This is a genomic window from Candidatus Hydrogenedentota bacterium (genome assembly GCA_035450225.1).
In the GTDB taxonomy this organism is placed as follows: domain Bacteria; phylum Hydrogenedentota; class Hydrogenedentia; order Hydrogenedentales; family SLHB01; genus DSVR01.
On the sequence record DAOTMJ010000008.1, the window covers coordinates 57672 to 115342 of the forward strand.

Consider the following 57671-nt stretch of genomic DNA (forward strand, 5'->3'; position numbering starts at 1 on the left):
CAAACGGCAAATATTTTCAACCGCCGCGGACAACCAGACAGCCGTCACGATCCACGTTCTTCAGGGCGAGCGTGAACTGGCCGCGGACAACCGCACGCTGGGCCGTTTCGACTTGGTGGGCATTCCGCCGGCGCCGCGCGGCATCCCCCAGATCGAAGTGGCGTTCGACATTGACGCAAACGGGATCGTGCACGTGTCGGCCAAGGATCTTGCCACGGGCAAGGAACAGAAGATACGTATTGAATCGTCGAGCGGCCTGAGCGAGGAAGAAATCAAAAAGATGGTTCGCGACGCCGAATCGCACGCCAAGGAAGATCAGGAACGCAAACACAAGATTGAGGTCCACAACAATGCGGACACGCTCGCCTATGGCACGGAGAAGATGCTGCGTGAAAACGCGGACAAAGTTTCGGCGCAGGACAAGGCGGCCATCGAGTCGGCGTTGGCCGAACTGCGGTCGGTGATGAACGGCGACGACATTCCCGCCATCGAGGCCGCCATGCAGAAAGTGACGCAGGCGTCGCACAAGATGGCCGAGGCGATGTATGCCGCGGCGGCCGCGCAGCAACAACAGGCCGGCGGATCGGGATCGGGACAGGCAGGGCCTTCGGAAGGGCGTGACCCACAGCCCAAGGATGGCACAATGGACGCCGATTTCACCGTGGTGGATGATGGTACGAAGAATTGAGGCAAGGCGGGTTTCCCGATAACGGAACCCACGGCTGGGAGCACAGATGCCTGAACGCGATCCGTATGAAGTGCTGGGCGTCTCGCGGGGAGCCTCGGACGAGGAAATCCGCAAGGCGTACCTCAAACTTGCGCACAAATACCATCCGGACAAGACCGGCGGCGACAAGGCCGCAGAGGAAAAGTTGAAGGAGATCAACGCCTCTTACGACATTCTCAAGAATCCGGAGAAACGCAAGCAGTATGACCGGTTCGGCCATGCCGGCGATCCGTTCGGCGGCGCGGGCGGACCGTTCAGCGGCGGATTCGGAGGGTTCGGCGGCGCGGGCCAAGGGTTTGAAAACGCCTTTGAAGATGTCTTCGACATGTTCTTTGGGCGATCGGGCGGCGGCGGCCGCCGCCAACGCGGTCCGCGGGCCGGCAACGATCTCGAATACAAGGTTTCGATTACCTTGCGCGAGGCCGCGGCCGGCGTGAAAAAGACGATCCGCTTTGGCCGGATGGAGACATGCAACGAATGCGCGGGATCCGGCGCGGCGGCTGGGTCGCGCCCCGAAGTCTGCCCGGCCTGCCAAGGGTCGGGGCAGACCCATATCGCCCGCGGATTCTTCAGCGTGACGCAGACCTGCGGACGCTGTCGCGGGACGGGGCGGACGGTTTCAAAACCCTGCCACCGTTGCGGCGGGGAGGGCCGGACGCGTATCCAGCGGGAGATTGCCGTTGATATTCCGGCGGGAGTTGACACCGGCCTGCGCCTGCGTGTCGCGGGCGAGGGTGAACCGGGTGAAAACGGCGGACCGCGCGGCGATTTGCACATCTATATCGAAGTCCAACAGGATGAACTCTTCGTGCGCGAAGGATCGGATATCCTGTGCGAGGTCCCCGTCAGTTTTCCGAAGGCGGTCCTTGGCGCGACGATTCGCGTGCCCACGCTCAGCGGAGAAGCCGAATTGAAAGTGCCCGCCGGAACGCAGTCCGGCGCGATACTGCGGCTGCGCGGACTGGGTATGCCCGACTTGCGCGGCTATCGCCACGGGGATCAACTCGTTCGGATCGTCGTCGAGGTTCCCACGCGTCTCACCCGGCGCCAGCGCGAACTCATGCAGGAATTTGAAAACGAAAGCGACGAGAAAGCCTATCCGCTTTATCGCCGCTTTGTGGACAAGATCAAGAAATTTCAGGGATAGGGCGGAGACGCTGTGGAATTCCGCCCCCTTGCGTGGCGTTACTTCATGATTTCCTGGATACGCGCGGCGATTTCCTGGGGCGACCACAAGGCCCCGGCCGCGTCGGCCCCGTCGGTGATCTGATACCGGAATTCGCAATAGTGGCCGCCTTGCGCACCGAATAGGCGTCCGGTCAGTCCGCTGGACAATTCCGATGCCAGAAAGACGACGAGCGGACTGATCTTTTCGGGGGTCAGATCATCCGGTACGGCGGCAATGTCCGCGGTCATTCGGGTCTTGGCCAGCGGCACGATGGCGTTGACCGTGATGTTGTGTTTCGCGAATTCGATGGCGGCGACGCGCGTGAATCCCGCAATGCCGGCTTTGGCCGCGCCATAGTTCGACTGGCCGAAATTGCCGATGAGTCCCGCAATGGAACTTGTGTTGATGATTCGCCCGCCTTGGCCCTGCTCGACCATCTTGCGCGCTGCGGCCTGCGTGACCGCAAAAGTGCCTTTCAAATGCACCGCAATAACCGCGTCCCACATCGCCTCTTCCATTTTGAGAAGCGATTTGTCGCGCAAAATGCCCGCATTGTTGACCACGATATCCACGCGCCCGAAAGCGTCCAGGGCTGTCTTCACAATTCCCGCCGCGCCCTCAAGCGTCGCCACGCTGTCGTAATTGGGAGCCGCCTCGCCGCCCGCGGCGCGAATCTCATCCACCACCTGCTGGGCCATTCGCGTGTCGGCGCCCGTGCCGTCGCGCGCGCCGCCGAGATCGTTCACGACGACCTTCGCGCCTTCGGCCGCCAGCGCCAATGCATGGCAACGTCCCAATCCGCCGCCCGCTCCCGTTACAATCGCCACTTTGCCGTCCAGAAGTCCCATTGCGTGCCAACCTCCATTTCAAAACACACTTCAACACTCGACCGACTGCCGGTTTCGCAGGGGGAGTGTAGCATGAAACCGTCGCCGCCGCCTAACCTGTGGCCAACACCACGTACGGTTTCCGGATTGCCGGGTGACTTTTCGGCGTCCTGACAAGCAACGGGTCTTCAGGGCACGGCCAGCGCGATGCCGCGGATTTCGTGAATCTCGACGTTTCCGATGGTCTTTTCCTTGGCGGGCGAGACGGCGCAATAGAAGTGGTGGAGTCTGCCGTCCACGGAAAAGACGGCGGGTTTGTGGGCATAGGTTGCGTCAATGCTGCCAGGTCGGCCCACGTCAACCAGAATCTCGTTCGACTTGCGCCAGTGAACCAGATCTTCGGAAAAGGCTACGGTGTCGCGCGCGCGCCCGTCGCTCGACAGGGTGTAGTAGAACATGACCCAGGTATCCCCGCACCGCAACACGCATGGATCACTGCAGAATACGTCGTCGAAAGCGCCTTTCGGACCCACCGGAATCAACGGGTTGCCCGCGTGTCGTGTCCATGTCTTGAGATCCCTCGAAGTGGCGAGGCCGATCTGCTCGATCCACGGCGAATCCGCGGTCTTGGCGTTGTAAAAGAGATAAAACACACCCTCGTGCTCGACCAGGCACGATTTGTAGAGGCCGCCGCGTTCCCATGCGCCCGCGTCTGAATCCGACGCGCGCAGACAGGGGTCCTTCACGCGCCACTTGCGGAAATCGGCGCTCCAGCACAGGCCGATGGCCGCCGGACCGGTCTCGTATCCGGCCTGCGGGTAGGCGTGGTAGGTTCCGAGGTAGCGGTCTTCGAAGGTTTTCAGCCGGCCCTCGCCGAACAAATCGTTGTCGCGAACGATCCACGTCAGCGCGGCGTTGAATTCCGTCGTGGAACCCGCGGGCCCGCGGTCGAGAATCAGCCCTTCCTTTTCCCAGCGCAGCAGATCGGTGGACGACGCCAGGCCGGTGCGATAGCCAATGCCGTCGAAGCCGATATACGTCATGTAGTAACGCCGTTTGTGGCGGAAGATGAACGGGCAATCCGTCGCGAGCGAATCGAATTCGCCTTTGGCGTACGACGCCTTCAACACCAGTTCCGGAAATTTGTGCGGCGTGCGCAACCGCTTGAGCAGGTCCTCGTCCGGCGCCGTATGGGGCCGGGGTTCTTCGGATGTAGTCATCGTCTCTCCATTGGCAACCATGCTTGCCGACATCAAACCCATCGCCCTGAGAAATTCTCGTCGTGAAAAAAGAGCGTTCGTATACAACGGTTGTCCGATCCCCCCTTTTATGCAGTCGAAAAATTCATGCGTCATTCACCGAACAATTCGCCAAGAACCGACAATACCTCCCGTTGGCCGGGGGGAGCAATTCGTCCGTTGCGCTTGGCCAATCGAATTCTGTTGATCGTTCGGACACAACGCCGCCATCGCAAAAAAATGACAACGATCGCATTGCGCGTCTCCTTGAACCCGAAGGGTTCCCGTCCCGGTATTGCGGGTGGAAGGATCGTTCAATATCCCTCGTCCGAATGCCGCACGGTTCCCCGAAACACCCGGTAAACATAGGCCGTGTAGACGAGCATGACGGGCACGCCGACGGCGGCAATGATGAACATGACCTTCAGGGTCAACGGTGTGGACGATGCGTTGTAAATGGTCAGGCTGAAGGACGGATAGAGTCGCGACGGCACGAGCATGGGGTAGAGGCTGATGCCGGCCATGGCGATCATCGAGGCAATCGTTGCGGCGCTGGCCACGAAGGCGCGGCCATAGCGCCGTCCGGTCAGGGCGGCCGGAACGCACGGGATGGACACGAGCAGTGGAATCAGCGCAAGATAAAACAGCATGTTTTGGCTGAGTTTCTCGAAAAGGAAGGGGGAGGTCGTCAACGTGAAGAAGGTGACCGGTATGTAGAGCACGGCCAAAGCGGCCCAGCCGCCCATGGCCCATGAGTGCATGCGCTCGCGTAGTTCGCCGTCGGTCTTGAGCGCAAGGTATGCGCCGCCGTGCATGATGAACATGGCAAGTCCCAGAACGCCCACCGACAACGCATAGGGATTGAGCAGGCCAAGGAAAGTTCCGGTGAATTCGCCCTTGGAATCAATGGGGAGTCCGCGCAGAATGTTGCCGAACGCCACGCCGAACAGGATCGCGGCGACCAGGCTGCCCAGCCCAAAGGCCCAGCCCCATGCATAATGCCATCGGACGGAATCCACCTTGCCGTAAAATTCAAGCGAAACCGCCCGAAAGATCAATGCGACGAGCAGCAGGACGAATGCGATATAGAATCCGCTGAACACGGCCGCATATACCGGCGGGAACGCCGCGAACAAGGCGCCGCCCGCCGTGAGCAGCCAGACCTCGTTGCCGTCCCAAACGGGGGCGATGGCCTTCATGCAGAGGCGCTTCTCCCTTGGATCGCGCAGAAACAGGGAAATGACGCCCGCGCCGAGATCGAATCCGTCGAGTATGGCGTAGCCGACGATAAGCACGCCGACGAGCAGAAACCAAATCGTGTTGAGGTCCAACATCATGCGGCCTCCTTGCCGGCGGCGGTTTCGGGTCCGCGCCGCGCCGTGGTCACGCACAGATAAAGATACAATGCGAAGAGCAGCGCATACACCGCTCCGAACAGGATGATGGAAAACAGCACTTCGCCGCCGGTCAATCGCGGCGAGACGGCGTCGGCGGTTTTGAGCAATCCGTAAACAATCCAGGGCTGCCGCCCGACTTCCGCCACAATCCAGCCGGCCTGGCAGGCGATCACCGGTAGGGGAATCGCCATGATCAACCCCCATAGATACAGTTTGTCTTCCCACAGGCGGCCGCGCCAAAGTTGGAACAAACCGTACGCCGTGAGGGCGATGAACAACGAACCGAGTCCGACCATGGCATGAAATCCCATGAACGGCAGAAAGACCGGCGGGCGTTCATCGGGCGGGAAATCGTTCAGGCCCTTGACGACGTAATCCGGACGCATGCCGACGAGCAGGCTCAACAGGCTGGGCGCGCGGACCGCTCCGATGAGGCCGGTTTCGGTGGGAATGCCGATCAGGGTCAGCGGGGCGTTGGGACCGGTCTCGAAGAGGCCCTCGAATGCGGCGAGTTTGGCGGGTTGCTGATGGGCGATTTGCCGGGCATGCTCGTGACCGAACGGGAAGAGCTCGAGCACGGACGCAATGAAACCGGCGACGACCGCGATGCGCAACGCGCGCCGCGCCACTTCATTTGTCTTGTCTTTCAGCAGGAGGTAGGCGGAGATGCCCGCGACGAGAAACGCGCCGCATATCACGGCGGCATCCATTGTGTGCAGGAATCGAATGGGCATCGAGCGGTTGAACACCGCGGCGGCGAAACTCGTCAATTCGGCCCGGCCCGTTTCTGAATTGAAGACATAGCCGGCGGGGGTCTGCTGCCACGAATTGGCCACGAGAATCCAGAACGCCGACAAGGTGGCGCCCACGGCGACCATCAGAATGGAAAACCAATGCGCGCCCTTGGAAACACGCCCGCGTCCGAACAGGTACAATCCAAGGAACGTGGACTCCAAGAAGAAGGAGAAGACGGCCTCGGCGGCCAGCGGGGCGCCGAAGATGTCGCCCACGAACCGGGCGTATTGCGCCCAGTTCGTGCCGAACTGGAACTCCATCGTGATGCCGGTCGCGACGCCCATCGCGAACGTCAGGGCCAAAAATTTCGCAAAAAAGCGGCCCATCCGCTCGTAGACCGGATCGTTTCGCCGCCATGCCCGCCATTCGACGAGCACGAGGAAGTAGGCCAGCCCGATGCTGAGCGGGGGGAAAATGAAATGAAATCCCACCGTCATGGCGAACTGGATTCGAGAGAGCAACACCGGATCCAAATGCATAACGCTCCTTCTCTTTGCGCGGATTCCCGCCGGAACTCTTGATTGAGATAGTGCGGCTGGGCCGTCTTGGGCGCCTCAAGACTACCTTGCTAGAGGCTTTCTTTCAACTTGCGCGCCAGCTCGTGTCCCAACGCGCGACAACGTTCGAGCGCCGACTCGTCCGGCACATACTGAACTGAAACCGGTTCGGCGGCCAGCGGGATCTTCATGGCGGCCAGGGCCTCTTTGGCCTGGGCCACGCCCTCGCCGTTCCATCCGTATGAGCCGAACACGGCGCCCGTCAGATTCTTGCGTTTCAAACCCTTGAGATAACTCAGCACGTCGGCCAACGCGGGAAACATGCAGGCGTTCAGGGTCGGTGTGCCCACCACGAGCGCGCCGCACTCCAAGTATTCCGTCGCGATGTTGCTGCGGTGGCAGGCGCTCGCGCGGCACAGGACCGCCTCGACGCCTTCGGCCCGCAGGCCGTCCGCCACGGCGCCGGCCATCGCCTCGGTGCTGTACCACATCGTATCGTACACAATAAGCGCCTTGGCCGCGGGCTTCTGCGCCGCCCACGCGCCGTACCATTCGATGACGCGCTCGGGATTTTTCCGCCAGAGGGGCCCGTGATCGGGAAGGATCGCGCCGATGCGGAGTCCGGCGGTTTTTTCGAGGGCCATCTTGACCATCGGGGAAAACGGCAGCAGGATGTTCGCGTAATATTTCGCCGTTTCTTCGTGCAAGACAGCCGGGTCTATTTCGTCCGCGAAACGCTCGTCCGACGCCAAGTGCATGCCGAACCCGTCCTGCGAAAAAAGCAGTTCCTCTTCCGGCAGGTGACAAAACATGCTGTCGGGCCAGTGCAGCATGCGCGTTTCATAAAACGCCAGCGTGCGATTGCCCAGCGACACGGTTTCGCCGTCGGCCACGGCCGTTGCGCCGAGATCCGTGTGGAAATGGGCGGCCAAGGCCTTCAGGCCGTTTGCGGAGGCGAAGATCTTTTCCGGGCGGACACACGCGACGGTCCTCGGCAGGCAGCCGGTATGATCCAACTCCGAATGATTCGACACGATGAAATCAATGCGCGACGGATCGACCACCGAGGCGATGCGCGCCATCATTTCGTCGAAAAAGGGCGCGCGCACGGTGTCCACCAGCGTGATTTTGTCGGCCCGGATCAGAAACGCGTTGTACGTCGTTCCCCGTTCGGTGGAATAACCGTGGAAATCGCGCAGATCGCGATCAATCGCACCGACCCAATACACATCATCCGTTATGCGGACGGCGTCCGCGGAATGGCCCATGATGAACGTCCGCCGGTTATTTCCCGTGTTTGGCCAAGTAGGCCGCCACGCCTTCCGCGGACGGTTTCATGGCCTCCTCGCCTTCTTTCCAATTGGCCGGGCATACGTCGCCGTGCTTCTCGTAATGCTGAAGGGCCGACAACAGGCGCAACGCCTCGTCCACGCTGCGTCCCAGCGGCAGATCGTTGACCAGTTGATGGCGCACAATGCCTTCCTTGTCTATCAGGAACAGGCCGCGCAGCGAGATGGCCTCGTTGATCAGCACGCCGTAGTTGCGGGAGATGCTTTTGTTCAGATCGGACACCATCGGGAATTGGACCTTTCCGATGCCGCCCTTTTCGACGGGGGTGTTGCGCCATGCCCAATGCGAGAAATGCGAATCCACGGACACGCCCACGACTTCGCAGTTTTTCGCCTTGAAATCGGCCAGGCGCTTGTCGAACGCGATGATCTCCGACGGACACACGAACGTGAAGTCCAGCGGATAGAAAAACAACACCACGTATTTGCCCCTGAGCGAGGAAAGCGAAAAGGCGTCGTTGAAGGAATTGTCCGGCATTACGGCGGTGGCCGTGAAATCCGGCGCGGGCTTGGTAACGAGAGTTTCCATGTTGTGTCTCCGGTCTTTGGCAGTCGTTGCCGTTTTGTTGGGGTTGTTACGACGCGATCTGGTCGAGATGGCGCGTCAGAATAATCACATGGCCCATTTCCTGGGCGATGATTTCGTCGAGCCGGGCGCCGCCGAATTTCTGCGGCACCATGATCTTGATGCCCTCATAAAAAATGATCGAGTCTTTTTCGCGCTGAATAGCGGCATTGAGGATGGTCTTGGCGTCTGTGCCGTCCTTGAGCACCTCCAGGGGATCCTCCTTCGGGTCGAACACGCACTTGTCGGCCATGCCCTTCAGGAATTCGTAGGCGTCGTTGTGGGGATCCAGGGGGGTCTCGGCGAGTTCGTCGCCGCTGAGTTTTTGTTGCATGTGGGCGAATACCTGCTCGTGCACCACCTCCATTTCGGCGAGGTCGTTCATGAGTTTCTTGCCGGCGGGATCGCCGATCAATTCCGCGGCCCTGCGATAATACGCGACGCCGTTGCGCTCGATGCGCTTCGCGATTTCAAATGCTTCGTTGGCGTTGAAAATCAGACTGCTCATTGCATTCTCCTTGTCGTGGCGTCCGCTTCGCACGGTCGCCGTGCATCCCGTTATGCCTTTTGCGCAAACACCGCCAGTTTGCGTCCCAGCAATGTAATATGACCCATTTCCTCGCGGATGATGGTTTCGATCCGCAATTTGTCCGCCGCATCCGGCACGGCGTCTTTCAGTCCGGTGTAAAACACCACCGATTCGCGTTCGCGTTGAATCGCAAAGGCCAACACGTCCCGCATCGAAACATTCGGGGCCAGCGCCGGCGGAACCGCCGCGCGCATGTCGAATATCTGGCCCGACGCGAAATGCTGGAGATACTGGGCCGCGTCGCTGTCCGCGTTGAACCATTCCGCGTCCGGTGCGTTGCCGACGACGCGGGCCATCAGGGCCGCGAAGGTGTGTTCGTGCTGGTCCTCCATAGCGGCCAGTTCCAGCAGTTCGCGTTTTGTGACCTCGTCGCTCATGACGGCGGCGGCGTTGCGGTAAAAGACCGCGCCGTTCCGTTCGATTTCGATGGCGATTTCGAAAATGTCCTTTGCGTCGAAGAAAAGGCCCATTACGCCTCTCCCGCCACGGGCGGCGTGAACACGCGGGCGGCCAGTTCCTGATCCACCAGGAACAGCGCGCCCGAATTGCTTCCGATAAGCTTGAGTTTCTGGACCAGCGCATCCGCGCTCGCCTCTTCTTCCACTTGTTCGTTGATGAACCAGTGCAGGAGGACGCTCGTGGCGTGATCGTTTTCCTTCGCGGCCAACGTGGCCAGTTTGTTGATCCGAGCGCTCACTTCCGTTTCGTGTTTATAGGTGGCCTGGAAGGCGTCCAATGGCGATTTCCATGTGGCCGGGGGCGCGGCGATGGCCTTGAGTTGAACGCGGCCCTGCCGGCTCAACAGGTAATCGAAGAATTTTTTTGCGTGAAAATCCTCTTCCTGCGCCTGAACCCGCATCCAGTTCTCGAAACCTTTGAGATTGATCGAGTCAAAATAGGCGGCCATCGCAAGATAGAGATACGACGAATACAATTCGGCGTTGATTTGATCGTTGATTGCGTCAACCATCTTTTTGCTTATCATGGAATCACCCTTTCCAGTAACCGTGCAGGTTGCAGTACGCCCGCGCCGCCGACGGCGCCGTCACATTCGGGAAAGTCGCTTCGGGCGCCTCGCCCGGCTTGAGAAAACGGGTGTATATCTCGTCGCCCGCCAGCAGTTCGATCCATTCGATGTAATGTTTTTCTTCCATGGGATGCGCCACGGCGCCGACCTTCACCTTGCAGCCCGCGGCATCCTGTTCGATAACGGGCACATGCTTTTCCTTGGCGGCGTCCCTCGTATTTTCGATCACCGCCGTCATCGGCTGGCCGCAACAGGTCAGCGTTCCGCCTCCTTCGGCGTAAACCATGACTATGTGTCCACACACTTCACACTCGAAAACTTGCAGTCGTTTCGCCATGTTCTCCTCCCGGCGGCGCATTTCCGCCCATAACGGTTGTTTGCCGTGTAAACCCTGTTTCCGGTTCAAATATTCCATGAACGCGCCGGAACGCATCCATGCGCTTGCTTAGACCAGGCCGGCATGGACTTCAAAATAGGCCTGTGGATGGCCGCAGGCGACGCATACGTCCGGCGCTTCGGTTCCTTCATGCAGATAGCCGCAGTTGCGACAGCGCCAAACCACCGGTTCCGGGCGTTTGAACACCGTTCCATTTTCGATCGTTTCAAGCAGGCGGCGGTAAAGATTCTCGTGATGTTTTTCGACGGTTGCCGTCGCCTCGAATATCGCGGCGATTTCCGAAAATCCTTCCTTGCGGGCGGTGTCGGCATAGGCCGGATACATGCGCGTCCATTCCTCATGTTCGCCTTCCGCGGCCGCCCGGAGGTTTTGGGCGGTCGTTCCGTTTCCGCCCGCCGCGAACGAGGCCCGAATTTCCAGCTCGCCGCCCGCCATTTGCTTGTAGAAAGCGCTGGCGTGGGCGCGTTCCTCCTCGACGGTTCGTGCAAACACGGCGGAAATCTGCTCGAAACCTTCTTTTTTGGCCTTCTTGGCAAAGAAACTGTACCGCATGGCCGCCTGGGATTCCCCCGCGAAGGCCGCCAGCAGATTCTTTTCCGTTTGGGTGCCCTTTACATTTGTCATGCGCGATTCCTTTCCCGGATGCCCTGAATGGACAAGACCATCCCCGTGTTTTCCAATCCAACGCCGCAGTCCTGGCGGGTATGCTACCGGTACGCCTCCCTGTCCGTCAAATCCGCCACAATTCCACGCGGGAAAGGCCCTCGACGGCTTTTCCGGCGGGGATGCGGCCCGGATCGTTCAACATGCACGCAACAACGGGAGCCTTGTCGCGGCCCGACACCAGGAAAACGATGCGATCGATCCGCCGAATCAACGCGGCCGTTACGGAGACGCGATCCGGGCCGTCGGTTCGCGCAACGGGAATCGCCCAGCGGTCTGCGCCCCGTTCCACATCGGCCAGCGAGAACAGCGACGCGGTATGCCCGTCGGCGCCGATGCCGAGCAATCCAAGCGTTATCCGCCCGCCGACAGAGAAAAAGGCGGCCAAGTCGTTGTGATAACGTTCGGCGGCCATGGCGGGCGGCAGATCCGTCCGCACGCGCAGGATGTGTTCCTCCCTGATGTCCATGGCCGACAACAGGCCTGCCGCGTTTCCGAAATTGCTTTCCGGGGAATCCGGCGGAACCATCCGTTCGTCGCTGAACAGGGCCCATGCGTTCTTCGCCGCCGGCGCGGGCTTTTGCGCCAATGCCTTGTAGGCGGCCAAGGGGGTACGGCCGCCGGAAAGCATGACGGCGCGCGGTGTTGCCGATTCGCTCGCCAGTTCACCGGCAATCAAGGCGCCGACCGATGCGACAAACGAGTTCTCATCGGCGAATGTGCGGACTTCCATGGCCATGGTCCCTTCATTCCAAATGGAATCGCCGCGCCAAGGCGTGCGCCGATTCGGGGCCTTGGCTGCCGAAAGGATACGGTTCGGGACTGATCCGCGCCGCCTCCACTTCATGCAGGACGGGGGTGAAAATATCCCATGCCGCGGCCAATTCGTCCCAACGCACGAACAGGCTGCGGTCCCCTCGGATGACATCGAGCAACAGGCATTCGTATGCGTCGGGAATCTTGACGTCGAACGCGGATTGATAGCGCAGATCGAGTTCGCGGGGCACGAGCCGCATGTCGAATCCCGGCGCCTTGTTCGTGATGGAAAGCCGGATGGATTCGTCGGGCTGGATGCGGATAATCAGTTCGTTCGGAGGCAGGGAATCCCCGTCCTTCTGAAGCCCGACGGAAACGGCCGGCTTGAAACGCAGCCGTATTTCGGTGGCGCGCTCGTTCAGTCCCTTGCCCGCCACGATATAAAACGGCACGTCCTGCCAGCGATCGTTGGCGACGTGCAACACCGCGGCGGCATAGGTCGGGGTGATTGAACCCGCCGAAACGCCTGGCTCATCCGCATAGGCGGGATGTTCTAGTTCCTGGTAACGACCCGAAACATATTGCCCCAAGACCAGGCGATCGCGCGTTACCGGGGCAATGGATTCGAGCACACGGACCTTTTCGTTGCGAACATCCTGCGCGTCGAGGCTTTTGGGCGGCTCCATGGCGGTCAGCGCCAGAATTTGCATCAGATGGTTCTGGACCACGTCGCGGATGATGCCGTACTCGTCGAAATAGCCGGCGCGCCCGCCCGTGCCGATATCCTCTTTCCAGGAAATATGCACCGAGGCGACATGCTGTCGGTTCCAGATTGGATCAAAGACCCGGTTGGCGAACCGCAGCACCAGCAGGTTCTGGACGAGTTCCTTGCCGAGGTAATGATCAATGCGGAACGTCTGGTCTTCCGAAAAAACCGACCCCATGCACGCAACGAGATGATCCGAGCTTTCCCGGTCGCGTCCGAAGGGTTTTTCGACGACCGCCCGCGACCACGCCGGGGCCGGTCCGCATTCAACCAGTCCCGCGTCGCCCAGCGCCTTGGCCACGCCGAGGAAAAGAAAGGGCGGAATGGCCATGTAATACATGCGGTTCGCCTGTGCCGAACCCTCGACGAGCCGCATCGCCTGGTACAAGTCGAGATAGGCGTCGCGGGAATCGTATTCCCCGGCCACATACGAACACCGCGCCAGGAAGCGATCCATGTAGTCGCCGCACGAATGATCGGGCACGTAACGGCAGGTCAGGTTTTCCATGACATGCGCTCGAAAAGCGTCGTCTGTCATGGGCCTCCGCGCGAAGCCGATGACGTGAAACGTTTCGGGCAAGAGGTCCTGGCAGTAGAGCGCGAACAGTGCCGGAAGCACTTTTTTCCGGGCCAAATCGCCCGACGCGCCCAATACCACGATGGTCAGGGGCGCTGAAGATTGGACGCCGGAAATCGGCGATGTCGAAATGGAAGAATCTTTCATGGGTCCTCGCTGAAGTTTCCACGCGCATCCGTAGAGTGCATGGGAACAGTCAAACATTTGTTTTGGGCCGATTACAAGTTTCAACTGAGGCGCGCCCACGGCACGCGGGACAGGCTGTCCCGCCTGATTTGGCAAAACAACGCCGACTTCTTGCGATGGACATGACGGCAATGTACACTCTTTTCCATAAATCGCTCAACGGACCAAAACCGGGCGATCGTCCGCGATTCCGAAAGAGATGCTCCGGGCATCGTGTGCTGTCGAATATACACGAAGTCCCCGGACAGGCCTTTCAGGAGCCTGCGGCTCGATCGGGGAGAACAGGCAGATGACGGGATGCTGGGGCGTGTTGGCCATGGCGTTGATTGCGGCGGGAAGCCCGCCGGGGGGTGGCGTGGAAAATCTGGTGGACTTCGCGGGCGGATCGTTACCGCCGAATATGAAGTTGAACAACACATCGGCGCAAATCGTCAAGCGCGACGGACGCCGCGTGTTGCGGGTTGATTTCGAGGCGGTGGACTGGCCGAACGTGTTCTTCACGCCGCCCGATGGGCCGGCGTGGGACTGGCGCGACTTTGCCGGCATCGAGGTCGAGCTGGACAATCCCGGACGGGATGCGGCGGACGTGTGCATCCGGGTGGACAACGAGGGCGGGGACGGATTGACCAATTGCAACACCGGCAGTGCCAGCATCGCCGGACGATCGTCCGGCACGCTGCGGGTGCGTTTCAGTACTCACGATTCGCAGCGCTTTTGGGGGATGCGCGGCCTGCCGGTGCGCGGCCCTGTGGGGCAAGGCCCGGCGCTTGATTTGTCGCGGGTTGTCGCGTACCAGGTTTTTTTGCCGCAGCCGCAAGCGCCGCGCACACTGTTTATTAAGTCCATTCGCCTGTTCGGCAAGGGGGCCTCGCTGGCGAATCTCATCGCGTTCCCATTTATTGATCGCTTTGGCCAATACGCCCATGCCGAATGGCCGGGCAAACTGAAGGACGAGACCGATTTTGCCCGGCGCGTCGCCAAGGAACGAAAGGATCTCGCCAAGACGCCGCGATTGCCGGGCCGCGACCGGTTCGGGGGGTGGGCGGACGGTCCCCAACTCGATGCGACCGGCTGGTTCCGAACGGAGAACGTTGACGGCCGCTGGTGGCTCGTCACGCCCGAAGGCCGGCTTTTCTTCTCGGCCGGCATGGATTGCGTCGGCACATGGGAGCAGACTTTCATCTCGGGCCGGGATGGATGGTTTGCGGACCTTCCCCCGGCTGACGATCCACGGTTCAAGGCCATGTACGGAGAGGTAAGCGGCGCGCACAGCATGGCTGAAGTCATCGGCGGCGGCGGCCGCACCTTCAATTTTTACCGCATGAACCTGTTTCGCAAGTATGGGGACGAATGGCCGGATCGCTGGCGCGAGAGCGTTTATCCGCGCTTGCAGTCATGGGGGTTCAACACCATCGCGAACTGGTCGCAGGGCGATGTGCTCGATAACAGCCCGATGCCGTTCACCGCCTCCATCGGCATCGGCGGCGAATGCCGGTTCATTGAAGGCGCGCGCGGGTATTGGGGCCGCATGCGCGACGTGTACGATCCCGCGTTTGAACAAATCGCGGAACAGTCCATAGCGCCCGTCGCGGGGCATTTCGGGTCGAACCCGCTGTGCATCGGTTATTTCGTGGACAACGAGATGCCGTGGGAGACGATCCGCCATGGCGCGCTGCTCAGCCCGCCCGATCAGCCCTGCCGGCAGGAACTGGTGCGGCAATTGCAGGAAAAGTACGGCAGCCTTGCGCGGCTGAACGAGGCATGGGGCACGGATGCCGCGGATTGGGATTCGCTGCGCGCGCCGGACAAGGCCACCCAGGCATGCAGGGCCGACCTCGACGCATGGGTGTACCGATTCGCGCGGCGTTATTTCGAGGTGGTGAACGCCGCAGTCAAGCGCCATGCGCCCAACCACCTGTATCTCGGCTGCCGTTTCGCGACCGCCCCGGACGCCGCCGTAAAGGCCTGCGCGGACGTCGTGGACGTCGTCAGTTACAACTTGTACAAGCGGACGATTCCGTGTGAACGCTGGTGCGGGGAAAACGGCCTAGGCAAGCCGATGATCATCGGCGAGTTCCATTTCGGCGCGCTCGACCGGGGCATGTTCCACACCGGCCTTGTGGCGACTGAAAACCAAAAGGACCGCGCCGCGCATTATATGCGCTATGTCGAAAGCGTCGTGCGGTGTCCGGCTTTCGTCGGCTGCCACTGGTTTCAGTACGTGGACGAACCCGTCACCGGACGCTGGTTCGACGGCGAAAATTACAATATCGGATTCCTCGACGTGACCGACACGCCTTATCCGGAAATGATCGCCGCCGCTCGAAAAATCCACGCACGCATGTATGAATTGCGCGCGTCCACAACCCCGTTGCCGAGCACAACCGCCCAGCGCGGTCATTGATCCGCCGGAACTGTCGGATCCGTCGGATCGGGCCGGTCCGGCTGCAAAAACTGCCGGACATGGCAGGAATTGCTTGCATCTTTCTTTCAGAAAACGCCGATCCAAAACTCGTAAAATACTGAATATCAAATACTTAGGCTTCAATTACTTCTTTTGGCACCCGCCTTGCTGTTTTCAGTTGACCTGTCCCATTCAGGTCTATCCCCGTGAGTGGTTGGCCCGGGGTGCGGGAGCGGTTCCCATTGCCGGTCTCGCGTCCGTCGCTGGAACATGCCCCAGGGCCACCGAAGACAACGCCGTGAGGCGATTGCATACGGGGCGGGAATGCGCACGACGACGGAGGACCGAAGGTGCAGAAAAGCCTGTACACGGCGGCGGTTGGGATGGTGGCGGTCGAGGAACGTCAAGCCGTCATCGCGAACAACATCGCCAACGCCTCCACGACCGGTTTTCGCCGTCAGCAACCCGTCCAGAAGGGTTTTTACGAAATTCTAACGAACACGGCCAAACGTCCGGCATGGTTCGATTCGCAAATTGGCCCGGGAGGCGGCGCGCAAATGGTCGAGACGTTCACCGACACGGCCGCGGGCGCGTTTACAGCCACGGACGATCCGCTGAATATCGCGTTGAGCGGGCCGGGATACCTCGCGGTGAGCACGCCCTCGGGCGAGCGGTTCACGCGGGCCGGCGCGCTCACGATTGACGTGAACAAGCAACTTGCCACGTCCGACGGCTTTCCCGTGATGGGCCAAGGCAGCCAGCCAATCGCCATCAACGGAACGGATGTGCAGATTGCCGGCGATGGGACCGTCCAGGTGGACGGCCAGGCGGTTGGAAAACTGCGCCTAGTCGAGTTTGAAGATCCGCACATGCTCGAACGGCAGGGACACAATCTCTATCGCGCGAGCGAGGCGGCGCTGGGACGTTCGTCGGAAGCCTCGGGCACGACCATCCATTCCAAAACGCTTGAATTGTCCAACGTCAACATGCCGAAGGAAATGGTTTCGATGATTTCGGCCTTGCGGGTGTACGAGGCGAACCAGAAGGTAATCGCCACGGCGGATGAAACGATGGGGCGCCTGATCGAACAGGTCGGCGCGCCGGCATAACGGGGAGGATGTCATGATTCGCGCATTGTTTACGGCGGCCACGGGCATGATCGGCCAGCAGATGAACATTGACACGATCGCCAACAATCTGGCGAACGTGAACACGACCGGGTTCAAGAAGAGCCGGGTCAATTTCCAGGATCTGCTGTACGAAACGCTCAAGCCCGCCGGCACGGAAACCGCGGCGGGCACCACCATTCCGGAAGGCATCCAGGTCGGCCATGGCGTGCGCCCGTCGGCCATCGCGAAATTGTTTACGCCGGGGAACATGATTCAGACCGGCAATCCGCTCGATCTCGTCATCGAAGGCAACGGCTTTTTCCAGATCCTGCTGCCGGACGGCACGACGGCCTACACGCGCGACGGTTCCTTCAAATTGAACCAGGAAGGCATCATCATGACGGCGGACGGCTATCAATTGACGCCGGGCATCACGGTTCCCACCAATTACGAGCAATTGACCGTCGGTTCGGACGGCACGGTGTCCGCGCGGATACCCGGTTCGACGGCCCCGTCGAATCTGGGCCGCATCGAACTGGCGCGATTTCCCAATCCGGCGGGATTGGATTCACGGCTTGGACGCAACCTGCTGCTTGAAACACAGGCTTCGGGTCCGCCCACCACCGGCCAGCCCGGCCTGGACGGCATCGGCCTGCTCGAACAGGGATTCGTCGAGAATTCGAACGTGCAGGTGGTCGAGGAAATCCTCCAGATGATCATCGCTCAGCGGGCGTACGAAGCCAACTCGAAGGTCATCCAGACCTCGGACGAAATGCTCCAACTCGCGAACAACGTGAAACGGTAAATCCAAGGATAATGCCGAATGGCGCTGAAACGGACGGTTGTTGAAAACATGCGGGGCTTCTTCATCATCGCTTCGATGCGGAAGCCGACGCCGTTTTCTTTCATCCGCCCGCTTTCATCCTTCAGCCTATTCTTTGGCTTGTTTCTTCTTTCCTGTTCGTCTTTTGCCCTTTCCATCGCGATGAAGTCCGAAGCGACGGTTGCGGACCCGATGATTACCATCGGCGACGTGGCCATGGTTTCCGGAGAAGGCGCGGATGCGGTTGCCGCGCTCGACTTGGGTCCGGCGCCGGAAGCGGGCGCCGAACGGCGGCTGACCGCCGCGGCCGTCGCCACGCGGATTCGCGGCGCGGGATGGGCCGCGGAATCCATCGAGATGATGGGTGCGCCCGCGGTCCGTGTCATGGGTCCGTGCGAACGCATCACCCGCGACGTGATAGCGGAGGATCTGCGCCGGTTCATCGAGTCGAAGATGCCGTGGACCGCCTCCGAGGCCGAAATCGAAATTGCCCGCCCGCCGCAGGATCTGGTGCTTCCGCCGGGGGAAGTCGTTGTCGAATGGCAGACCGATCCGCATTATCGTTATGTGGGGCCCGCGGCGTTTCGCGGCGTGGTCACGGTGGATGGAAAACCGAGCCGGACGATTCTGTGCCGCGCAAAAGTCGAGGCCTACACGGACGTTGTGGTCGCGGCGACGGCCCTTGCCGCGGACCGGCCGATTGAATTGAACGATGTGACGCTTGAACGGCGGGCGGTCTCGACGCTGCGCGACGGCGCCTTTCTCGATCCCGCCGAAGTCGCGGGCATGGTTCCCCGGGTGTCGGTGCCGGCCGGGCAGGCATTGACCAAACGTCTGGTTTTGCCGCGCATGGCCGTGAAGCGCAATCAATTGGTCACGGTCGAGACGCAGTCCGGCGGGCTGGCCGTCACGACCGAAGCCCGGGCCGACATGGACGGCGCGATAGGTTCGATCGTCACATGCACAAATCTCAACTCGAAACAGCCGTTCCAGGGTGTGGTTCGCGCGGACGGGGTGGTGGTGATCCGATGAAAAGACGTGTGATGGTTTTCATGGCATTGGCGGCGTTGGCTCCGGCGGCGGCCTTCGCGGACTCTCTTTTCCAGGCGTCGAACGTCAGAAAGACGACGCTTATCGCGAAACACAACCGTTTCGAGGTGGGCGACGTGATCACGGTGCTCATCCAGGAAAAAATCAACGCCTCGACGACCTCGAACACGAACACCAAGAAAGAATCCACCGTGCAGTCGGAAGCGCCGATGGACGCCTCGAACACGTTTCTGACGGACCATAGCAACACCGGGCTCGGCATCGTGTCGAAAGAGGCGCTTCCCAACTGGGACATCCAGGCCAAGAACGAACTCAAGGCACGCGGACAGACCGATCGCGTCGCCCAGTTGACGACGAGCATCAGTTGCCTCGTCACGCGGGTGGACGATTCAGGCAATCTGCATATCGAGGGCGACAAGACGGTTTCGATGAACCGGGAGGATTCGACGATACACGTTTCGGGCATCGTGCGCGCGCGCGACGTGACGCCGGCCAACACGGTTCTTTCGACGCAGGTGGCCAATGCCCAAATCATTCTGCGGGGCAAGGGCCCGTTGTGGAACAGCCAGCGGCGCGGGCTGATCACGCGCATGCTCGATTGGTTTTCCCCCTTCTGAGGAGCGGCACAAGGCATGATCGGCATCAGACATACGGCGACCGGGATTGCGCTGGCGGCGCTGTGCGCGCTGATGGCCGGCCCGGCCGGCGCCACACGCATCAAGGATCTCTGTGAAATTCAGGGCGCACGGGGCAACATGCTCATCGGCACGGGCATCGTCGTCGGTCTCGCGGGCACGGGCGACAAGAGCACGGCGGCCATCACCGCGCAGCAGCGCGTGATGGAGCGGCTCGGGATCGCCGTGGACAGCCTCAAGGAACTCAAGTCGGACAACGCGGCGATCGTCATGGTCACGGCGGAGTTGCCGGCCTTCGCGAAGGAAGGCACGCGCATTGACGTGACGGTCGAGTCGGTGTACGATTGCAAGAGTCTCGAAGGCGGGACGCTGCTCGAAACGTACCTGCACGGTCCGGGCGACGCGGAAACGGTCTATGCGGTCGCACAAGGCCCGCTTTCGATAGGCGGATTCAACGCGACGGGCGGCGGTGGAGGCGGCGGCGTGCGCAAGAACCACGCGACGGCGGGCCGCATCCCGATGGGGGCCTTCGTCGAGCGCGAGGCGCCTTCGACGATTACCGACGGCGAACGCCTCATGTTGCTGTTGAAACGCCCCGATTTCGTGACCGCGGACAACATCCAGAACAAACTCAACGAACAGATTGGCCCGGATTGTGCGGCGGCGCTCGGCGCGGGCGCGATCAACATCCTGATTCCCGAGGCGGAACGCCGGGACTTGGTCCGATTCATCGCGCGGGTTCAGGATATCGAAGTGCAGAGCGACATGGGTTCGCGCGTGGTGATCAACGAGCGGACGGGGACCATCGTGGTCGGTTCGCGCGTCATGATCAAGCCCTGCCAGGTCGCGCACGGCAACCTGACCATCAAAATATCCACCATGCCGGTGATTTCGCAGCCGCTGCCGGAGACCCAGGGGCAAACGGTCGCCGCCGTGGCCCGGCAGACCGAAACCCGGGAAGACGAAGGCTTTCTCCTGCCGGTACAGGGCACCTCCGCGGGCGAAGTGGCCGAGGCGTTGAACAAACTGAAGACGACGCCGCGGGATATGATTTCGATATTCCAGGCGCTTCGGCAGGCGGGCGCGCTCGAGGCGGATTTGGAGATTATGTGATGCTGCTGTACGTGAACCCGCTCGAATCGCGCGCCGTGGGCCCGACCTTTGCGGGCCGCGATCCATCCGCCCGGGAAAAAACGGCGCTGCGGGAACTGGAGCACCTGTTTCTCTTCACGATGATCAAGGAAATGCGGAAAACCACCGAAACGGCGAAGCCCGTTGACCGTTCGCACGCGCGGGAAATCTACGACGAAATGCTCGACGACGCCCTGAGCGGCGAAATGGCGCGCAGCGGGCAGGTCGGGCTGGCCAAGACGATCGAAGCGCAATTGCGCGCGGCGGAACAGGGCATCCCCGCAAGGCGGGCGGCGCCGGTAAAGGCCATGGCGCACCATGCCGATATATCGAAGGAATTCAACCGATGGGAAGGAGTGAATGGACGATGAATCCGGTAGCGTTGATTGGAGGCGTGAATTCGCTGTTGCAACTGGGGCAGGCGGCCCGGAACGTGTTGTCGCCGGCCGGACGTTCGAGTCCCTCGAACCGTTTTGAAAACCAGTTGAACCGGGCCATCGCGGAACTTCTGAAGAGCAAAGACAAAAACCAGGACGGCATGCTGACGCTTGCGGAATTGGGCGGCGACGCCAAGGTATTCGCCCGGTTCGACATGGACGGCGACGGCAAACTGGCGGGCAACGAACTGCGCGCATGGTACGCCGCGCACGGAACGGATTAGTCGTTTGATGAGCGCGGCCTACGAGACCCTTTGTGCTTCGATCGAAGAGGAAATCAGGCGGCAGGAACGCGTCCTCGCCGCGACGCGGGCGCAGGGCGCGGCCGCCCGCGACCGGGACATGAAAACGCTCGAGGCGCAAACGGCGGCCCTGTTGGAACTGGCGCGGGAAACCGCGGAAGCGGAGGCGGAGCGAAAACGCTTGATGCGCGACCTCCCGGGGACGGGCGCCCGCGAAGGCGCAACGCTGGGCGAAATCATCGCCCACGCACCCGAACCGTTCGCCGCGCGCCTGCGCGCATTGCAAACACGCCTCAAGGCGACGCTGAACGATGCGCGGGAAGAGACGCGCGCGAACGCCGTTCTCATGCGTCTTGCGCTGAGGGTGGTCGGCGGGGCGTTGTCGGCCATGGAACCCCATCGCTTGGCATGGGCCGCCGGCTACGCCGCAAACGGACATGAACCGGCCGCGCCGGCCACTGTGCAGCCGGCCCTGATGGATCGGAAAGGGTAATGGCATGCGCGTAACCCAGCAACTCATGGTGAACCGCGTATTGGGCAATCTCAACAAGCAGACCGGAAAACTGCTGGCGTTGCAGGAACAACTCGCCACGGGCCTGAAGGTCAACACTCCGTCGGACGACCCGCTGGCGGCCCGCCGGGCCGTGAATATTCGCGCGAACATCGGCGCAATCGAACAGTACATCACCAACCTTTCGACCGCCGGCCCTTTCCTCACCGAATCCACAAACGCGCTGCAGACTGTCGTGGACGTCCTGCAACGGGCGCAGGTGTTGACCGTCCAGGGCGCCACCGGCACGAACAACCAGACGCAGTTGGACCAAATCGCCATCGAGATCGATCAACTCCTCGAAACCGCCGTGGCCGAGGCCAATCATCAAACCAACGGGCGTTATCTTTTCGGCGGCACCCGGACGACCTCCCCGCCCTTTGCCGTCACGCGCGACGCGGAAAACCGCATCACGGCCGTGACCTACCAAGGCAACGACGAGGCGATACGGATTGCCATCGGCGACAGCGTGGATGTGGCCATCAACGAAACCGGCAGCGACGCGTTTCAATCCGCGCAGGACATTTTCCAGATGCTCATCGCCATTCGCGACAACCTGCGCGCGGGCGATCAGGCGTCCCTGCAAAACCAGCGGCTGGCGGAATTGCCCACGGCGCGCGGACAACTGCTCATCTCGCTGGCACGGATCGGCGCCGTCCAGAACCGCATCGAACAGGCGACGGCAAACGCCGAAAACGTCGTGCAGCAACTGCGCAGCGCCCTGTCGGACAGCATTGACGCCGACTATGCCGAAACCGTCGTGAATCTCAACGCCCAGAGCAACGCCTACCAGGCGGCCCTCAACGCTGCGGCCCGCGTCATCCAGCCCAGCCTGCTCGATTTCGTGCGGTAGGACGCAAGGCGCCGCCCGATTCTTGCCGGCGATTCCCCGCGTGCTATACTACGTTGAACGGCGGAAAAACGGCCGGCTACCCTGTGCAACGACAAGGAGTCACGACTGTGCGTTATGCGGCGATCCTATTGGCAGCGACGGCCCTGTGTGTGTCCTGTTCCAGCGGACGGGAAGGCGGCGTCATCAACAATGTCCTGACGGATTTTGGATTACGGGCCAAGCCCGAAGGATACCGATCCGAAACCGACGAGGTCATGCAGCGCCTCGGCAACGTGGGGCCGTCGGAATTGAAACGCCTGAATGCCGAAGCACAAAAGGGACAGATCAAGTTTCAACAGACCGGCGATTTGAAGGGCAAGTATTACAAGGAAGTGAAGGTCTACGAAAGTTTTTATCCGACGGACGCGCAATCCGTCTCGCGGGGCGGCCCGACGGAAGGCGAACGGGGCTTTACCGGCTACATTGACTACGCCTACCGCATTTATCAGAGCCCGAGGAAAAACAGCAGCAGCGAAGCCGAAGGCGAAACGGCGAGCATTCCCACCGATATCACGGGACGGGAAACCTACCGGTACAATTTCGGCCCGTCGGGCGAATGGAATGGGAGCAAGGGCGAAAAAGTGAAATGATCGCACCGGCGTGATCTCGGGCCCGCGGAATCGTTTCGTTTGGACGAAACCCCCTTCGACCGGGCCGGCGCCCTGTAGGGAATCCAGCGCCATGCCGCATTTTTTCCTGATCTGTCATGGCTGCGGCGCGGAAGCGGACATATCCGATTCCGTGGCCTGCGCGGCGTGCGGCGAGCCGATGAGCATTCTTGTCCACACGCGGCCGCCGGACAGCGTGTTCCACGCGCGGCCCGATAGCATGTGGACATACGCGGAAGCCTTGCCCATTGCGCCGGATTGCATCGTGTCGCTGGGGGAAGGCGCGACGCCGCTGGTTGATGCGCCGCGCATGGCCGCGCGCATCGGCGCTGAACGCCTATGGTTCAAGAATGAGATGGCGAATCCGACCGGATCGTTCAAGGATCGCCAGATTTCCGTCGGAATCGCCCATGCGCGCGCATTGGGCATGGACACCGTCGCGGTCGTGTCATCGGGCAACGTGGCCTGCGCCGCGGCGGCCTACGCGGCCCGGGCCGGCATGCGCGCGATCGTCTTCGCGCACGGCCACGCGGCGGCGGGAAAACTCGCTCAGGCGGCGGCCTATGGCGGCCACGTCATTCGCGTTGATACGCCGTCGGCCCAAGCCGTTTTCGATCTGTGCATCGAGGCGTGCCGCGTCTTTGGCTGGTATCACCTTTCGACGGCGGGAATGTACGAGCCGTTCAATGTCGAAGGCGCGAAAACCATCGCCTACGAATTGTACCGGCAGACCAACGGCGATCTGCCCGAATGGATCGTCGCGCCCGTCGGCGGCGGCGGACTGCTCGGCGGCGTCTGGCGCGGGTTCCTCGACCTCCAGCGATGGGGCCTTCTGGAGCAGATTCCGCGTCTCGCAGGCGCGCAAGCGTCCGGCTGCGCCCCGCTCAAGAAGGCCATCGAGGGCGGTACGCCCTTTCTCGAAACGTTGCGCGACCCGTGGCCCAATCCAAAAACCGTCGCGGGCGGCATCGCCGACGATATCCTCTTCGACGGCCACACGGTCCTTCCCGCACTCCGCACGACCGGCGGCATGGCCCTCGCCGTGGACGACGACGCCATTCTCGCGGGGCAATGCGAACTCGCGGAAACGGAAGGGCTGCTTTGTGAACCGACGTCGGCGGTCGTCGTCGCGGCATTGGGCCCGCTTCTGGCTGCGCATCCCCGCGCGCGGATGGCCTGCATCCTCACCGGCAGCGGCATGAAAGACCTCGCCGCCCTTGCCGACCGCCTGCCGCCGTTCCCCGTCATTCCGCCCAGTCTCGACGCCCTGCGGAACATCGTTTGAACCATGCCGGACAGGCTGTCGAGCCTGTCGAAATGCCGGCCCGCCTGTGTTCTTGACAGGATAACCGGATGAAACAGGATGAATGTGGACCCGGACCTTCGGGCAAAAACCCTCGATTCCGACAATTCCAGAACATCAAGCGCCTCTTGGCGGCAGATCGGTGTACGGGGCGAGATCGCCTGCGATACCCTTTTTTCAGCGGTATTCCGGTATCTTGAGAATACCGAGTTCTTGAGACAAATGGATGAGAATTTCCACGAAGATGGGCATGTCCGTGAAAATGGCTGTTTTGTAGCGCCGATTTCCAAATCGGCATGTCGTGTTTCAGCAAGCCGATTTGGAAATCGGCGTTACATTCCGAGACCTTCACGACTCCAAGAACGCGGTACTCTCAAGCGGTATGATCGCGGAGGAAAATGGAAGGGGGATTTTCTGAATCTGGTCAAGGTTTTTCATGTCGTGGATTTGGAAACCGCCCAAATCGTTCATCTTTGCCTTGGCCGGCGCTCTGGGATGCCTTGCGGGGCGATAGCCGAGTTGCTGCGCATCAATCCGACAGGCCCCTTGACGTTCTGGGCCATGGCGAGCCGGATCGGATTCTGGTGCGCGTTTTTGCGCTTGGCCGGTCGTTGAGCTTGATCGGTGCGCAGAACGCCAACCTGATGCGGCGGCCATTGACGAGGTGTTCGGTTTCCGCATGGTGAAAACGTCCAAGGGCGGGCACCGGTGCGAAGTCGCTTCGGGCCGGTCGGCCGCTTATCTTCGGCATCATCGGTCTTCTGGGATGTCTCGCCGGGGCTATTGCCGGTGAATGGGCCTTCTTGACAGACCGCCCATGCCGGCGAGGAATTCCGCATGGCGACCGGTGCGTTCAAGGGCGTAAGAGTCCGCGTGCGCGGAAAATCGGATTGAAGGAAATTGGCGTTTACGGCAGCGGCAGCGCGACCGGGCGGCCTTCCCGTCCGGAGAGATCCGCGGCGAAACAGGCCTCGTGGGTCTTGTACGCGTCCGCGACATTCACATGCGATTCCTTGTTGCAGAGGATGCAGTCGAGCAGGTGCGCCGCTTCGAGCGTGAAGGGATGATGGCGCACGTCGCCGCTGTCGGGCAGGATCGTCGGCACCTCGGTCCAACTGGTCTGGCCGGGAAATTTCTTTTTGGAGTAAATGAGGTTGTTTCGGATCGTGCCGTGCGTGCCGACGAGGTTGATGTTGAACACATAGGGCTGGATGCACTCGATGCACGAGGCGGCCTTTCCGATGCGTCCGTCCGTGAATTTGAGCATCGTGCAGCTGGTCGGGTCGTATTCGTATTGCGCGAAATCGGCGCCCTTGCCGAATGTCGAATATTGGAACACCTCGGCGATGTCGCCGCCCATGAACCAGCGCAATGCGTCAATCGCATGGCAGCCGGCCGACAGCAGCGAACTGACGCCGATGTCCTTTTTCACGTTCCATGCGTATTGCACGTACCACGGGCCGATGCCGTGATAGTAGTCAATTTCGCCCAAAAAGACGCGCCCGATCGTGTCGTCGGCCAATTGGGTCTTGATGATGTCGAACAGCGGATTCCAACGGAGCACGAAACTCACGACGGATTTCACGCCGGCCTGCGCGACCGCGTCGCGGATGGCGCGCGCGTCTTCGAGCGTGGTTGCCATGGCCTTTTCGAGCAGGAGGTGCTTGCCGGCCTGGGCCGCCGCGACGGCCTGAATGCGATGAACATTAGGCGGCGTCGCCACCGCGACGATGTCCACGCCGTCCATGGCCAGCATCTTCTCATGGTCGGTAAACAGTTCGCAGCGCACGCCGCATTCAAGCGACTTGGCCTTGGCTCGCGCCTCGTTGCGGGAACATATCGCCCGCACTTCCGTGTGGGGATTCGACTGAAACGCGCGAATATGCTCGCCGGCCACCCATCCCGCACCAATGATTCCAACGCCCAGTTTGATCATGATTCAGTTCTCCAACAGGTTCTCGGCTTCATGCCATGCGTGCTTGTGTTGTTCCGAAAATACATCCGACCACCACTCTGTTCGTGCTCATGCTCGTGCGCGTAATCGTAATCGAAACATTATCGCCAGCGAATTGCACGTCGAGGGCCTGTATGCTTTTCGGTCTTCAATCATCGGCCTTCCTGGACCCTGGTTAAGAATCATAGTGAAAGTTTCGAGCACGAGCGCGAGTATGAGCGCCAACACGAAAGACGCATCTTTGTATTCGCGTTATCCCTGATGCCAGTAGACTTCCCATCCAAGGTAATTGTCGAACGCCTCGTGAACGGCGCGCGCGCATTCGCTGCGGTTTACCGCGACATGGTGTTCGAAACCATTTTCGCAAATATACTGGAGCAGCGTCTGCAATTCCGGTATTTCCGCGACGCCGTATCCGCCGAAGGTTTCGAGTTTGTCCTTCGTGAATCGGCCCTCGCCGACATAGGCGCCGATTACGCCTTCCGAATCGAAGGTGGTTACCCGCGCAAAGGTCATCGGCCCGGGTTTGATGCGGCCCACGACCGTCCCGTAGGTCTTCTCTTTGCCGACGGTCCCCGCGATAATCTCCTGGTAGTCCATCCGGGATTCTGCAAAAAAACTCCTGGGCAGATTCGAGCAATGGAAACAGACGCATTTGTTCGGATCGGTTCCGTAGTTGTTGTTCCAGTCGAGCAGCGCGCTCGGCGATTGCGAGGCCAGCGCCAGCGCGTGCATGCCGATCGCGCCGCACACGTCCACCTCGCACGCAGAGGATTTCAGCGACTCGCTCAGCATGCTCATGATCGCGCACGGCACGACGCCGAAGTATTCCTCCATCGCCGTCCAGCATTGCACGGCCGTAATGTCGAGTTCCGCGTCGGCCATCCAGCGATCCAGCACGATGGCCAGTTTGGCCATTTTCACGACGGCCTCGGCGGGAATGCCTTTCGTTGGAACGTATTCTGCAATCTGTTTGATTCGCGCCTTGAGATCCCCCGAATTGTCCGAGATCGCCTCCGCACGCCCGAATGCCTCCGAGAGATCGAGCGTCTCGACCGTGATGCCCGATTCCTGCAACAGTTTTTCGCTGTAGCGGACGGTGCTGAACGCGGCCGGGCGCGCGCCCAGGGCGCCGATTCGGCACCGGGTGATTCCCTTGACCACCCGGCACACGCCCGCGAACCATTCGATTTCGCGCTCGAAGGCCGGCGTCTTCGGGTCCATGGTGTGCAACGCCGTCAGGCTGAACGGGATGCCGTACTGGACAAGGTTGTTGCACGCGCTCATCTTGCCGCAGAACGAGTCGCGCCGGTGCTTGATGGACATCCGGGCCGCCGAATCGTCCCAGGCATGCACCAGCACCGGAACATCGAGATCCGCCAGTTTGAGCGTGTCGGCCACGCCGCGCTCGTCCCCGAAATTGGGCAGCGTCACGATGACCCCGTCGATCGCGTCGCGGTTCGCCTTGAACAACGCCGCGCACTTCTTGGCGTCCTCCCATGTTTCCACGGAACCGTACTTCGTGTCCGAATCCGACAAGACGACGCAGTCGTATCCGAGCCTGTCCAAGAGTCCCGTCAACACCGCATGTCCTTCCCGCGCCAATTCATCCGGGAAAAAGCCGCGATTTCCCACAATAAGCCCAAACGTGCCCTTCGCCATGTCGTTGACCTCCTTGCCGGTTTGCGATGGAGAAAACCCTTTCCGCGCCGGTTTTCCCGCGAAAAACTATTCTATCGCTTATGCGGCCCGCGCGCAACGGGGCTGGCGGCGGCAATGCCTGCCGGCGAAATTCGGCGCTGCGCTTTCGATTGCGCTTTTCATAATATGCACCACCGGCCCGTTCATGGTATAGTTTCAACGAAATGAATATTGGAGTGCCCGGCACGGAAGCATCCGGAAAATTGATAGATATCGAACGGCCGCCCATCGTCGAGACGGCCGTGCTGGGGCGTTTGGTTTTGCCATCCGATTCCGATCGCGAGGTTCGGGAATCGCTGGATGAAATGAAACGGCTCGCATGGACGGCGGGCGCGGATGTCGCATGTACCTTTGTGCAACGCCGCGCGCGGCCGTGTCCGGCGACGCTGATCGGGGCGGGAAAGGCGGCGGAGATGAAGGCGGCGGTGGACGAGACAGGCGCGGACGTCGTCCTGTTCGATTCGGATCTGAGTCCCGGCCAGGCCGTCAACCTGGAGAAAATTCTCGGCGTCAAGGTGGTTGACCGCACCCAGTTGATTCTCGATATTTTTGCGCAGCGCGCGCAAACCAATGAAGGCAAGCACCAGGTCGAACTGGCCCAGCTTCAATACATGCTGCCGCGACTGGCGGGCCGCGGTTCCGTCATGCGTCAGCAGGGCGGCATCGGCGTTCGGGGACCCGGCGAACAGAAACTCGAGGTGGATCGCCGCGTCATTCGCCGGCGGATTCAGCGTCTCGAAGAGGAAATCGAAAACATCCGGAAGAGCCGCCGGGTGCAGCGCCGCCGCCGGGCCGAAGGCGCGATCGGGACGGTCGCGCTCGTCGGCTATACCAATGCGGGCAAATCCTCGTTGCTCAACGCGCTGGCGGGCGCGGACGTGTTTGTCGAAAACAAACTGTTCGCGACGCTGGATCCCCGCGCGCGCCGCTGCCTGCTTCCCAGCCAGCGCGAAGCCGTGTTGACGGACACCGTGGGCTTTATCCGCCGGTTGCCGCATTCGCTCGTGGCGGCGTTCCGGGCGACACTCGAGGAAGTGGCCGAAGCCGCCCTGTTGCTGGTGGTGGCCGACGCGGCGGATCCCGCCGTCGGCGATCAGATCCAGGCGGTGTACGACGTCCTTGCCGAAATCCATGCGATGGACAAGCCGCGCATCGTCGTGTTCAACAAGGCCGATATCGCCGATCGCGACCATCTCCGGCAATTGCTGTGGGGTTCGGGCACGCGCATGGCCGTCTCGGCCCAAACCGGCGAAGGATTGCCCGAACTGCTCGCCGAAGTGGACAAACAGCTGGCGGCGGACTTCCGGTGCGTCCGTCTCAGTATCCCGCACCACGAAGCCGGCGTGCTGGCGCGCATCCATCGCACCGGTCGCATTCTGAAACAGGAATATGCCGGCGAGGCGGTGCTTGTGGAAGCCGAGATCGATCCCTCCCTTGAATGGATTGTGGCCGCGTACCGCGTCGCGGAGGCCGGCTGATGCCCGGGCGCCGGCGCGGACAGAAACGCCGTCCACAGATCCGCGTGGCCGCGGTCATCATTCGCAAGGGAGAAATCCTCCTGGCCCGGCACGAACGCAACGGCAAGCGGTATTGGGTTTTGCCCGGCGGCGGTGTCGAATACGGCGAGTCGCTTGAAGAGGCGCTTGCGCGCGAAATACTCGAAGAGACCCATTTCAAAATTCGCGTCGGCCGGCTGCTGTTCTTGTTCGATTCGATTCGCTATGACGGGCGCCGCCATGTCGTCAATATCTGTTTCAGGGCGCGCATTACCGGGGGCCGGTTGAAGGTTGGACGGGAAGGCCGGCTGGTGGACGTCCGGTTCGTTCCCCTGAAGCGGCTTTCCCGCATCAGGGTCTGCCCGGATCTTTCCCGCGAAATACTTCGCCAGTTGCGCAAGGCCAGCCCCGCCTATCTGGGCTGCGCCTCCGGCAACGACAACATATTGCCGCGGACTCCTGACTGAAACGCCGCGAGTGGCGGGTTTTTCTGTGAAACCGGGGCGGCGGCCATATCCCATAAATCAAAGATGACGCGGGCATTGCCCACAACCCAGTTTCTCTTCGTGCACGAGCACGAGTACGAACACGAACCTACCGGTCCCTTTACGGGGCCTTCCGCAAGCCACCCGTTCCACTGGGGGTGAGTGACTTTCATGGACGGGGAGGAGCCAATGATTTTTGGGGATGATGTCCACGGGGTCCACAATGTCCACTTCGTCCACAGCCAACGGGGCGCTTTCGAGGATGCGAAAACGACCCAGGACGGAATGACGCTGGAAATTTTTCGCTGAACCGCATGATCGCGGACCTGCGAGCGGGCCGTCCGGATCAATTTGCGCCTCCGGTCCGGGGTTGATATCATGCCTGCGACTCGGAGACGGGCGAGGATGGTTTATTATTACCTTTTCATGGGCCTGCTGATCCTTTCGCTGGTGCTGTGGACGATTATCGCATTGCGCGAAGATAGCGACATAGACCAGGATCAGGACGAGGAGTAACCGGGCCATCGCGCCGGGGAGAACGCCAATGCCAAATTTGTCGTTATGCGTCGAAATGGTCTGGGCCGAGGACGATATTCCCGCGCGGATTCGAAAAGCGGCCGCGATCGGTTTCAAGACGTGCGAGTTCTGGGGCTGGTGGAACAAGGATCTCGACGCGGTCGAGCGCGCTCTCAAGGAAACCGGCATCCGGCTGGGCGTCTTTTGCGTGAAGACCGCCTTTGGCGCATCGGGGCCTTCGTTGCTCGAACCGCGGGGCGCGGCGCCGTTTGTCGGGGCCGTCAGGGAGTGCATTGCCGTCGGGAACCGGCTGGGCTGCACGCGATTTATCGTGACGACCGGCAACGAATTGCCCGGCGTGCCGCGCGACGCGCAACATGCCGCATGCGTCGCGGCGCTGAAAGCCGCGGCGCCCGTCGCCGAGGACGCGGGCGTGACGCTGGTCCTCGAACCGCTGAACCTGCTGGTGGATCATGCGGGCTATTTTCTCTCGACGTCGGCGGAAGGTTTTCAGATTGTGGACGAAGTGGGCAGCCCCGCCGTCCGCTTGTTGTTCGACATCTATCATCAGCAGATCACCGAAGGGCATCTGTCGAAGAGCATTTTTGAAAACATCGAAAAAATCGGCCATTTTCATGTCGCGGGATTTCCGGGACGCCACGAGCCCACGCTGGGCGAAATCAACTACGGCTATCTTTTCCGGCGCATGGACGAGGCGGGGTACCGCCATTTCGCCGGGCTTGAATTCACGCCAAGCGATCCGGCCCGAACCGACGCCATCCTGCGGGACGTCCTTGCCATGGCCGGCTGAGACATGGACGCGCCATGAGCCTGTGGGTGGTTTTGGGGATCGCGGTCGGGCTGGCGATGGACACGCTTGCCGTGGCCATCGGCGCCAGCGTGATGCTGCGCGGTGTGACCCGGCGGCAGGTATTCCGCTTCGCCTTTCACTTCGGCCTGTTCCAGGCGATAATGCCGGTCATCGGCTGGGCGGCGGGCATTCGGTTTGTCGGCTATATCGCTCATTGGGATCACTGGATTGCCTTTGCGCTGCTCGGGTTCGTGGGCGGCAAGGCGATTGCCGGCGCATGGGCCGAAGACGAAGAGGAAACGCCCGCGGCGCCGCGCGCGGATCCGACCCGCGGATGGAGCCTGATCGTGCTGTCCGTCGCGACGAGCATAGACGCGCTGGCCGTCGGCCTGAGTTTCGCGGTGCTCGACATGGCCATCTGGGTTCCCGTGGCGATTATCGGCGTGGTGACGGCGCTGATTACCATGACCGGCATGTTGGTGGGAAGCCGTCTCGGTTCGCGTTTCGGCAAGCGCATCGAAATCATGGGCGGACTGATTCTGATAGGCATCGGAGTGAAAATTCTGATTCAGCACCTTGTGCAAGGTTGATTCGTTCGCGTCGTGCACGCGAGAAACGGAATCACTCCCGGCCCGGATCCCGCGCGTTTTGCACGGGGAGACGCACGGTAAAGACCGCGCCCTTTCCCTCCGAACCGGTGGCCTCGATCATGCCCTGATGATCCTTGACGATGCCCAACGATATCGAAAGTCCCAGACCCGTGCCGTGGCTGGTTTGCTTGGTGGTGAAGAACGGCGTGAAAAGGCGCTCGGCCACGTCGGGGGCGAAACCTTTGCCGGTGTCGGCGATTTCGACGACGACCGGCCACCGCGCGCCGGGATCGTGCCGCGTCCGGATGGTCAACGTCCGATCGGGCGACTCTTCCATGGCGTGCCGCGCGTTCGTCAGCAGATTCAGAAATACTTGCTCGAGGCGAATGCGGTCGCCCATGACGTCTGGAAGATCCGGCGCGAGGTCGAACACGGTCTCGACGCCCGACAGTTTCAACTGGGGCATGACGAATTCGACGCTCTCGCGCAGCGTGCGATTGACGTCAACGGGGGCAAACAGCCGTTCCGTCCGCCGCGCCATTTCACGCATCTGGTTGATGATTTTCGATGCGCGATCCACCTGGCCCGCGATCATGCGCAGATTTTCCTTGATGTCGTCCAGGTTCGCGCCGCCCTCTTCGATCATGAACGTCGCATTGCGGGCGTAGTTCTTGATGCCGGTCAGCGGCTGGTTCAGTTCGTGGGCGACGCCCGCGGCCATCTCGCCCATCTCGGCCAGCCGCGTCGAGTGGACCAATTGTTCCTCCTGTTTGCGGGCGAGTTTCGACAACTCCCGTTGTTTTTCCTCGTTCTCCTTGCGTTCGGTGATGTCGTACACGCTGACGAGCACGGCCGCTTCGCCTTCGTAGTCCATGACGGAACTCACAACTTCCGCCCACACGACGCGCCCGTCGCGGCTGTTGAGTCGGCATTCATACCGCAGATCCGAGGCGTCCCCCTGTTTTCGCTGTTCGACCCGCGCGCGGACCGCCGGCAGGTCGTCAGCATGGATGAAATCCCAGAATGTGCGCCCGGCGAGTTCGTCCAGCGTGAAACCAACGATGTCCTTGAACCGCGAGTTCGCATACAGAATCCGGTCGTCGCGGTACACGAACACCCCCGCCAGCGACTTCTCGACCAATTGCCGGTACTTGTCTTCGGAGGCGCGCTCGGCGGCGCGGGCCGCGCGGACGCGTTCACGGGCCACGCCCACGCCCCACGCGACGAACAGGTATCCGCCCGCATAACCGGGAAGACTCCATGCGTCCAGCACGATCCATCCCAGTGCTTCCGCGACGAACATCATGCCGACGGCGATGCCGGCGATTGCCAGGCTGCGGCGTCCCCACCACAGACCGCTCAACACGATCGGAAGATAAGGCAGATGCGCGGCAATTCCCCGCAATGGGGCCACCGCCATGAATAGGGCGTATGCGGCCAGCAGCAGGCCGACAGACACCGTCCGGACAATCCCCCGGCGATCCATCAAGCCGGTTCCTTCCCGGCGTTCCCGGTCGTGCCGTGGAACGTTTCGAGGCGCTGTTTGAACTCGGCCTCTTTGCCGCGATCCGAAGGATGGTAATACAAACCGTGCGGCACGCCGTAGTCCTGATCGACGTATCCTTCGGGAAAATCGTGCGCGTATTGGTAGCCTTCGCCGCGCCCCAACCGTTTCGCCCCGGAATAATTCGTGTCTTGCAGATGCTTCGGCACGGCGACCGTCTTCTTTTCCCGCACGTCCTGCATTGCGGACGCGATGCCCCTGTACGCCGCGTTGCTTTTAGGCGCGCAGGCGACATAGGTGGCGGCCTGCGCAAGGATGATCCGCGCTTCAGGCAGGCCGATAAACTCGCACGCCTGCCATGCCGCGGTGGCCAGCACCAGCGCCATCGGATCGGCGTTGCCGACATCCTCCGACGCGCAGATGCAGATCCGCCGGGCGACAAATCGCGGACTTTCCCCCGCTTCGAGCATCCGCGCCATCCAGTACAGCGCCGAATCCGGGTCCGTGCCGCGCATGCTCTTGATGAAGGCCGATGCCGCGTCGTAGTGTTCGTCGCCCGTGCCGTCGTAATGGAGCATCTTCTTCTGGATGGACTCGCGCGCGACGTCGAGCGTGATCCGGATGGTCCCCTGTTCGGGCGGTGTCGTAAGCAGCGCGATTTCGAGCGCGTTCAGCGCGCGCCGCGCATCGCCTTCCGCGTACAGCGCGATATGTTCGAGCGCCTCGCCATCCGCGACGATGGCCATGCCGGGAAATCCACGGTTCGGATGGCCCAGTGCGCGCCGGCACAGCGCGACCACCTGCGCGTCGTCGAGCCGCTGGAACTCGAACACCATCGATCGGGACAACAGCGGCGCTACGACACTGAAGAACGGGTTTTCCGTCGTGGCGCCGATCAGCGTGATGGTTCCGTTCTCGACCGCGGGCAGCAACGCGTCCTGCTGGCCGCGGTTGAACCGGTGGATTTCGTCAATGAAAACAATCGTCCGCCGCCGATCGTGCACGAGGCGCTGTTTTGCCCCTTCGAGCAAAAGCCGCAATTCCCTGACACCCGACGTGACCGCGTTCAGCGACTCGAATGACCCCTTTGTGCGCATGGCGATGACGCGCGCGAGCGCCGTCTTACCCGATCCCGGCGGACCATACAGGATGAGCGACGTGAGGCGATCCGCCTCGATCGCGCGGCGCAGGATCTTTCCCGGACCGAGGATCGCTTCCTGGCCGACAATTTCGTCCAGCGTGCGCGGCGCAACACGGCGCGCCAGCGGCGCTTCCTTCTTCATCCGCTCCGCGGCAGACGCATCAAATAGATCCTCGCCCATGCGCACATCCTACTACCACGCCAAGCATTCTGCCACTTTTTTCCGGGCGAAACAGGCGCCGGCTTTTGGCTATCGGTTGTTTGTGCGGGTATAATTCGGCCTCTTTACCGCAGGATCGCATCGTGAGGAGCAGGACGCATGTCGAATTTTGAAGCCGAACGCCGGGTGGAAATGGAGCAGGCGCGCAACCGCCTGCGCGAGATTTGGAACACGGTCTACACGGACCGGCTGCCGATTGGGCGCATCCAGGCGCGCGTGACGGGGCCGGGGCTGGGTCCCGAACGGATGCCGAAATCGGGCTGGAGGCCGTTTTCGGTGCATGATCGCTGGGGCGGTTTTGATCAGACGACGTGGTTCCGCATGACGGTGGCGGTTCCGAAGCGCATGAAAGGGCAATGCGTGGTGGCGCTGATCCGTCCGGGCGGCGAATCGCTTGCCTACGTCAACGGCCAGCCGTTTCAGGGCCTGGATCGCAACCGCGACGAACTTTTCCTTGCCGAAAGATCCAAGGGCGGCGAACGCTTCGAGATCGCGCTGGAATCGGTTCCGAGCGTCCGGTTCGACGAATACCATCACTTCGAGTATGCCGACATCGCGGTGATGCACCGCGAGGCATGGGATTTCTACTGGGATGCGCGGGTCGTTTACACCGTGCTCGAACAACTCGAGAAAAACTCGACGCCGCGTCAGCAGTTGCTCGAATTGCTGAAGGACGCGATGTTCAAGGTGGATCTCCAGCACGTGGGCGCGCCCGCTTACCATGCGTCGCTGATCGCGGCGGGACGTTTCCTGCGGACGGGCCTCAAACGGTTCGAGGCGAGTTACGGCATGGGCAAATTGATCCTGACGGGCCAGTCGCATATTGACACGGCGTGGCTGTGGCCATTGCGGGAGACGCGGCGCAAGTGCGGCCGGACCTTCTCGACGATGCTGAACCTGATGGATCGCTATCCCGAATTCGTGTTCCTCGCCAGCCAGCCGGTCCAGTATGAATGGATGAAGGAGCATTACCCGGAACTTTTCAGGCGCATCAAGCAGCGTGTCAAGGAAGGCCGGTGGGAAGTGTTCGGCGCGTTATGGGTCGAAAACGACTGCAACGTGCCGTCGGGCGAAGCCGTCGTGCGCCAGCTGTTGTACGGCAACCGCTTCTTCCGGAAGGAATTCGGCATCCATTCGACGACGGCATGGCTTCCGGACGCTTTTGGCTATGCGTGGTCTCTGCCGCAAATCTTCAAGAAGGCGCAGGTGGACACGTTCGTCACGACGAAAATCACCTGGAGCCGGTTTACGGAATTTCCGTACAGCGTTTTCCAGTGGGAAGGCGCGGACGGCACGCGGATTCTCGGCATGATGCCGCCGTTGAATTACAACGGCAACACGCATCCACGCGATTGCATCGAACAGTGGAAATTGTTCCGGCAGAAGGATCGGTTCGAGGAGGTTCCCTTTCCGTACGGTCATGGCGACGGCGGCGGCGGCGTCACCATGGAAATGATCGAATTCGGCAAACGGCTTGGCAATATTGTTGGGGTGCCGAAATGCGAATTGGGCCGCATCCAGGACTGTATTGACCGCATGAAAACACAATGCCGGTTCGAGGACTTGCCGGTCTGGAACAGCGAGTTGTATCTTGAATATCACCGTGGCTGCCAGACGACGCAGGCGCGCACGAAACGCAACAACCGCAAGCTGGAATTCCTCCTGCGCCAGACGGAGTTTCTAAGCAGTTGGGCGTTGATGCACGGCGGCAGGTACGATCGGGCCGCCCTGTATGATGCGTGGAAAATCGTTCTGACGAACCAGTTTCACGACATCCTGCCGGGATCTTCGATTACCGAGGTGTACGCGCAGGCCGACCAGGACTACGCGCGGGCGCGCGGCCTTGCAACGTCGGTGCGCGCGGCGGCCTTGAACCATCTGGCCGGGCGGATCGACACGTCCGGTCCCGGCCGGCCTGTTCTCGTCTTCAACGACCTGTCGTGGGTGCGGACGGATGCGGCGCGCGTCGAAATGCCTTTGCCTCAGGGAGATTTCCACGTCGTTGACGGCGCCGGCGCCGGGGCGCTCTGCCAACAGACCGGTCCGAACGAACTGCTGATACTCGCCGAAGGCGTGCCGCCGTTGGGCTATGCCGCCTATCATGTCGTGCCGGGCGCATCTTCCGTTGAGAATACGCTGAAAGCGGCTTCCACAGGAATGGAAAATGATTTCATCCGTCTCACGTTCGATAAAAAAGGCCGGATCGCTCGCTTGTACGACAAGATTGAACACCGCGATCTGCTCGTGAAGGGCCAACCCGGCAATGTACTGGAGTTGTTTGAGGATCGTCCGCACGGCAACGATGCGTGGGACATAGATCCGAACTTCGAGGAAGTGTCGTGGGAACCGCGACCGGCCGAATCCATCGAGGTCGTCGAAACCGGGCCGGTCCGCGCAATCGTGCGCATGGTCCGCAAGACCGAGCGCAGCGTCATCACGCAGGACGTGACGCTTCATGCGCATACGTCGCGTATTGATTTCGTCACGCACGTGGACTGGCATGAAAAGCGCGTCCTGCTCAAGGCCGCGTTTCCCGTCAACGTTCGCGCGAGCCACGCGACCTACGAAATCCAGTTTGCCGCCATCGAGCGCGCCACGCACCGCAACACCGATTTCGACCGCGCGCGCTACGAGGTGCCCGCGCACAAGTGGGCCGACTTGTCCGAAGGCGATTACGGTGTCAGCCTGCTGAGCGACTGCAAGTACGGATACGAAACCAAGGGGAATCGGATGCGGATTTCGTTGCTGCGTTCGCCGGTCGATCCCGATCCGAAAGCCGATGAAGGCGAACACCTGTTTACCTACGCTATTTATCCGCATGCGTGGACATGGCGCAACGGGACCGTCCAGGAGGGATTTGAATTGAACAGCCCCCTCTTGGCGTTCGCGGCGCCCGCGAAGAAAGGCATGCTGCCGCCCTGCGGGGCGTTTGCGAGCGTGGACGCGGACCACGTCGTCATAGACACGATCAAGCGGAGCGAGGATTCGAATGCGCTGATCGTGCGGGTGTACGAAGCCTACGGACAACGCGGTCCGGTGGCATTGACCTTTGGGCGCACGCCCAAACGGGTGACGGAATGCGATTTGATGGAAGAGAACGACACGCCGATCAAGACCAAGGGAGCAACGGTTTGCTTTGATATTACGCCCTTCGAGATTCGATCGTTCAAGGTCGCTTTCTGATGGGGAGCCATCGGCGGGCCGGTTCGCTATCCTTGGATGGAAACCTTCTGGCCAATCTGGAGGACCGGCAATTTGGTCCAGCCGTTCCATTTGCAGATGTCGCTGATCTTCACCTTGTAGCGGGCGGCGATGCTGCTGAGCGTTTCACCCTTGGCCACGATATGAATGGTTCCGGAGGGTTCCTGGGGTTTGGCAGCGTCGTTTTGGGCCAGCGCCACCCGTTTGGGCGTTGTATTGCCGGTTTCCGATTTTTTGTCCCCGGCGGGTTGGGAGGGAACCGTCGAGGCGAGTTTGTCGGCGTTTGTATTTGCCGTATCGCCGGGCACATAGACCACATGCTGGTCGCCCGCGCGAATAACGGATGACGCGGTCAATCCGTTCCATGCCAAAAATTGGCTGACTTTCACCTTGTACCGGGCGGCGATGCTGCTGGCGGTTTCGCCCTTGGCAACGGTATGCACCACCTTTTGGCCGTCCGGGGGTTGTTTATCCGGCCCTTTGTTCCTTCCGTCCTGTTTTTCGCCGGAAGATTTGACGGGCGCCGTGGCGGCTTGCCCCTTGCCGTTCATGCCCTTGATGACCAGTTTGTCGCCGATGTTGATTTTTGAAATCGTGGTAATCTTGTTCCATTCGGCAATCTCGTCTATCTTGACGCCGTATTGCTTGGCAATCTTGGCCAAGGACTCGCCCGCGCGGACCACATGCCATTCATCCGCCGTTTCATCCGGCGCATCCTGGGCGCCTTTCAAGACCAATTTGTCCCCGACATTGATGACTTCGGGCTTCTTGATTTTATTCCATGAAAGCACTTCCGCAAGCGTTACCTTGTGCTTTGCGGCGATGTTGGACAGCGTGTCGCCCTTTTGCACGGTATAGACTTTATCGGTCGAACCGCCCATGCGGCCTTTGTTTCCGGGGGCATTTTCCCGCGCACGGGCGGTGTCCGGTTCGTCGGCCTCCGCCTCCGGCAAGCGAACTTCCACCGGAACGATGTTGCCCGCCGGAATGGTCAATCGGCGGCCGGTTGTCAACCGGCTGGCGATTTTGATGCGATTGGTTTTACAGACCTCATCGGCGGATACCCCGTATTTTTTGGCTATGGTTTCGATCGTCTCGCCGCGCTTGACGACATGAATGTGTTTGCGATCCCAAGACCGTAAAACGTCCGATCCCACTGTCGGAACACTGTGCAGCGCCGAGGCCAGTTGTGTTTGCGCCGCCGGGGGCACCTGCAGCGAGAATTCGGCATTGGGCGGGGTTACGCCGCGAATCAAGTCGGGATTAAGCGCCCGCAGCGTGCCGTCCGGCAATCCGCCGGCCTTTTCGAGCGCGGCAAGCGAATAGGCGCCGCGCACCTTGATCTGGACCGTTTCCTCGGCGGGTTGCGGATTGGACTCAAAACCGAAACGCTCGGGATCCTTGGCGACGATGATCGAAGCGAGCAGTTTGGCATAGAACTTCTTCGTTTCATCCATCATCAAGGCCGAAGTACATGGCGTGTCCAGTAGTTTCCACAGGTTGCGTTCGCCGTTCGCGGCGGCCAAGACGCGATCAAGGCCGCCTTCGCCCATGTTGTAGGCCGTTACGGCCAGCGGCCAACTGCCGTCGAAGCGTTCATTGAGATCGGAAAGATAACGGATGGCGCTTTGCGTCGCTTTGCGCCAATTCATGCGCTCGTCCACAAACGGATCACATTTCAGGCCATAGCGCGCGCCGGTTGCACGCATGAACTGCCACATGCCCCCCGCGCCCGCCCGCGACACCACTTTCGGCGAAAACTGGCTTTCGACCATGGCCAGCCAGACCAGATCGGGCGGCAGCCCCGCGCGCGCGAATTCCTCGCGAATATACGGCAGATATTTGTAACTGCGATCCAGTCCCCCCTGAAAATTTCGCGGATAAAGGTTTTGGATTTCCGAGATTTCCGTGAGCACGCGGTCGGACAGCACGGACGGTGTTTCGAGTTCGGCCATGATCCCCTTCGACAATTCCTCCGCGGAAGGATGGATGCGCCGCCGGTCGTATTTGGCCGCTTCTCGTTCCCCGGTCGTCAGCACATTGCGCAAAGAGTCTCGTACGCCGTACAGTGCATCCGGATCAGGGACGGCTTTCGCGAGCACATCGAGCATTCGGTTGTATTGGCGAAGGGCCGCCTCGGAATCCCCTTGTTCCTGCGCCGCGTTGGCCTGGGCGAGCGCCTCGCGCGCGGGATTTGCGGCGCCTTCTTCGGAAGGTTTTGCGCCGGCGTCCAGAATGCGTTCAAATTCGCCGCGAAGGTTGTGGTAAATGATCGGATCAAGGTTGGCTTCCCGGAGCCGGTCGAGCATGCGGACATATTCGCGGAGAGCCGCTTCCCGGTCGCCTTTTTCATGGGCCGCGTTCGCAAGATTGAATGCGTCCCTGGCTTCTTGCACCAGTTCCGTCACGCTGCGGGGCTTTGCGGGACCCAACTCCTGCGCGCGCACACGAGCGGCCGGCGCAGGGCCGAAATGATGAACTTGGCGGCGTGTCGCGCATCCGGCCGCCAGAACAACCAAGACAACAGGCAATGCGCACCAGCGCGCGGATTTCAAAGTCACGGTCGCTATTCTCCAGTACGGTCACAGGCATGGGCGCTTATCAGTGCCCATGCGTATTTGTTGGAGCGGCCTCTCTTCGAGACTCCCGCCGGGCAAGCGCATAGGTTGCGATTGCCTCCGTTTGGACGCTCAAGGCGCCCGGACTCTTTTCCACAGTCGTCGTTGGGCCTAATTGGGCCTTTGCGGTTGGTGGTCCATGAACCACGGCCCAAGATGTCTTAGTATAAACCACTATACCTTGAGTGTCAACCGCAGCCATAAACCCGTGAACCACAATATTTTGTAGATATCACGCCAACGGGGAACATGGGATGGCCTTTTCCTGCGCGCCATGGTCTTTCGCGCAAGGGCGCGGCATGACTTTTCCGCTATCATACTATCTATGTATTTTCCCCCTGAAGAAAAAATGAAACTTTTCGACGTATTCCGAGTATACTATTGAAAAAACAGCGGACATGCCGGTTGGCCGGGCGCATTTTCGCCTGTCTGTTTGAACTGCGCATGGCCGCGTGTTACAATGTATCCCGGTGTCCAACAACGCGAAACAGACAATTTTTAGTGGAGGAGAACGATGAAGACAAACGCTCGTGTTACGACATTGATCATGGTCATGTGCTTGGCGGCGGTTCTGGTTCTGACCGGCGGCTGCAAAGGCAAGAAGCAACAGGCCATCAACCCTGAATTGACAACTCCGACGACGGATTCGGGCGGCGGATTGCCGGATGTGGATCAAGGCGCGCTGCAGTGGAAGCCCGCGACCGATCTGGAGAAAATCTATTTCGATTATGACAGTTACGCGCTGCGTCCGGACGCGCTCAAGTCTCTGGGTGTGAACGCGGAAAAGATGAAGGCCGATCCGGCGAACACGATGTTCCAGGTTGAAGGCCACTGCGACGAACGCGGCACGCAGGAATACAACATGGCGCTCGGCGAGAAGCGCGCGCTGGCCGTTCGCGAACACCTGATCAAACTCGGCATTGCGGGCGACCGGATTGTGACGATTTCCTACGGCAAGGAGCGTCCGGTGGCGGAAGGCCACAACGAGGCCGCCTGGAAGCAAAATCGCCGCGCCGAGTTCAACCGGGCAACCAAATAACGGCTTGCCGAAAAAAGGGCTGAGTCATGCGATCAATATGCTGGACCGTTGCGGTGGCGCTGTCGGTGGTGTTTCTCACGGCCGGGTGCGGTACGATGGGCGGCGGCCAAAAGGCCAACGCCATCTACGACACCCAGCGGCGTGTCGCCAGTCTGGACAAGCAATTGTCCGGATCGGTGGAGAAACTAAACCAGAACACGGCGGAATTGATCGCCCGGCTCGACGCGACCGATCAGCAATTGAAGTCGTTGCAGTCGCAAGTCGAGGAAAGCGCCGCGAAATCCAATCTTGTGGAGAAAAAATTGGATAACCTCACCAATTCGCTGGCGCGGTATTTCCGATCGGGCGCGATGCCTCCGCCCGCGGCGCCCGGCGGCGGCGAAATTCCACCGCCCACCGGTGAGCCGTTGGTCTACAGTCCATCGCGCGAAGCGACGCCGGCTCCGGCGCCGGGCCCGGCGGCTCCGGCGGCTCCTTTGCCTCCGCCCTCCGCAACGTCTGCGGCGTCCCCAGCGCCGGCTGCAACGCCCGCAGCCCCCATTGCCGCTGCTCCGGCCGCTCCAATCGGCACGGGGAATCCGGAAGCGGACTACACCCAGGCGCAAAAGAGTTATGCGAGCGAGAATTACAAGGCGGCCCTTGAACAGTTCGATGCGTTTCTGACGCAGTATCCGACGTCCGAGAACGCGCCCAATGCGCTGTTCTGGAAGGCGAAGGCGCTGCAAAGCCTCGAGCAGCACGAGCAGGCCATAGCCGAGTTTGAAAAACTGCGCACCAATTATCCGACGAGCGTCCGGGTTCCGTACGCGATGCTGTATCAGGCCATCTGCCAGGCCAAACTGGGCCAGACGGCGCGCGCAAGCGAACTGATGCAGGAGGTGATCCGAAATTATCCGATGACGCCCGCGGCGGATCAGGCGAAAACGGAGATCAAGAGGCTGAAACCCAATTGATTCGGGTGCGCGCATGAGAATGCGATAAACATCACGCGCGGAGCACATGCCCCGCGCGTGATGTGTCATTGGCGGTCAGATCCGCCGGAACGACTCATGGAGGAGTACCGTGGCAAACGCCAAGACCAAGCGATATTACCTCGGAATTGACGCCGGGGGGACGAAGACTTTCTGCCTTGTGGGAGACGACGAAGGCCATATCTTGGGCTTTGGGCGCGCGGGCGCGGGCAATTATGAGTGTTTCGGCGTGGAACCCGCGGCGGTTGAAAACCGCAAGGCGGTCGAAGGCGCGCTGAAGGCGGCTGGGTTGGCGCTGAAGGATATTTCCGGAATCGGCATGGGCATTGCCGGCGCCGATTTGCCCGAAGACTACGACATGCTCGAACGCGCGATCTATACCCCGTTGTTCGGGGCGATTCCACGCGTGTTCCGCAACGACTCGATGGGCGGCCTTCGCGGGGGCACGCGCAATCCCTACGGCATCGTGATTGCCTGCGGAACCGGCTGCGTGTGCGCCGGCGTGAACCGGGCCGGAAGACACACGCGTGTCGGCGGGCTCGGCGAGGAGTTTGGCGATTGGGTTTCCGGCAGCAGTATCGGCCTGCGCGGAATCCAGGCGGTCTGGCAGGCCCGCGACCGCATCATTCCACCGACGCTGCTGACACGGTTGTTCGTCGAAAAGGGCGGCTGTCGCGACGTGGACGAACTGTTTTACAAACTGTACCGCCGCGAAATGGCGCCATCGGCCTTGCAGCCGATGGCCAAACTGGTGTTCGACGCGGCGTACGAAGGCGATGCCGCGGCGTGCGAGATTCTTGAATGGGGCGGACGGTATCTTGCTAAAATGGTGTGCGCCGTGGCCGTGGCGCTTGAAATGCAGCGCGACGAATTCGAGGTGGTCATGGCGGGCAGCGTGTTCAAGGGATCGAGCCCGGTGCTGGCCGACACGATGCGAATGGACATTCACCGCGTATGTCCGTTGGCGCGCACGGTGATGCCGGTGTTCGAACCTGTCGTGGGCGCGTTGCTCATGGGAATGGAACTGGATATCGTTGTTACGGATGCTATCTATGAAACGCTTTCGCGCGAGTTGCGCGAGGCTGAAAAACGATATGAAGTCAGATTTCAAGCGGAGTGAGCCATGAGACCCATTGCTGTAATTGCTGTGATTGCCATGGCCGGTGTGGCCGGCGGCGTCGTCGGATACGGCGTCTACAAGTTTTCAGCCAAACCACAAGTGGTGGTGTCGCCCGCAGCCCCAACGACGGGCAAGGAAGATCAGTTTCTCCAGGAAGCGCGCAAATTGGCCGATGCGACACCGCCTGTCCAGGAGGCGCCGGGCGCCTTGCCGCCGGTCAACGGCGATCCGACCGAAGTGCCAATCATCGCGACGGATCCCGAAGAGACGCTGGATTTCGGGGTTATCGAGACGCAAGGGATCGCCGTGCGCGAACTCAAGGTGTTGAACAAAGGGAAGGCCGGTTTGATCATTTCGCAAGTAAACACCTCATGCGGTTGCACGAAAGCCCATATTGACGAGGACAAGAAAAATATACCGCCGGGCGGCAGTTCGGTCATTACGGTTCGCGTGGACCCGAAGCAGATCTCCGGATCGGTTTCACACAAGACGCTGACCATCCTGTCCAACGATCCGGCGCGCAACCGCCTGACGGTCAATGTTATCGCCAAGATCAATCCGGAATATGTGTTGGATCCCGAAAAAGTTGAATTCGGCGAGATCGAAAAAGGGGTCATGGCCGAAAAAACCGTGATCCTTCGGCAGACCGGCGAGGAGACCATCGAACTGCTCGATATTCGTCCGCCCCTGCAACTGGCCGGACTCGAAGCGTCGTTCGTGAAGCGGCCCGAAGCGGAATGGGCCACGCCAAACCGTCCCGAATACGCGATCACGGTCCGCATGACGCCGGACGCGCCGGCCGGTCCGTTCATGGGCAATCTGAGCATTCAGACAACCTGCAAACGGATGCCCATCATGCAAATGCAAATCCGGGCGGACGTCAAGGCTTTCTATGAAGTGATGCCGCCGGGGATGCGGCAACTTCTTGTGAGCGCCGGCCCCAAACTCGGCCAAAACGTCGCGCCCTCGCCGGCCCGGGTAACCGTGAAATCGGATCGGCCGATCGAAATAGTTGATCTCAAGACTTCGACCGAGACATTGTCCGCGACATCCGCCCCGGGCGATGCCCCGAATAGTTTTGTCATCGAAGTCACGGCATCTCCCGACGCCAAGCCGGCCCGGCTGGCGGAAACGCTCACCTTTGGCGTCAAGTCGGGCGACCAAGTCTTTTATGAAAAATACAACGTGCGGGTTCTTGCGGGCCGCCCCCCGGTTCCGCCGCCCGGAACGGGCAACACACCCTCCGCGGGCATTCCCGGCGCTCCCGGCATTCCCGCGGTTCCGCAACCGCCTCAACCGCCGCCCACAGCCGCGCCGCCGCCTGCAAATCCAGGAAAGTAAGGAAGCATGGCCCGGGAAGACATGATGAGCAAACGGGACTCGCGCACAGGGAGATGACATGCGGGTAGTGGGTAGCGTGTGTTTTTGTGTCGTTGTTACGTGGAATCGGTTGCGGGGACGGCAGGAGACATAATCCATGGCGTTGTTTGGCCGAAGCGACAAAGACAAGGATGCCGGCGCGAATGGAAGCCCAACGCGGCCCGTCATGGGGCGCGAGGGGTATTGCCGGATTTGCCAAAAACGCATGATGTTCAGCCGGTGCTGGCAACGCCCGCGTCCCTTGTCCAAGTGCGAAGCCTGTGGCGTGGTGTTCGACAACCCGGCGGTTCTTTACGGGAAAACGATACCGGCCTGCCCGCGTTGCGGCGAATACCTTGAACAGCCCGGTTTCGAATATGGCATCTGCGACGGGTGTGGATCGAAGTATGAATTCGTGCAGGGCGCCAAGCCGTCGCTCTTGCCCAACCGCGCTCAACGGGCCGAAATGGACAAATACGGGCGGGCATGGACACGGGATTGATGGCGTGGACCCATGAGCAGGCGCAGGCGGTTTTGGCCGAACAGGGCCAGGAACACGTCTTGCGCTTTTGGTCCTCGCTGAATTCGGAAGAGCGCGCCGTTTTTCTGGAAGAACTGGAACAGGTGGATTTTCGTCTGGTGGGCCGCCTGATTCGAGAATGGGTGCTGAGCGAACCGCCGGAGGAGCGTTTCAGCCGCATCGAACCCATACCCCTCATTCCGAAAGTGGCCGGGGATCGTCCCGATGCCGTCGAGGCGCGGGAGGCCGGCGAAGAGGCGTTGCGCCAGGGGTGGGTGGGGCTGTTTCTCGTGGCGGGGGGCCAAGGGACGCGGCTGGGATTTGAAGGACCCAAAGGCGCCTATCCGATTGGTCCGGTGTCGAAAAAATCGTTATTTGCGTTTCACGCGGAGAAAATCCGCAATCTCCAGCGCCGTTACGGGTGCGTCCTCCCGTGGTACATCATGGTCAGCGACGCGAACGCGGACGCCACGCGCGCGTTTTTCCGGTCCCACGGCCACTTCGGACTGAACCCCGCCGATATTTTTTTCCTGAAACAACGCATGATGCCGTGCATTGACGAGAAGGGCCGTTTCATGCTGGCGGAACGTGGGCGCCTGGCCATGAATCCCAACGGCCACGGCGGATGCCTGCCCGCCATGATCGAAAACGGCGTCATCGCCGATGCCCGGCGGCGCGGCATTCGCGCGCTGAGTTATTTTCAGGTGGACAATTGGGCCGTAAAGGTCGCCGACCCCTATTTCATCGGATACCATTTCCTGCGCAACGCGGAGATGTCGTCAAAGAACCATTGGAAAAACCATGTGCGCGAAGCCGTCGGTGTTCATTGCCGGTGTGACGGCGAGTACCGCGTCATCGAATATACGGAGTTGGATCGGTATCCGCAACTGCTTGAAGTGGACGCCAACGGCCGCATGATTCACGGAGCGGGGAATCCGGCGATACATATTTTGTCTCTGGATTTTGTCGAACGGGTTGTCCGCCTTTACGATTCATTTCCCTGGCATCGCGCGCATAAAAAAATTCCGTATATTGACGAGTGCGGCGAACGCGTCAATCCGCCAAAACCCAACGGCTACAAATTTGAAACGTTCGTGTTCGATGCGCTTCGTTTCATTCGCCACGAACCGGTGGCCCTTGAAATCGCCCGCGCGGGCGAATACACACCCATCAAGCAGTTCGAGGGCGACAATAGCGTGACGTCGGCATGGCTCCGGATGGCGGAATACTGGGCCGAATGGCTCGATGCCGCGGGAAGCCCCGTGCCGAGGGACGATCAGGGACGGCCGGCCGTCCGCATCGAAATCAGTCCCGAATTTGCCCTTACCCAAGAAGAGTTTCTCGCCCGGGCGGCCGGTCGTGTGTTTCCAACCGACCGGGATTTATACATAGATCCGGAAGGAAACCTGCTCTCTGCCCCAGCGGCCCAATAACGCCAAGACGCGTGCCGCCTGCCGCCTGTTCTTCGTCCGTCAGCGCCTTGTAGTCTGGCTGGCTCATGCTCGTGCTCATGCTCGTAAACCAACCAAGGCGTTACTACATCTCCTATCGCTTGCGCGATTATTCAGGAGAACTCATTTTCATTCCCCCACGGAGGAGACGTCCAAGGTCTCCTGACAACTCGTCTTCGTAATGGCAGTGGATCGGAGAGACTTGTCCGCGCCGGTTGAACATGTTTAGACAAACAATAAAGTATGAGGATAGAATTATAATAATATTATATGGCCCCATCAAGAATTTTCAAGAATTCGATTATGATGACGAGCACAAGCATGAGCACGCGCACGCGCACGAACAGAGTGGCGGCCGGATGTATTTTGGGAACAACGCGAGCATGAAGAAAAACTGGGTTGTGGGCGCTACCCGCGTCAGTGCGACGCGCCCATTTCCTGCAGACGCCGCCAAATGTAATGCGAGATGGATAAATTGGCGTCCGGCGGCAATTCGGCGTATTTCAGACAAAGTTGGCGCATTCCGTTTTCCTGCGCGCCGACTGCGGGGATGATTTGCACCACCTGGCATGGGATCGTGTGCAGACTTTCCCCGGGAAGCGACAAGTCCATTTCGATGGAGGTGGAAAAATCGAATGGCGCATCGGTTTCGACGAGCACGCCGCCCGCGCTGATGTTCAGCAGCGCGGCATTGTATCGCCGCACATGATCGCGATCCTTGATTTGCACGGTGAGATCCGTCGGAATGCGGCAGGTGGTCCGGTGGACACTGCGCTTGATTTCGGCGGGCCGGCGCAACACGATGCCCTCCTCGCCGGGGGTCGGCCCACGCAACACTTCCGTCGCATAATAACAGTAGCCCCCTTCGTCGTGAAATTCCATGTCCGCGCGCATTCCCTCGACCGGATAATCTTTGCCGGGAAAGGTCACACAGACGGTTTCTTCGTCCAAGGACAGCACCCGGACCAGAAAGTGCCGGTCGGTGACATACAGGAAACATTGAAGCCCTTCAGCCAGATGGCACATGCCTTCTCCGGGGACCGCCTGGCATGCGTTGGGCGCCGCCTTGTCCTTCGTCATAAATTACGATCCTCCATTGAGCGTTTGGCGCCCAGCCGAAGAAAGTCGCCGGGCGCTCACGACAACGTAACGAACAACCCGAGAATGGCGTCGTGAAACGAATCCTTCTCGATATCCAGATACAACGATTGATGAATTTCGTAAAACCGTCCCACCAACGTTCCTTCGCGATAGATGCTGTCGCGTACAAGGCTGTATTTTGCCGGACGCGGGAGCCAACACTGAATATGCGCTTTTGGCGAAGACAGGCTGAAACGTCGCACGATGCGCGCGACTTCGTCGGGACCCCGGCATACGGACAAGCGGGCCGGCTGTCCTTCCATGAAGAAACTGCCTGGCGGCGCTTCCGCCCTGACTTGGATGATGTCGGTTTCTTGGGCGTCCTTGATTCGCCATGTTTCTCCGCCGGGTTCCATTTCGACGAAATACATCACGTTGCCGTCGTTGTCCGTGCAGGCATACAGGTCGCTTGGGGCCGGCAAGGGACGTCGTAGCAGCACGTGGCTGGCAAAGGGGTCTGGAATATCCGCCGCCTCGGAATCGTCGGGATTCATTGCCCGTTCGGTAAGCCCGCGGGCGCCGGCCAGCGCCCAGCGCTGTCGCACCTCGTTCAACAGCGCGCGAAGGGTGAAGGTGACAACGCCCATTCCAATCACGGCGGCCATGGCGGCGGCCCCCAGGTTTCGCGCGGCGTCCTGATCCGAAGCGACGCCGTAAACGAGAATGGCGGCCGCCTCGAATAGACACACCGTGTAGATGGCCATCAATCCGAAGGTCAACGGATGCACCAGTCGCGGCAGGGTGTAATAACAGACGGCACGCTCATATTCGGTCAGCCGGTGCACCGGCCCGTCAATCCGCGCCATGGGACTTTCTCCCTTGCCATGAATCCGATGTTGCCGCGGATCCAGAATAGAACAATCCCGCGGCGGTTACAAGAAAAACCCACAGCCCCGTCGTCCGCCTTACAACGAGGCGGTCAGTGTTTCAAGAAACAATCGGGCTTTGCGGGCTTCATCAAGAAGGGCCGGCGGTTCTCCCGGGGCAAGGCATTCGACGATCAGGGGGCCGGAGGTGAATCCGCCCTTTGCGAGCCGCGCCATGACTTTCGGAAAATCCACCTTGCCGGCGCCGGGCGTTACGCTCACGTTCTTGGGCGGAAGATAGTCCTTGACGGACATGCCGACGACGATTCCGTCTACGGACGCCGCGTCGTCCACCGGATTCAGATTCCCGTCCGAGTAATAGAAAATGTTGCCGGGATCGTACCAGAGGCCGAAGTTCTTTTGCGCCACCCGGTTGATAATCGCGCGGCATTGCGGCCCGGTCGCATTCAACCCGCCGTGCGGCTTCACACTGATGCCCATTTTCTTTTCGGCGGCATAGGGACAGCACTCCGCGATGGCGTTGTAGTAGGCATCGAAGATTTTTTGATCGCCGACGCCGCCCATCATAAGATTTTCGACGCCGATGATTGCACAACAGTCAATCAATCCGCGAAGACCTTTGATGCCCGCCTCGAGCGATTCGGCGACCGGAATGTCGCCGCCGTATACCGACGCGACTTTGAGGTTGCGTTTGCGGCATTCGTCGCCAATCGCATGCGCTTCTTCCGGGGTGGTTTTCACAGAGACGACCAGGTGTGTTTCCGACTTGGTCGTCATGAGGCCCACATAACGGTAACCGGCTTCCGCGATGGCGTCGAGCGCCACGCGGTACTCGTACTTGTCCCAAGGCCGCGTGTAACAACCGATCCGCCATTTCGCCGTCTCCTGGGTTTCGTCCGCCCCGGCATCCCGGGCAACGGCCAGTCCGACGCAGCCGGCTACCGATGATTTGAGAAACATGCGACGTTTCATCTTCATGGCGATCAATCTCCTGTTCGCCCCGTGCCGGATTCACCGTCAGATGCGCAAGGGGCGTGCCTGTTTCGTTATCCCTTGTGGATTTTTCGTTTTTCCCGGTCGTACACCTGCCGCTCGCCGGTTTCAAAGGCGCGCGTTGCCATCAGAATCGCGACACCGTGCTGATATCCGGCATCTATCGAGGCGTTCGGCGTTTCGCGGCTGCGCAGGCACTTGAGCCAATTGAGGAAGTGGTCATCCGTGGGCACGTCCTCAATGGGTTTCTTTCCTCGGATGGCGCCCTTGTTCTTGCTGCCGCCTTCCGCGGTGAGAACGGGGCTGGTCCAGTTGACCATGTCGAGCGTGCCCTGGTCGCCGAGGATGCGGAAGGTGTTGCTGCCGCCGTTGCCGAAATTGGTTGAATAGGACACCATGAACCCCTCGGGATACGTCCACAATGCCTGAACATGGTCCGGGCAGGTGAATCCATACTCGTCCTTCCATGTGTAGACGCCGCCGAGACATACGGCGCTCGACGGAAATTGCGCGCCCGTGATGTAATGGACCAGATCGATATAGTGGCTGGCGAATCCCGGCACCGGTCCCCCGGAAAAGTCGAGGAATCCGTACCAGCCGGTAAACTGCACCGAACTGAAGGGGCGCATGGGACGGTCGTGGAGAAATTCTTTCCAGTCCACGTCTTCTTCCTTGGCTTCTTTCAGGTAGTGGTACCAATAGGGCTGCTCGCCGTTGCGGCATTGTTCAATCCGCCCGACTTTGCCCAAAATGCCCGTCTTGTACAATTCCCGGCACCCTGTGAAACTCGGAAGGCTCCGCAATTGGGTGCCGATCTGGCAGACCACGTTGTTGGCCTTTACGGCGTCGGCGGCTTTCTTCAGCGACTCGAGATCCATGGAGATGGGTTTCTCGCAGTAGACGTCTTTTTTGGCTTTTGCCGCCGCCTCGAGATGCAGGGTGTGGACATGATCCGGCGAGGCAATCATCACGGCATCAATGTCGTCGAGCGCCAGCACGTCGCGGTACGACACAAACGGCCTTGCCTCGCGCCCGTATTGTTCCTTGGCCTTGGCGGCGGCCATCTCGCGCCGGATTCGCCATGGATCGCAAACAGCCGTGACCTCGATGTTCTGATCCTTGGCGAACGGATATATGCCCGCCATGTGCGCGTCAAGCCCCCGGCTTCCGCAGCCGATGATGCCTATCGAAATGCGGTCGTTGGCGCCTTTTACCCGCGCGTAACTTGCCGCGCTCATGGACATGGCCACCGTTCCCACGGAAGCCGTTTTCAAAAATCCCCGCCTCGTCATATCCTTGTCCGCCATGCTGCAATCCTCCCGCCGCGTTTTGTCGCCCGGTCTGCGCGCCGCGCCCACGCGGGCTTTTCGTATTTGCGTTTCGATTCCAGAATACGCAGCCGCGCAACGCAAATCAATTTGGGCTTGCCTTCCGGACGAAGCGGCCGGATCCACGATGTCCGCCTGTCCACGGTTTGGCCGGAAACCGGCCGTGGATCGAGGTCGTCCGGCGCTTATTTGCGGCGGCGGCGTTTTTTCCGCTTGCCACGCGGTTTTTCGTTGCCCGGAAGGCCCGAAGCGACAGGTTGGCTGGATTCTTCAGAGTCGGCGGCCGCTTCTTCAACGTCCGGTTCCGCTTCTTCCATCGTCTCGATTTCTTCGGGGTCGCCGTCAGCGGTTTCGGGATCGGATGCGGCATCCGGCACAGCGGCGGCTTTTTTCTTCTTGGGATCCTCGTAATTGGCGTTTTCGTAACTGAGACAACACATGAGCCGCCCGCATTGACCGCTGATCTTGGCGGGATTGAGGGAAAGATTCTGGCGCTTGGCCATCTTCATCGAAATGGGCATGAAATCCGTCAGCCACGTCGCGCAGCACAATTCGCGCCCACAGGCCGCAAAGCCGCCGACCGTCTTGGCCTTGTCGCGGACCTGGATATGCTGGAGTTCGATGCGCGCCTTGAGTTCGTGGGCCAGTTCCCGCACGAGATCGCGAAAATCCACCCGCTCTTCCGCGGTGAACCGGAAGGTGATCTTGTGGCGATCAAAGGTGTATTCGACATCCACCAGTTGCATGGAAAGATTGCGTTCGCGAATTTTCCGGGCGCATAGTTCGAACGCCCGTTCTTCTTCCTTGAGGATTTGCTGAAAGGTCAGTTGATCGTTTGACGTGGCCCGGCGAACGACCGGCTGCGCGATGCCTTTCACTTCCTCCTCGGTGCAGTCTTCCGGCTCGGCCATGCATGTGCCGAATTCGAGACCCTGTTCGGTACGCACAATGCACGCGTCGCCGGGGGAGAGCACAATGCCGCGCGCGGTAAACACCTGCACCCGGGTGGGCCGCCGAAGCCGCACGATTACTTTTTGCACCATATCACCGCTCCGCCATGCGACCTATTCGGACAACGCCAGAAAAAGGTCGCGCAGCACCCGTTCTTCCTTGAGGTTCCGTTCAATATACAATTTGGCCTTTTCCATGGCCGCGCATTTTTTGTCGAGTTCTTCGGTTTTCATCACGCGCAATCCGTCAATCTGATCGCGATTCAACACGCGGTTCGCGTCGCCGGTCACGTTCAGCACGAGCGCGTCGCGGTACCATGTCTGGAAAAGGAAAAGATATTCCATGATATCACGCCGGATGAGCGATTCCGCAAGGGCCAGTTGTTGTTTCTTCATCTCTTCGCGATCCTCGCGCGTCGCCTCCTTGTAGGCCTCGGAATCCATCTCGGCCTTGAGGGCGGTTTTGATTTCTTCCCGGCGCTGGTTCAGGCGGTCCGCGAAATCTTCCGCCAGGGCCAGCGGATCCGCGCCCTCGGAAAGTTGCCTGGCCACCGCCACCACGACCTCGCGTTTGTCGGTATCCACGAGGTCCAGCGCGCGGGACATCTGCCCTTGCGCGACGGCGGCAATCGCCCGCGCTGTGTCGGGCGGCAGATCCCGTGTGCGTTCGAGCAATTCCGCGACGGTTTCCGGGCGAAGCGCGCCAAAGCGGATGCGCTGGCAGCGCGATCGTATCGTGGGAAGCAACAGGCCCGGCGATTCGGAAACCAGGATAAACAGGGAATTGCCCGGCGGTTCTTCGAGTGTTTTCAGGAAGTGGTTTTGCGCGGGAACACCCATGCGTTCGGCGTCCTGAATGATGAAGACCCGCCAGTTCGACTCGAAGGGGCGCAAGGTCGCCAATTCCGTCATGGAACGAACCATTTCCACGGTAATGATGCGGGACTTGCTGACGGGCGCGAGAAAAACGACGTCGGGATGGTTGCCCGCCGCGACTTTGCGGCAGGACAGGCAGGCGTCGCAGGCGTCGTTCTCGCGTTCCCGGCAATGGATTGCCTTGGCTGTTTCCGCGGCGGCAAGGCGCTTGCCGACGCCGCCCGGTCCCCAAAACAGCAATCCATTGGGTATGCGCCGCCGTAACAGCATGTTGCCCAGAAGGCGCATCGAGGCATCCTGATCGCGAACGGCCTTGAGACTCATCCGCCCTCCAGCAAAGTGTCGATCCGCCCGTGGATCATCGCCGCGACCGTTTCCGCGTCGCGCGTGCCGTCCACAATTTGAACGCGCCCGGGATCCCCGGACGCGATCCGCAGATATTCAGCGCGGACGCGTTCGTGAAACGCAAGCGTTTCGCGCTCGATTCGGTCGGGCGTGCCCATTCCGGCCTTGCGGGCCAAACCGAGCGAGGCGGGCACGTCTATCACGAACGTGATGTCGGGCCGCAGACCGCCCGTCGCGATCCCGTGCAATGGCTCAACCACATCGTGGCCCAGACCGCGTCCCGCGCACTGATACGCCGTCGTGGAATCGGTGAACCGGTCGCAAATGACAACCGCGCCCACCGCAAGGGCCGGTCGAATCCGTTCACCGACGTGCTGCGCGCGCGCCGCCTCGTACAGCAGGAGTTCCGTCACGGGAAGCATCGTGCCGTGGGCGGGATCGAGCAGGACGCGGCGGATCGCCTCCGCGATGGGCGTGCCGCCCGGCTCGCGTGTGCAGACCACCGCCCGGCCCCTGGCCTCCAGATAGGCACGTAAAAGCGCCGCCTGGGTGGATTTGCCACAGCCTTCCACGCCCTCGAACGTGATAAACAGTCCTCTGGTCGGTTTCCTGGTCATGCCGGGCCCGCCTGCCGGCTTTGCGCAATCCGGCATGTCATGTTCCCACAATTTCCTCACGGGCCGCGCGGCCGGCCTTGAAGAAGGCCTCGATAGACAAGCCGTCGCCACGATCAATGGCCGCCCGTATCTGCCGCAGTTCCTCGGTGAATTCGTCCAATCCACTTAAAACGGCGGCGCGGTTTGTCAGGCAGATATCGCGCCAGACTTCCGGGCGGCTTGCCGCGATGCGGGTGAAGTCGCGAAACCCCCTGCCGGACAAGGGCTGGGCATTGGGTCCCTGCCGCACGGCGATGGTAGCCAAGGCGGCCGCGGCCACATGGGACACATGGCTGGTCCGCGCAACAATGGCGTCATGCTCGACCGGTTCAACCTCGACAATCCGCGCCCCCACCGATTCCCAGAGATTACGGACGAGATTGCGGGCGTGATTGTCCACATGTCGGGATTTTTCCAGGACAACGACCGCGTTTTCATACAAATGTGCGAAGGCATGTTCAGGTCCGAATTTCTCCGAACCCGTCATGGGGTGGCTTCCGATGAAGCGACGGGGAACAGACCACGTCGCGTTGGCATGGGCGCAGATGGAAGCCTTGGTGCTGGCCACATCCGTAACGATCGCCGAAGGCAGCGCAATATCCCGAAGGACATCCAGCAGGGGAACAACCTGGCTGGCCGGGGTGCAAATCACGATGAGATCCGCGTCCTGAACGCCGCTGGCCAGATCCAGATGGGCCGAATCGATCGTGCCGGCCTCCAGTGCCTTGCTCAATGATTCGCGGCGGCGTCCCACGCCGCGCACCACGCCGGCCAGCCCGCGCTCCTTCAGGGCAAGGCCCAGCGATCCGCCCAATAGTCCAACGCCGATTATCGCCACCGACTCGATGTGCATTTAATTGGCTCCCTCATGTTGGGGTATCTTTTGCTTTTCTGCCCTTGCCTGTCAACTTGCTCACATCCTCACATCGTGGCCGCGCACAATAAGGCACTTCCCTTTTCTCGCACTTATCTCCAATGCACAAACGAATGACCGCCAGACGGTGAACTCTTACATAAACACTTATATGATCGATATTGTTGATGACCATGTAACGCTGATTGATTTCTGATAACGGCACGAAACCATCAGCCGGCCAGAAGGGTTCCTTACGACCACGGCCTTGGGAATATCAACCAAATTTCCGACGACCACAAGCAGGTATCTATCCTTGCGCAGTTTAGCCTCTACCCATTCCCTGTCTGTGAAGAGGATGTTTCCCTGTTGTTCCTTGATGCCCTTGACCTCTATCGCGGTTCCTCTGTCATGCGTGATACCGAAGTCGTACCCAACAGCAGCATTGCGTAGATCGACAAGATGTTGCGGAAGGACGTTCACCAAGTCAGAACAATTGGCTATGAAATATTCCTCCGCACGCCTGCCGGTTAGCAGTCTTTCAGCCACATTCGCGGCTGTCTTCGTGATTCTTGCCAGTGCGTCTATAGCATCCTTTACCTCGGTGTCCGCATGCGACAGGATTTTTTCCACGAGCACCATCAAGGCATCGTCGCTTACTTCCTTCAACTCTTCCATGACTGTTTGCCTGTTAGCACGTAAAGGCCGCATGTGCCAGCCTTTGCGCGGATTGAGATGAATAGGATCAAACTCATCTCTCAGATTTTTGAACGTCGCGTCTGGCTCCATTAGTGATTTGGAAGCTTCCCTGTAGGCCTCGCGCCAGCTGTTCAAGCCTCTACAGTACAAGTAACGGTGGTCAAGGCGACTCATGGCATATCCGACCACGATCGCCTTTGTTTCCAGTCGTTTTCTCGATAGGTCTTGTGTCATTTTCTGTCTCGCGTGGCGCCAGCCAAGCCGCATGGTAGTACTGCCGTTCTGACAAATCAACCGCGCTCGTGTGAACTTTGTCGTGGCACCATCGCAACGTCAGGACTGAAAAATACCTTTTCGGCATCGCGAGTACTGCGATCTTGTCTGCTTCAGGACAGAACACACTTTCAGAATTGGCCGCCAAGAACAGTATATATGGGAAATTTGTAAAAGGCTTCATCTGGCAGATTGTATGCGAAAGCATGACAAGACGATCCTGGTTGAACCACGCCGAGTTTACGCGCAGCCATTTCGTTCGGCATCGGGGGAATCCTGGATGCTCAACTTTCATTTGCCCGACGCAATGGCCATCGCCTCGGCGAGCGTGAATCGTTTCAGATAGAGCGCGCGGCCCACAATGATTTCGTCAATGCCGTCGGGTTCGGCCGTCCGAAGCGCGCGGATGTCGTCCAGGCTGGAAATGCCGCCCGACGCCGTCACGGGAATGCGCACGGCGCGCGCAATCGCGCGCGTCGCTTCGATGTTCGGCCCGGCCATCATGCCGTCGCTCAGGATGTCCGTGTAGATGATACGCGCCGCGCCCGCCGCCTCAGCCTCCATCGCAAACGGAACCGCGTCCGTTTCGGTGATCTCCAGCCAGCCTTCGAGGCCGACCTTGCCGGCCTTGGCGTCTATGCCCACGACGATGCGCCCCGGATAGGCCTTCGCCGCCTCGCGCAGAAAAGCCGGATCGCGAAAAGCCGCGGTGCCGAGAATGGCGCGCTCGACGCCCGCGCCGAATACCGTGTGAAGGGTGTCCATGGCGCGGATCCCGCCGCCGACCTCGCATGGCACGCCGGCCGCCGCGATGGCTTTCAACTGCGGCGCGATACAACAGTGGCCCGCCTTGGCGCCGTCGAGGTCCACGATATGCACAATAGCCGCGCCCTGTTCATGCCAATGCACGGCTTGGGCAACGGGGTCTTCGCCAAACACGGTTTCCCGGCCGTAATCGCCCTGAACCAAATTGACACACAGGCCGCCGCGGATGTCCACCGCCGGCACAATTTGCATGGCTGACCTCCCACGAACGGGCGGAAGCCTTGAACCCTCCGCGTCCTTCCGTTTCCGCCTGAAAAGATCCTGACGGGCTGATGGTGCGGACGTTAGGCCTTCGGCGTGGCGCCCAACTGCGCCTTGACCACTTCCACGAGGTGATTGAACGCAACCTCGTCGGTCACCGCCAGATCGGCAAGCATTTTCCGGTTGACGTCCACGTTGGCCATCTTGAGTCCCTGCATGAACCGGCTGTAACTGACGCCGCACGCGCGGGCCGCCGCGTTGATGCGGGCAATCCACAACCGGCGGAAATCCCGCTTGCGT

54 protein-coding genes (2 of these 54 cut by a window edge) are annotated in these 57671 nt (G+C 60.6%); 25 read left to right on the top strand and 29 right to left on the bottom strand.

What is annotated here, in order from left to right; translation table 11 throughout:
- Positions 1-688 carry the final stretch of a molecular chaperone DnaK gene (gene dnaK / locus P5540_06875; GenBank protein ID HRT64537.1) on the top strand. The gene continues 1241 nt to the left of window position 1, outside the view, so the window shows 688 of its 1929 coding nt (coding positions 1242-1929); its start codon lies off the left edge, out of view; the stop codon is at positions 686-688.
- A 46-nt stretch (positions 689-734) separates the two neighbouring features.
- Entirely contained in the window at positions 735-1874 is a 1140-nt protein-coding gene (gene dnaJ, locus P5540_06880; GenBank protein ID HRT64538.1) for a molecular chaperone DnaJ, read from the top strand.
- 38 nt (positions 1875-1912) lie between these two features.
- On the opposite strand, the gene P5540_06885 is transcribed toward dnaJ, so the two are convergent.
- The 13 genes from P5540_06885 to zwf all read right to left on the bottom strand — a co-directional run bounded on the left by P5540_06885 (position 1913) and on the right by zwf (position 13485).
- Positions 1913-2743, bottom strand: coding sequence for an SDR family NAD(P)-dependent oxidoreductase (locus tag P5540_06885; GenBank protein ID HRT64539.1), 831 nt, complete (start codon positions 2741-2743; stop codon positions 1913-1915).
- Between the two features lie 167 nt (positions 2744-2910).
- Positions 2911-3942, bottom strand: coding sequence for a hypothetical protein (locus P5540_06890; GenBank protein HRT64540.1), 1032 nt, complete (start codon positions 3940-3942; stop codon positions 2911-2913).
- Between the two features lie 332 nt (positions 3943-4274).
- Positions 4275-5291 carry a cytochrome d ubiquinol oxidase subunit II gene (gene cydB, locus P5540_06895; protein ID HRT64541.1) on the bottom strand — a complete coding sequence of 339 codons (1017 nt, stop codon included), beginning with the start codon at positions 5289-5291 and terminating at the stop codon, positions 4275-4277.
- Between the two features lie 2 nt (positions 5292-5293).
- Entirely contained in the window at positions 5294-6631 is a 1338-nt protein-coding gene (locus P5540_06900) for a cytochrome ubiquinol oxidase subunit I (GenBank protein ID HRT64542.1), read from the bottom strand.
- An 89-nt stretch (positions 6632-6720) separates the two neighbouring features.
- Complete coding sequence (locus P5540_06905; GenBank protein HRT64543.1) at positions 6721-7917, bottom strand: FprA family A-type flavoprotein; 1197 nt, start codon at positions 7915-7917, stop codon at positions 6721-6723.
- A gap of 16 nt (positions 7918-7933) precedes the next feature.
- Positions 7934-8527 carry a peroxiredoxin gene (locus P5540_06910; GenBank protein ID HRT64544.1) on the bottom strand — a complete coding sequence of 198 codons (594 nt, stop codon included), beginning with the start codon at positions 8525-8527 and terminating at the stop codon, positions 7934-7936.
- 46 nt (positions 8528-8573) lie between these two features.
- Positions 8574-9071: a ferritin family protein gene (locus tag P5540_06915; protein ID HRT64545.1), complete on the bottom strand. Its 498-nt coding sequence runs from the start codon at positions 9069-9071 to the stop codon at positions 8574-8576.
- A 50-nt stretch (positions 9072-9121) separates the two neighbouring features.
- Complete coding sequence (locus tag P5540_06920) at positions 9122-9622, bottom strand: ferritin family protein (GenBank protein HRT64546.1); 501 nt, start codon at positions 9620-9622, stop codon at positions 9122-9124.
- Entirely contained in the window at positions 9622-10137 is a 516-nt protein-coding gene (locus tag P5540_06925; GenBank protein HRT64547.1) for a ferritin, read from the bottom strand. Before P5540_06925 ends, P5540_06920 begins: the two co-directional genes overlap by 1 nt.
- A 4-nt stretch (positions 10138-10141) precedes the next feature.
- Complete coding sequence (locus P5540_06930) at positions 10142-10516, bottom strand: desulfoferrodoxin (protein HRT64548.1); 375 nt, start codon at positions 10514-10516, stop codon at positions 10142-10144.
- 108 nt (positions 10517-10624) lie between these two features.
- Complete coding sequence (locus P5540_06935; GenBank protein HRT64549.1) at positions 10625-11200, bottom strand: rubrerythrin family protein; 576 nt, start codon at positions 11198-11200, stop codon at positions 10625-10627.
- 106 nt (positions 11201-11306) lie between these two features.
- Entirely contained in the window at positions 11307-11978 is a 672-nt protein-coding gene (locus tag P5540_06940; GenBank protein HRT64550.1) for a 6-phosphogluconolactonase, read from the bottom strand.
- A 7-nt stretch (positions 11979-11985) separates the two neighbouring features.
- Positions 11986-13485 carry a glucose-6-phosphate dehydrogenase gene (gene zwf, locus P5540_06945; GenBank protein HRT64551.1) on the bottom strand — a complete coding sequence of 500 codons (1500 nt, stop codon included), beginning with the start codon at positions 13483-13485 and terminating at the stop codon, positions 11986-11988.
- A gap of 328 nt (positions 13486-13813) precedes the next feature.
- Between zwf and P5540_06950 the strand changes: the two genes are divergently transcribed.
- The 12 genes from P5540_06950 (at position 13814) to thrC (ending at position 24690) form a co-directional block, all read left to right on the top strand.
- Complete coding sequence (locus P5540_06950; protein ID HRT64552.1) at positions 13814-15928, top strand: beta-galactosidase; 2115 nt, start codon at positions 13814-13816, stop codon at positions 15926-15928.
- A gap of 350 nt (positions 15929-16278) precedes the next feature.
- Positions 16279-17037 (top strand): flagellar hook-basal body protein, encoded by a 759-nt coding sequence (locus P5540_06955; protein HRT64553.1) that lies wholly within the window; start codon positions 16279-16281, stop codon positions 17035-17037.
- A gap of 13 nt (positions 17038-17050) precedes the next feature.
- A complete protein-coding gene (gene flgG, locus P5540_06960; GenBank protein HRT64554.1) occupies positions 17051-17842 on the top strand; it encodes a flagellar basal-body rod protein FlgG in 792 nt (263 codons plus the stop codon).
- A gap of 18 nt (positions 17843-17860) precedes the next feature.
- Entirely contained in the window at positions 17861-18892 is a 1032-nt protein-coding gene (gene flgA / locus P5540_06965; GenBank protein ID HRT64555.1) for a flagellar basal body P-ring formation chaperone FlgA, read from the top strand.
- Entirely contained in the window at positions 18889-19527 is a 639-nt protein-coding gene (locus tag P5540_06970) for a flagellar basal body L-ring protein FlgH (GenBank protein HRT64556.1), read from the top strand. Before flgA ends, P5540_06970 begins: the two co-directional genes overlap by 4 nt.
- Positions 19528-19542: 15 nt before the next feature.
- The gene (locus P5540_06975; protein HRT64557.1) at positions 19543-20658 is read left to right on the top strand and encodes a flagellar basal body P-ring protein FlgI; all 1116 of its coding nucleotides are present in this window, start codon (positions 19543-19545) and stop codon (positions 20656-20658) included.
- Entirely contained in the window at positions 20658-21047 is a 390-nt protein-coding gene (locus P5540_06980; protein ID HRT64558.1) for a rod-binding protein, read from the top strand. Before P5540_06975 ends, P5540_06980 begins: the two co-directional genes overlap by 1 nt.
- A complete protein-coding gene (locus P5540_06985) occupies positions 21044-21337 on the top strand; it encodes a hypothetical protein (GenBank protein HRT64559.1) in 294 nt (97 codons plus the stop codon). The genes P5540_06980 and P5540_06985 overlap by 4 nt, the downstream gene beginning before the upstream one ends.
- 7 nt (positions 21338-21344) lie before the next feature.
- Positions 21345-21848: a flagellar export chaperone FlgN gene (flgN, locus tag P5540_06990; GenBank protein HRT64560.1), complete on the top strand. Its 504-nt coding sequence runs from the start codon at positions 21345-21347 to the stop codon at positions 21846-21848.
- Positions 21849-21852: 4 nt separating this feature from the next.
- The gene (gene flgL / locus P5540_06995; GenBank protein ID HRT64561.1) at positions 21853-22758 is read left to right on the top strand and encodes a flagellar hook-associated protein FlgL; all 906 of its coding nucleotides are present in this window, start codon (positions 21853-21855) and stop codon (positions 22756-22758) included.
- Between the two features lie 107 nt (positions 22759-22865).
- Positions 22866-23387: a hypothetical protein gene (locus P5540_07000; protein ID HRT64562.1), complete on the top strand. Its 522-nt coding sequence runs from the start codon at positions 22866-22868 to the stop codon at positions 23385-23387.
- 91 nt (positions 23388-23478) lie between these two features.
- On the top strand, positions 23479-24690 hold the full coding sequence (thrC, locus tag P5540_07005; protein ID HRT64563.1) for a threonine synthase: 1212 nt from the start codon (positions 23479-23481) through the stop codon (positions 24688-24690).
- A gap of 925 nt (positions 24691-25615) precedes the next feature.
- Here the strand turns inward: thrC and P5540_07010 are convergent.
- On the bottom strand, positions 25616-26644 hold the full coding sequence (locus P5540_07010; protein HRT64564.1) for a Gfo/Idh/MocA family oxidoreductase: 1029 nt from the start codon (positions 26642-26644) through the stop codon (positions 25616-25618).
- Between the two features lie 270 nt (positions 26645-26914).
- Positions 26915-28324, bottom strand: coding sequence for an L-fucose/L-arabinose isomerase family protein (locus tag P5540_07015; GenBank protein ID HRT64565.1), 1410 nt, complete (start codon positions 28322-28324; stop codon positions 26915-26917).
- Positions 28325-28527: 203 nt separating this feature from the next.
- On the opposite strand from P5540_07015, the gene hflX reads away from it, so the two are divergent.
- The 4 genes from hflX to P5540_07035 all read left to right on the top strand — a co-directional run bounded on the left by hflX (position 28528) and on the right by P5540_07035 (position 32261).
- Positions 28528-29841 carry a GTPase HflX gene (gene hflX, locus P5540_07020; protein ID HRT64566.1) on the top strand — a complete coding sequence of 438 codons (1314 nt, stop codon included), beginning with the start codon at positions 28528-28530 and terminating at the stop codon, positions 29839-29841.
- Positions 29841-30326 (top strand): NUDIX hydrolase, encoded by a 486-nt coding sequence (locus P5540_07025; protein HRT64567.1) that lies wholly within the window; start codon positions 29841-29843, stop codon positions 30324-30326. The genes hflX and P5540_07025 overlap by 1 nt, the downstream gene beginning before the upstream one ends.
- Positions 30327-30888: 562 nt before the next feature.
- Positions 30889-31671, top strand: a complete 783-nt coding sequence (locus P5540_07030) for a TIM barrel protein (protein HRT64568.1) — start codon at positions 30889-30891, stop codon at positions 31669-31671.
- A gap of 14 nt (positions 31672-31685) precedes the next feature.
- Positions 31686-32261 (top strand): manganese efflux pump MntP family protein, encoded by a 576-nt coding sequence (locus P5540_07035; protein HRT64569.1) that lies wholly within the window; start codon positions 31686-31688, stop codon positions 32259-32261.
- Between the two features lie 31 nt (positions 32262-32292).
- Here P5540_07035 and P5540_07040 read toward each other — a convergent pair whose 3' ends face one another.
- Together P5540_07040 and P5540_07045 are read right to left on the bottom strand one after the other, a co-directional pair.
- On the bottom strand, positions 32293-33747 hold the full coding sequence (locus tag P5540_07040) for a PAS domain S-box protein (protein HRT64570.1): 1455 nt from the start codon (positions 33745-33747) through the stop codon (positions 32293-32295).
- On the bottom strand, positions 33747-35087 hold the full coding sequence (locus tag P5540_07045) for a replication-associated recombination protein A (GenBank protein ID HRT64571.1): 1341 nt from the start codon (positions 35085-35087) through the stop codon (positions 33747-33749). Before P5540_07045 ends, P5540_07040 begins: the two co-directional genes overlap by 1 nt.
- A 138-nt stretch (positions 35088-35225) precedes the next feature.
- Here P5540_07045 and P5540_07050 point away from each other — a divergent pair, with 138 nt between their 5' ends.
- The gene (locus tag P5540_07050; protein ID HRT64572.1) at positions 35226-38309 is read left to right on the top strand and encodes an alpha-mannosidase; all 3084 of its coding nucleotides are present in this window, start codon (positions 35226-35228) and stop codon (positions 38307-38309) included.
- A 26-nt stretch (positions 38310-38335) separates the two neighbouring features.
- Here the strand turns inward: P5540_07050 and P5540_07055 are convergent, their stop codons facing one another.
- Complete coding sequence (locus P5540_07055) at positions 38336-40888, bottom strand: LysM peptidoglycan-binding domain-containing protein (GenBank protein ID HRT64573.1); 2553 nt, start codon at positions 40886-40888, stop codon at positions 38336-38338.
- Positions 40889-41459: 571 nt separating this feature from the next.
- On the opposite strand from P5540_07055, the gene pal reads away from it, so the two are divergent.
- The 6 genes from pal (at position 41460) to P5540_07085 (ending at position 47387) form a co-directional block, all read left to right on the top strand.
- Positions 41460-41984 carry a peptidoglycan-associated lipoprotein Pal gene (gene pal, locus P5540_07060; GenBank protein ID HRT64574.1) on the top strand — a complete coding sequence of 175 codons (525 nt, stop codon included), beginning with the start codon at positions 41460-41462 and terminating at the stop codon, positions 41982-41984.
- Between the two features lie 26 nt (positions 41985-42010).
- Positions 42011-42937 (top strand): tol-pal system protein YbgF, encoded by a 927-nt coding sequence (gene ybgF / locus P5540_07065; protein ID HRT64575.1) that lies wholly within the window; start codon positions 42011-42013, stop codon positions 42935-42937.
- A 109-nt stretch (positions 42938-43046) separates the two neighbouring features.
- Positions 43047-44075 carry a BadF/BadG/BcrA/BcrD ATPase family protein gene (locus tag P5540_07070; protein ID HRT64576.1) on the top strand — a complete coding sequence of 343 codons (1029 nt, stop codon included), beginning with the start codon at positions 43047-43049 and terminating at the stop codon, positions 44073-44075.
- A 3-nt stretch (positions 44076-44078) separates the two neighbouring features.
- Positions 44079-45416 (top strand): DUF1573 domain-containing protein, encoded by a 1338-nt coding sequence (locus P5540_07075; protein ID HRT64577.1) that lies wholly within the window; start codon positions 44079-44081, stop codon positions 45414-45416.
- Positions 45417-45552: 136 nt separating this feature from the next.
- Positions 45553-45936 (top strand): hypothetical protein, encoded by a 384-nt coding sequence (locus P5540_07080; GenBank protein ID HRT64578.1) that lies wholly within the window; start codon positions 45553-45555, stop codon positions 45934-45936.
- Positions 45936-47387, top strand: a complete 1452-nt coding sequence (locus tag P5540_07085; protein ID HRT64579.1) for a UDPGP type 1 family protein — start codon at positions 45936-45938, stop codon at positions 47385-47387. The genes P5540_07080 and P5540_07085 overlap by 1 nt, the downstream gene beginning before the upstream one ends.
- A gap of 435 nt (positions 47388-47822) precedes the next feature.
- Here the strand turns inward: P5540_07085 and P5540_07090 are convergent, their stop codons facing one another.
- From P5540_07090 to rplT, 11 genes are all read right to left on the bottom strand, one after another.
- Positions 47823-48485, bottom strand: coding sequence for a PilZ domain-containing protein (locus P5540_07090; GenBank protein HRT64580.1), 663 nt, complete (start codon positions 48483-48485; stop codon positions 47823-47825).
- Between the two features lie 56 nt (positions 48486-48541).
- Positions 48542-49351 carry a hypothetical protein gene (locus P5540_07095; GenBank protein HRT64581.1) on the bottom strand — a complete coding sequence of 270 codons (810 nt, stop codon included), beginning with the start codon at positions 49349-49351 and terminating at the stop codon, positions 48542-48544.
- A 99-nt stretch (positions 49352-49450) separates the two neighbouring features.
- The gene (locus P5540_07100; protein ID HRT64582.1) at positions 49451-50350 is read right to left on the bottom strand and encodes a sugar phosphate isomerase/epimerase family protein; all 900 of its coding nucleotides are present in this window, start codon (positions 50348-50350) and stop codon (positions 49451-49453) included.
- A gap of 68 nt (positions 50351-50418) precedes the next feature.
- On the bottom strand, positions 50419-51672 hold the full coding sequence (locus tag P5540_07105; protein HRT64583.1) for a Gfo/Idh/MocA family oxidoreductase: 1254 nt from the start codon (positions 51670-51672) through the stop codon (positions 50419-50421).
- A gap of 206 nt (positions 51673-51878) precedes the next feature.
- Positions 51879-52736: a regulatory iron-sulfur-containing complex subunit RicT gene (gene ricT / locus P5540_07110; protein HRT64584.1), complete on the bottom strand. Its 858-nt coding sequence runs from the start codon at positions 52734-52736 to the stop codon at positions 51879-51881.
- Positions 52737-52757: 21 nt separating this feature from the next.
- Complete coding sequence (gene holB, locus P5540_07115; GenBank protein HRT64585.1) at positions 52758-53843, bottom strand: DNA polymerase III subunit delta'; 1086 nt, start codon at positions 53841-53843, stop codon at positions 52758-52760.
- On the bottom strand, positions 53840-54481 hold the full coding sequence (gene tmk / locus P5540_07120; GenBank protein HRT64586.1) for a dTMP kinase: 642 nt from the start codon (positions 54479-54481) through the stop codon (positions 53840-53842). Before tmk ends, holB begins: the two co-directional genes overlap by 4 nt.
- Positions 54482-54518: 37 nt before the next feature.
- Entirely contained in the window at positions 54519-55373 is an 855-nt protein-coding gene (locus P5540_07125) for a prephenate dehydrogenase/arogenate dehydrogenase family protein (GenBank protein ID HRT64587.1), read from the bottom strand.
- Positions 55374-55541: 168 nt separating this feature from the next.
- Positions 55542-56339: a DUF3883 domain-containing protein gene (locus P5540_07130; GenBank protein ID HRT64588.1), complete on the bottom strand. Its 798-nt coding sequence runs from the start codon at positions 56337-56339 to the stop codon at positions 55542-55544.
- A gap of 297 nt (positions 56340-56636) precedes the next feature.
- Entirely contained in the window at positions 56637-57362 is a 726-nt protein-coding gene (gene hisA, locus P5540_07135) for a 1-(5-phosphoribosyl)-5-[(5-phosphoribosylamino)methylideneamino]imidazole-4-carboxamide isomerase (GenBank protein ID HRT64589.1), read from the bottom strand.
- Positions 57363-57454: 92 nt separating this feature from the next.
- Positions 57455-57671, bottom strand: the 3' portion of a protein-coding gene (gene rplT, locus P5540_07140) for a 50S ribosomal protein L20 (GenBank protein ID HRT64590.1). Its footprint extends 155 nt past the window's final position; only the last 217 of its 372 coding nucleotides appear in the window; the start codon falls outside the window, past its right edge; it ends in the stop codon at positions 57455-57457.

What these genes read in the sequence shown, in the direction of transcription:
- P5540_06970 (HRT64556.1), top strand. Translation starts at nt 18,889, where the DNA reads ATGAAAAGACGTGTGATGGTTTTCATGGCATTGGCGGCGTTGGCTCCG.
- P5540_07085 (HRT64579.1), top strand. Translation starts at nt 45,936, where the DNA reads ATGGCGTGGACCCATGAGCAGGCGCAGGCGGTTTTGGCCGAACAGGGC.
- P5540_07075 (HRT64577.1), top strand. Translation starts at nt 44,079, where the DNA reads ATGAGACCCATTGCTGTAATTGCTGTGATTGCCATGGCCGGTGTGGCC.
- P5540_07030 (HRT64568.1), top strand. Translation starts at nt 30,889, where the DNA reads ATGCCAAATTTGTCGTTATGCGTCGAAATGGTCTGGGCCGAGGACGAT.
- P5540_07100 (HRT64582.1), bottom strand. Translation starts at nt 50,350, where the DNA reads ATGAAGATGAAACGTCGCATGTTTCTCAAATCATCGGTAGCCGGCTGC.
- P5540_06910 (HRT64544.1), bottom strand. Translation starts at nt 8,527, where the DNA reads ATGGAAACTCTCGTTACCAAGCCCGCGCCGGATTTCACGGCCACCGCC.
- P5540_06930 (HRT64548.1), bottom strand. Translation starts at nt 10,516, where the DNA reads ATGGCGAAACGACTGCAAGTTTTCGAGTGTGAAGTGTGTGGACACATA.
- P5540_07015 (HRT64565.1), bottom strand. Translation starts at nt 28,324, where the DNA reads ATGGCGAAGGGCACGTTTGGGCTTATTGTGGGAAATCGCGGCTTTTTC.
- P5540_07025 (HRT64567.1), top strand. Translation starts at nt 29,841, where the DNA reads ATGCCCGGGCGCCGGCGCGGACAGAAACGCCGTCCACAGATCCGCGTG.
- thrC (HRT64563.1), top strand. Translation starts at nt 23,479, where the DNA reads ATGCCGCATTTTTTCCTGATCTGTCATGGCTGCGGCGCGGAAGCGGAC.
- P5540_06920 (HRT64546.1), bottom strand. Translation starts at nt 9,622, where the DNA reads ATGGGCCTTTTCTTCGACGCAAAGGACATTTTCGAAATCGCCATCGAA.
- P5540_07080 (HRT64578.1), top strand. Translation starts at nt 45,553, where the DNA reads ATGGCGTTGTTTGGCCGAAGCGACAAAGACAAGGATGCCGGCGCGAAT.
- ricT (HRT64584.1), bottom strand. Translation starts at nt 52,736, where the DNA reads ATGGTGCAAAAAGTAATCGTGCGGCTTCGGCGGCCCACCCGGGTGCAG.
- flgN (HRT64560.1), top strand. Translation starts at nt 21,345, where the DNA reads ATGAGCGCGGCCTACGAGACCCTTTGTGCTTCGATCGAAGAGGAAATC.
- holB (HRT64585.1), bottom strand. Translation starts at nt 53,843, where the DNA reads ATGAGTCTCAAGGCCGTTCGCGATCAGGATGCCTCGATGCGCCTTCTG.
- hflX (HRT64566.1), top strand. Translation starts at nt 28,528, where the DNA reads ATGAATATTGGAGTGCCCGGCACGGAAGCATCCGGAAAATTGATAGAT.
- dnaJ (HRT64538.1), top strand. Translation starts at nt 735, where the DNA reads ATGCCTGAACGCGATCCGTATGAAGTGCTGGGCGTCTCGCGGGGAGCC.
- tmk (HRT64586.1), bottom strand. Translation starts at nt 54,481, where the DNA reads ATGACCAGGAAACCGACCAGAGGACTGTTTATCACGTTCGAGGGCGTG.
- P5540_07105 (HRT64583.1), bottom strand. Translation starts at nt 51,672, where the DNA reads ATGGCGGACAAGGATATGACGAGGCGGGGATTTTTGAAAACGGCTTCC.
- P5540_06885 (HRT64539.1), bottom strand. Translation starts at nt 2,743, where the DNA reads ATGGGACTTCTGGACGGCAAAGTGGCGATTGTAACGGGAGCGGGCGGC.
- P5540_06935 (HRT64549.1), bottom strand. Translation starts at nt 11,200, where the DNA reads ATGACAAATGTAAAGGGCACCCAAACGGAAAAGAATCTGCTGGCGGCC.
- P5540_07095 (HRT64581.1), bottom strand. Translation starts at nt 49,351, where the DNA reads ATGGCGCGGATTGACGGGCCGGTGCACCGGCTGACCGAATATGAGCGT.
- P5540_07050 (HRT64572.1), top strand. Translation starts at nt 35,226, where the DNA reads ATGTCGAATTTTGAAGCCGAACGCCGGGTGGAAATGGAGCAGGCGCGC.
- P5540_07040 (HRT64570.1), bottom strand. Translation starts at nt 33,747, where the DNA reads ATGGATCGCCGGGGGATTGTCCGGACGGTGTCTGTCGGCCTGCTGCTG.
- hisA (HRT64589.1), bottom strand. Translation starts at nt 57,362, where the DNA reads ATGCAAATTGTGCCGGCGGTGGACATCCGCGGCGGCCTGTGTGTCAAT.
- P5540_07035 (HRT64569.1), top strand. Translation starts at nt 31,686, where the DNA reads ATGAGCCTGTGGGTGGTTTTGGGGATCGCGGTCGGGCTGGCGATGGAC.
- zwf (HRT64551.1), bottom strand. Translation starts at nt 13,485, where the DNA reads ATGAAAGATTCTTCCATTTCGACATCGCCGATTTCCGGCGTCCAATCT.
- P5540_06980 (HRT64558.1), top strand. Translation starts at nt 20,658, where the DNA reads ATGCTGCTGTACGTGAACCCGCTCGAATCGCGCGCCGTGGGCCCGACC.
- P5540_06905 (HRT64543.1), bottom strand. Translation starts at nt 7,917, where the DNA reads ATGGGCCATTCCGCGGACGCCGTCCGCATAACGGATGATGTGTATTGG.
- P5540_07130 (HRT64588.1), bottom strand. Translation starts at nt 56,339, where the DNA reads ATGCGGCTTGGCTGGCGCCACGCGAGACAGAAAATGACACAAGACCTA.
- P5540_06915 (HRT64545.1), bottom strand. Translation starts at nt 9,071, where the DNA reads ATGAGCAGTCTGATTTTCAACGCCAACGAAGCATTTGAAATCGCGAAG.
- pal (HRT64574.1), top strand. Translation starts at nt 41,460, where the DNA reads ATGAAGACAAACGCTCGTGTTACGACATTGATCATGGTCATGTGCTTG.
- P5540_06950 (HRT64552.1), top strand. Translation starts at nt 13,814, where the DNA reads ATGACGGGATGCTGGGGCGTGTTGGCCATGGCGTTGATTGCGGCGGGA.
- P5540_07010 (HRT64564.1), bottom strand. Translation starts at nt 26,644, where the DNA reads ATGATCAAACTGGGCGTTGGAATCATTGGTGCGGGATGGGTGGCCGGC.
- P5540_06940 (HRT64550.1), bottom strand. Translation starts at nt 11,978, where the DNA reads ATGGCCATGGAAGTCCGCACATTCGCCGATGAGAACTCGTTTGTCGCA.
- ybgF (HRT64575.1), top strand. Translation starts at nt 42,011, where the DNA reads ATGCGATCAATATGCTGGACCGTTGCGGTGGCGCTGTCGGTGGTGTTT.
- P5540_07090 (HRT64580.1), bottom strand. Translation starts at nt 48,485, where the DNA reads ATGACGAAGGACAAGGCGGCGCCCAACGCATGCCAGGCGGTCCCCGGA.
- P5540_06890 (HRT64540.1), bottom strand. Translation starts at nt 3,942, where the DNA reads ATGACTACATCCGAAGAACCCCGGCCCCATACGGCGCCGGACGAGGAC.
- flgL (HRT64561.1), top strand. Translation starts at nt 21,853, where the DNA reads ATGCGCGTAACCCAGCAACTCATGGTGAACCGCGTATTGGGCAATCTC.
- P5540_07045 (HRT64571.1), bottom strand. Translation starts at nt 35,087, where the DNA reads ATGGGCGAGGATCTATTTGATGCGTCTGCCGCGGAGCGGATGAAGAAG.
- P5540_06975 (HRT64557.1), top strand. Translation starts at nt 19,543, where the DNA reads ATGATCGGCATCAGACATACGGCGACCGGGATTGCGCTGGCGGCGCTG.
- P5540_06900 (HRT64542.1), bottom strand. Translation starts at nt 6,631, where the DNA reads ATGCATTTGGATCCGGTGTTGCTCTCTCGAATCCAGTTCGCCATGACG.
- P5540_07125 (HRT64587.1), bottom strand. Translation starts at nt 55,373, where the DNA reads ATGCACATCGAGTCGGTGGCGATAATCGGCGTTGGACTATTGGGCGGA.
- flgG (HRT64554.1), top strand. Translation starts at nt 17,051, where the DNA reads ATGATTCGCGCATTGTTTACGGCGGCCACGGGCATGATCGGCCAGCAG.
- P5540_06925 (HRT64547.1), bottom strand. Translation starts at nt 10,137, where the DNA reads ATGATAAGCAAAAAGATGGTTGACGCAATCAACGATCAAATCAACGCC.
- P5540_06985 (HRT64559.1), top strand. Translation starts at nt 21,044, where the DNA reads ATGAATCCGGTAGCGTTGATTGGAGGCGTGAATTCGCTGTTGCAACTG.
- flgA (HRT64555.1), top strand. Translation starts at nt 17,861, where the DNA reads ATGGCGCTGAAACGGACGGTTGTTGAAAACATGCGGGGCTTCTTCATC.